Annotated in this window: 36 protein-coding genes; 19 read left to right on the top strand and 17 right to left on the bottom strand. The window is 43.6% G+C overall.

Going from position 1 to position 40,791, the window contains the following annotated elements:
• Window positions 1-365: 365 nt before the first annotated feature.
• The 4 genes from EO92_RS06390 to EO92_RS06370 all read left to right on the top strand — a co-directional run bounded on the left by EO92_RS06390 (window position 366) and on the right by EO92_RS06370 (window position 7,571).
• On the top strand, window positions 366-2,369 hold the full coding sequence (locus tag EO92_RS06390) for a PGF-pre-PGF domain-containing protein (RefSeq protein WP_052734285.1): 2,004 nt from the start codon (window positions 366-368) through the stop codon (window positions 2,367-2,369).
• A 1,730-nt stretch (window positions 2,370-4,099) separates the two neighbouring features.
• Window positions 4,100-5,641, top strand: a complete 1,542-nt coding sequence (locus tag EO92_RS06380; RefSeq protein ID WP_048170137.1) for a flippase — start codon at window positions 4,100-4,102, stop codon at window positions 5,639-5,641.
• A gap of 605 nt (window positions 5,642-6,246) precedes the next feature.
• Window positions 6,247-6,591 (top strand): hypothetical protein, encoded by a 345-nt coding sequence (locus EO92_RS06375; RefSeq protein ID WP_162197452.1) that lies wholly within the window; start codon window positions 6,247-6,249, stop codon window positions 6,589-6,591.
• A 398-nt stretch (window positions 6,592-6,989) separates the two neighbouring features.
• Complete coding sequence (locus EO92_RS06370; RefSeq protein WP_048170135.1) at window positions 6,990-7,571, top strand: DUF2121 domain-containing protein; 582 nt, start codon at window positions 6,990-6,992, stop codon at window positions 7,569-7,571.
• Between the two features lie 120 nt (window positions 7,572-7,691).
• Here EO92_RS06370 and ade read toward each other — a convergent pair whose 3' ends face one another.
• A complete protein-coding gene (gene ade, locus EO92_RS06365; RefSeq protein WP_048170133.1) occupies window positions 7,692-9,362 on the bottom strand; it encodes an adenine deaminase in 1,671 nt (556 codons plus the stop codon).
• 316 nt (window positions 9,363-9,678) lie between these two features.
• Between ade and EO92_RS06360 the strand changes: the two genes are divergently transcribed.
• Together EO92_RS06360 and EO92_RS06355 are read left to right on the top strand one after the other, a co-directional pair.
• Window positions 9,679-10,791 carry a phosphoserine transaminase gene (locus EO92_RS06360; RefSeq protein ID WP_048170132.1) on the top strand — a complete coding sequence of 371 codons (1,113 nt, stop codon included), beginning with the start codon at window positions 9,679-9,681 and terminating at the stop codon, window positions 10,789-10,791.
• 346 nt (window positions 10,792-11,137) lie between these two features.
• Window positions 11,138-14,848: a hydantoinase B/oxoprolinase family protein gene (locus tag EO92_RS06355; RefSeq protein WP_048170130.1), complete on the top strand. Its 3,711-nt coding sequence runs from the start codon at window positions 11,138-11,140 to the stop codon at window positions 14,846-14,848.
• Between the two features lie 91 nt (window positions 14,849-14,939).
• Here EO92_RS06355 and EO92_RS06350 read toward each other — a convergent pair whose 3' ends face one another.
• Window positions 14,940-15,452 (bottom strand): Ig-like domain-containing protein, encoded by a 513-nt coding sequence (locus EO92_RS06350; protein WP_048141083.1) that lies wholly within the window; start codon window positions 15,450-15,452, stop codon window positions 14,940-14,942.
• Between the two features lie 21 nt (window positions 15,453-15,473).
• The gene (locus tag EO92_RS06345) at window positions 15,474-15,803 is read right to left on the bottom strand and encodes a hypothetical protein (protein WP_235283219.1); all 330 of its coding nucleotides are present in this window, start codon (window positions 15,801-15,803) and stop codon (window positions 15,474-15,476) included.
• 764 nt (window positions 15,804-16,567) lie between these two features.
• Between EO92_RS06345 and EO92_RS06340 the strand changes: the two genes are divergently transcribed.
• The 4 genes from EO92_RS06340 (at window position 16,568) to EO92_RS17570 (ending at window position 20,114) form a co-directional block, all read left to right on the top strand.
• A complete protein-coding gene (locus EO92_RS06340; protein WP_048170126.1) occupies window positions 16,568-17,416 on the top strand; it encodes a methanogenesis marker 8 protein in 849 nt (282 codons plus the stop codon).
• 270 nt (window positions 17,417-17,686) lie between these two features.
• The gene (locus EO92_RS06335) at window positions 17,687-18,859 is read left to right on the top strand and encodes a hypothetical protein (RefSeq protein WP_235283217.1); all 1,173 of its coding nucleotides are present in this window, start codon (window positions 17,687-17,689) and stop codon (window positions 18,857-18,859) included.
• 740 nt (window positions 18,860-19,599) lie between these two features.
• The gene (locus EO92_RS06330) at window positions 19,600-19,839 is read left to right on the top strand and encodes an MTH865 family protein (protein ID WP_048170124.1); all 240 of its coding nucleotides are present in this window, start codon (window positions 19,600-19,602) and stop codon (window positions 19,837-19,839) included.
• 131 nt (window positions 19,840-19,970) lie between these two features.
• Window positions 19,971-20,114, top strand: a complete 144-nt coding sequence (locus EO92_RS17570; protein WP_156165740.1) for a hypothetical protein — start codon at window positions 19,971-19,973, stop codon at window positions 20,112-20,114.
• A gap of 10 nt (window positions 20,115-20,124) precedes the next feature.
• Here the strand turns inward: EO92_RS17570 and EO92_RS06325 are convergent, their stop codons facing one another.
• A complete protein-coding gene (locus EO92_RS06325; RefSeq protein ID WP_048170122.1) occupies window positions 20,125-21,081 on the bottom strand; it encodes a DUF4097 family beta strand repeat-containing protein in 957 nt (318 codons plus the stop codon).
• Window positions 21,082-21,150: 69 nt separating this feature from the next.
• Window positions 21,151-21,306: a hypothetical protein gene (locus tag EO92_RS17565; RefSeq protein WP_156161343.1), complete on the bottom strand. Its 156-nt coding sequence runs from the start codon at window positions 21,304-21,306 to the stop codon at window positions 21,151-21,153.
• A 71-nt stretch (window positions 21,307-21,377) separates the two neighbouring features.
• Between EO92_RS17565 and EO92_RS06320 the strand changes: the two genes are divergently transcribed.
• A complete protein-coding gene (locus EO92_RS06320) occupies window positions 21,378-22,475 on the top strand; it encodes a DMT family transporter (RefSeq protein ID WP_235283216.1) in 1,098 nt (365 codons plus the stop codon).
• A 662-nt stretch (window positions 22,476-23,137) separates the two neighbouring features.
• Here EO92_RS06320 and EO92_RS06315 read toward each other — a convergent pair.
• The 10 genes from EO92_RS06315 to EO92_RS06280 all read right to left on the bottom strand — a co-directional run bounded on the left by EO92_RS06315 (window position 23,138) and on the right by EO92_RS06280 (window position 31,276).
• Window positions 23,138-23,827 carry a TIGR00153 family protein gene (locus EO92_RS06315; protein WP_048163313.1) on the bottom strand — a complete coding sequence of 230 codons (690 nt, stop codon included), beginning with the start codon at window positions 23,825-23,827 and terminating at the stop codon, window positions 23,138-23,140.
• Entirely contained in the window at window positions 23,824-24,852 is a 1,029-nt protein-coding gene (locus EO92_RS06310; protein WP_048170120.1) for an inorganic phosphate transporter, read from the bottom strand. Before EO92_RS06310 ends, EO92_RS06315 begins: the two co-directional genes overlap by 4 nt.
• Before the next feature lie 621 nt (window positions 24,853-25,473).
• Window positions 25,474-26,103 carry a homocysteine biosynthesis protein gene (locus EO92_RS18775; RefSeq protein ID WP_200896746.1) on the bottom strand — a complete coding sequence of 210 codons (630 nt, stop codon included), beginning with the start codon at window positions 26,101-26,103 and terminating at the stop codon, window positions 25,474-25,476.
• Between the two features lie 5 nt (window positions 26,104-26,108).
• Window positions 26,109-26,717, bottom strand: a complete 609-nt coding sequence (locus EO92_RS18770) for a homocysteine biosynthesis protein (protein WP_200896745.1) — start codon at window positions 26,715-26,717, stop codon at window positions 26,109-26,111.
• Window positions 26,714-27,406 carry a (Fe-S)-binding protein gene (locus tag EO92_RS06300; protein WP_200896744.1) on the bottom strand — a complete coding sequence of 231 codons (693 nt, stop codon included), beginning with the start codon at window positions 27,404-27,406 and terminating at the stop codon, window positions 26,714-26,716. Before EO92_RS06300 ends, EO92_RS18770 begins: the two co-directional genes overlap by 4 nt.
• A 2-nt stretch (window positions 27,407-27,408) precedes the next feature.
• Window positions 27,409-28,113: a GTP-binding protein gene (locus EO92_RS06295; RefSeq protein ID WP_048170118.1), complete on the bottom strand. Its 705-nt coding sequence runs from the start codon at window positions 28,111-28,113 to the stop codon at window positions 27,409-27,411.
• A gap of 7 nt (window positions 28,114-28,120) precedes the next feature.
• The gene (locus EO92_RS06290; RefSeq protein WP_156165739.1) at window positions 28,121-28,951 is read right to left on the bottom strand and encodes an ATP-binding cassette domain-containing protein; all 831 of its coding nucleotides are present in this window, start codon (window positions 28,949-28,951) and stop codon (window positions 28,121-28,123) included.
• 1,046 nt (window positions 28,952-29,997) lie between these two features.
• Window positions 29,998-30,615, bottom strand: coding sequence for a M48 family metalloprotease (locus EO92_RS06285; RefSeq protein ID WP_162197451.1), 618 nt, complete (start codon window positions 30,613-30,615; stop codon window positions 29,998-30,000).
• 99 nt (window positions 30,616-30,714) lie between these two features.
• Complete coding sequence (locus EO92_RS17560; RefSeq protein ID WP_156165738.1) at window positions 30,715-30,891, bottom strand: hypothetical protein; 177 nt, start codon at window positions 30,889-30,891, stop codon at window positions 30,715-30,717.
• 25 nt (window positions 30,892-30,916) lie between these two features.
• Entirely contained in the window at window positions 30,917-31,276 is a 360-nt protein-coding gene (locus EO92_RS06280; RefSeq protein WP_048170112.1) for a BlaI/MecI/CopY family transcriptional regulator, read from the bottom strand.
• A gap of 313 nt (window positions 31,277-31,589) precedes the next feature.
• Between EO92_RS06280 and EO92_RS06275 the strand changes: the two genes are divergently transcribed.
• From EO92_RS06275 to EO92_RS06245, 7 genes are all read left to right on the top strand, one after another.
• Entirely contained in the window at window positions 31,590-32,765 is a 1,176-nt protein-coding gene (locus EO92_RS06275; protein WP_082107955.1) for an ABC transporter permease, read from the top strand.
• On the top strand, window positions 32,758-33,537 hold the full coding sequence (locus tag EO92_RS06270) for an ABC transporter ATP-binding protein (protein ID WP_304413384.1): 780 nt from the start codon (window positions 32,758-32,760) through the stop codon (window positions 33,535-33,537). The genes EO92_RS06275 and EO92_RS06270 overlap by 8 nt, the downstream gene beginning before the upstream one ends.
• Window positions 33,538-33,561: 24 nt before the next feature.
• The gene (locus EO92_RS06265) at window positions 33,562-34,053 is read left to right on the top strand and encodes a Fe-S-containing protein (RefSeq protein ID WP_048170109.1); all 492 of its coding nucleotides are present in this window, start codon (window positions 33,562-33,564) and stop codon (window positions 34,051-34,053) included.
• 23 nt (window positions 34,054-34,076) lie between these two features.
• Window positions 34,077-35,072: a GNAT family N-acetyltransferase gene (locus EO92_RS06260; RefSeq protein ID WP_048170107.1), complete on the top strand. Its 996-nt coding sequence runs from the start codon at window positions 34,077-34,079 to the stop codon at window positions 35,070-35,072.
• A gap of 863 nt (window positions 35,073-35,935) precedes the next feature.
• Window positions 35,936-36,262, top strand: coding sequence for an NHLP leader peptide family RiPP precursor (locus EO92_RS06255; protein ID WP_048170144.1), 327 nt, complete (start codon window positions 35,936-35,938; stop codon window positions 36,260-36,262).
• A gap of 4 nt (window positions 36,263-36,266) precedes the next feature.
• The gene (locus EO92_RS06250; RefSeq protein ID WP_048170105.1) at window positions 36,267-37,640 is read left to right on the top strand and encodes a radical SAM/SPASM domain-containing protein; all 1,374 of its coding nucleotides are present in this window, start codon (window positions 36,267-36,269) and stop codon (window positions 37,638-37,640) included.
• Between the two features lie 171 nt (window positions 37,641-37,811).
• Window positions 37,812-38,381, top strand: a complete 570-nt coding sequence (locus tag EO92_RS06245) for a hypothetical protein (RefSeq protein ID WP_052734283.1) — start codon at window positions 37,812-37,814, stop codon at window positions 38,379-38,381.
• A 148-nt stretch (window positions 38,382-38,529) separates the two neighbouring features.
• On the opposite strand, the gene EO92_RS06240 is transcribed toward EO92_RS06245, so the two are convergent.
• Window positions 38,530-39,057 carry a nucleoside deaminase gene (locus tag EO92_RS06240; RefSeq protein ID WP_235283215.1) on the bottom strand — a complete coding sequence of 176 codons (528 nt, stop codon included), beginning with the start codon at window positions 39,055-39,057 and terminating at the stop codon, window positions 38,530-38,532.
• A 318-nt stretch (window positions 39,058-39,375) separates the two neighbouring features.
• On the opposite strand from EO92_RS06240, the gene cas1 reads away from it, so the two are divergent.
• Window positions 39,376-39,987 carry a CRISPR-associated endonuclease Cas1 gene (cas1, locus tag EO92_RS06235; protein WP_156165737.1) on the top strand — a complete coding sequence of 204 codons (612 nt, stop codon included), beginning with the start codon at window positions 39,376-39,378 and terminating at the stop codon, window positions 39,985-39,987.
• 188 nt (window positions 39,988-40,175) lie between these two features.
• Here the strand turns inward: cas1 and EO92_RS06230 are convergent, their stop codons facing one another.
• Window positions 40,176-40,712 carry a transposase gene (locus EO92_RS06230; RefSeq protein WP_255350329.1) on the bottom strand — a complete coding sequence of 179 codons (537 nt, stop codon included), beginning with the start codon at window positions 40,710-40,712 and terminating at the stop codon, window positions 40,176-40,178.
• Window positions 40,713-40,791 lie beyond the last annotated feature (79 nt).

Here is a 40,791-nt window from a genome sequence, read left to right as displayed (position 1 = left end):
AGATGTGTATAAGAGACAGTATATATACTGCTTGAATAAATTAATTATCTTAACAGCGGAAAAAACAGATACATAAGCTGCAAATAAAAAAATAATTCATGATTAATCCTGCACATAAATTGTTCTGTTTTTCAGGTAAATTCAAAGTAGAATAATTGAGAATTTTTGAAATTATTGTACGATTTTTAAAAATATCTTCCATTTTATATTTATTTCTACCAATATATTTATATTGTTTATTATTGATCCCCGTTAAATTAATTGAAGTATCATCCATACTTCCCTGAATTTACGGAGGAATCCGAATAAACAGGCAAATAACGTTACTGGCAATTATTCTTATCTTAATATCAGGATCGAATATCGTGGCTGCAGCTGAGATTTCAGTCCAGCCAGGTGATTCGATACAGACAGCAGTGAACAATGCAACTTCAGGCGATGAAATTATCGTAAAACCCGGAACCTATACCGAAAATATTGTAATCAATACAGACAACCTGGTAATCAGGTCAGAATCCGGAAATCCTGATGACACAATCATCAAAGCCAGGAGTTCAAGCGCCCATGTATTCGCCGTGAAGGCAGATAACGTGAGGATTAGCGGACTTACAATTACTGGCACAAAAACCAGCTATTCAGGGATCCAATTCTCAGGATGTAACAACGGTATCATTGAAAACAACAAACTTTCGAACGATGGGTACGGAATTTACCTTCTGAGTTCTAAAGGAAGCACTGTCTCAAACAATGTTGTAACAAATAATGGAGATTACGGGATTGTGCTTGCAACTTCTACCGGCAGCACCATCTCAGGCAACACGGCTTCCAACAATAACGGTCGGGGTATTCACCTGGGTACTTCTGATGGCAACACACTTTCAGGTAACACCATTGTCTCAAACGGTGTTTCAGGTCTTTATGTATGTCCAAGAAGTGATAACAATCTCGTTTTTAATAACTACTTTGTTAACACTGTTAATGGAGATATTAAGAACGGAGTAGGAAATGCATACAGTACTGCAAAAACCGCAGGCACAAATATTGTAGGCGGACCCTATATAGGAGGCAACTTCTGGGGAAAACCTGACGGATCAGGCTTTTCAGAAACTGCAACCGATGCGGATGGAGACGGAATTGCTGATGTTGCATATAGTTTTGAAAACAGTATCTATGCAGATTCCCTCCCTCTCGTATCTGGTACTGAAAAACCCATTGAAGAACCCACACCTGTACTTCCGGTCGCAAACTTTGAAAGCAGTGTTACAAGCGGCCCTGCCCCTCTTTCCGTCCAGTTTGCCGACCTTTCGGAAAATGTTGAAGGAAGAGAATGGGACTTTAACAGTGACGGTGCAATTGACTCTATAGATCAGAGCGCAGTTTATGAATACACAACCCCCGGGACTTACACCGCCAAACTCACTGTAACCAATGAAAACGGCATGGATTCAAAAACTGCCACAATTACTGTTACAGAACCGGAAGAAAGTAGTTCCGAAGACATTGGAACCGGGGACAGTGGTACCGGAGACAGTGGAACCGGGGACAACGGAACTGGAGAAAATGAAATTGTAGATAACGGGCCCGTCGACAGTGAAACCATAGATGACGGATCTGGAAATAACGAAGTAGCTGAAAGCGGGAGCAGCAGTGGAGGAAGAAGCCACAGAAGCGCCGGCGGTGGCGGTGGTTCCCCTGAACCTGCAAAAAATGTTGAGGTTAAAGAAATCTCCCAGGTCTTTATTACAAACGGTAAAGAAGTAAAGTTTGATCTTAAAAATAATGCAACCTGCATTGTGTATGTAGAATTTGATGCTAAAAAGACCGCAGGCAAGACCACAACCATTGTTGAGGAATTAAAAAATAAATCCGTACTTGTTTCCGAACTACCTTCCGGGGACGTCTATAAGTCCTTTAATGTCTGGGTAGGAAACAGTGGATATGCAACCTCAAAGAACATTGAAAATTCGATCATCTGTTTTAAGGTTGAAAAGGCCTGGATGCAGGAAAAAAGGACAGATAGCTCGTCCATTGCCCTGAACAGGTACAATGATGGAAAATGGGAACAACTACCAGTCTCCATATTGAAAGAAGATGATGAGTTTACGTATTTTACAGCCGAAACCACAGGTTTCTCCTCCTTTGCAATAACAGGCAAGGGAAATAACGCTTCAGAAAATGTAACCGAATCAGGTTCTGAACTGGAAACTCGTTCGGTTAATCTTCAGGATGCGGAAAGTACAGGACTGACGGCTGAACAGATGTCTGAGCAGGGGAATAGTACAGGCACTAAGGGCTCTGAAATGATCTCTAAAATAACCAGCCTGCTTAGAGAATGGATTAAGTCTCTACAATCCTTGACGAAGGGCTGAACCTTTCCTTCAGCTTTTTACATTTTCAGGCATGAAAAATACATGAAAATCATTCTTTTTTGACGCTCTTTTTTTTCTGTAAGGTGGTCTGTTTATCGGGAATCTCAGACAGACAGACTTGAGGAGATGTATTATAATATCTGGATTTTAAAGTATTTTCCGGGTCAAGATACAAAATCATTATTATAATATTCGGGTTAGGGAACACTGTCGGGTAAATTTTCGTTTAAGATTAAAAGAATATTTATAATGATAAATTATGACATTTCTCCGCAGTTATTGCACTAATTTTCCTTCGGGAGAGAAGCCTTATTTTATCCAGTCTGTAAACAAAAAAGAGGAGAAAAGATACCCTTTCGAACCCGAAATCTCCTACATGAGGAATAAGTTTAGAGATGTCCGAAAAAGGCAAATCAGGTTTTAGGGTTTTGAATACGTGTTTTTAGGTCTTATTTTTGGAAATAGAACCAGACTATGACTCCAGAGCAGATCTTAAAATACCAGCCCTGTACTTTTAGAACCAGCCTTTAGCCAGACCTTTTGAGAAGGACATCGTAAATGAGTTTTTGTTCAGGTGCCAGTTTGACCCGAGAATGATAATCAAATAATCATCTCGAAATGTTTATATATTTAGTCGATCAGGTACTCCTGATAAAATTTGGGGAAACATTAAATAAAATTTAATAAGTTGAGATTTCTCCGGTTTTAAGAAAAACAATATCAAACTTACAAAACGTACCCTGCTACCTTTCAGCAGCCATTCGGCATCTAAACCGGTTGCTGATGCATTGAGTTAATGGCTCGAGAATTCCCTGAACAGCCATTATACGAAAAAGGCAGCAGCCTTCAAAAAACAGGTTTACTGAAATCCATCTAATATGGAGAAATAAACAGTTCGTTTGAGGTGCCGGTGGGCTACACCCATGCCTGCCGGAAAAATAAACAAACCACGGTAGACCATATTCAGTATTCGGCAGAGAACCTGACAGGGTCCTGCCAGAATCCAGCTTCTAATCCAATCCCGATTCGAATCCAATCCCGATTCGAATCCAATCCCGATTCGAACCCAATCGGGACCCTACAAGGATCCAACCCAACCCAGGGAGCACTGCCCGGGAAAATCCAACCCACAATTCATCGGGTACTGCCAGGAAGTCCAGCCACCACCGAGTTCTCAGACACTCTACCCAACCGAGTTCTCAGACACTCAATCCAATATAGAATCCAGCGGGAAACCCAGCCCCGGATTCTACCATACCCTACCTGGACTCCAACCCCGGATACAATCGAAGACCTAACTTCAATCCAACCCAGAAGGTCGTAAAAGAACCATGTCGATTGTTAAAGAGAAACCCCAATTAGACTTTGTCTTAAAAGCTCATCCCGGAGCAATCGGACAAGGAATCAAGCAAAAAGATAGATCCAACAACGCACTTAAGATTTACAGCTGTTTTAAGGAATTTGAAACAGCAAACTTTGAAACCCTGAACCCTAATATGAAATTTTCTATCCAACCCGGTACTTATTTTGTTCCATCAAATACCAGCACCCTATCTGGCAAACTATTCAAAGTTAAAGAATCAGGCTTTAATTTCCTGCAGCCTGCAGAAAGAAGCCGCTTAAACTTTAACCAGCTGACCGAGAGTTATTCAATCGTAACTGGCAGGGCAACAGAATTCTGTTCTTGTCCGGAAGCCCCGGAATCCGGAAATTAAGGAACGGGGATTCTCATGTCAGTTAACGAATCGGTCAACCGGATAGTGGCAGGTTCCGGTGTGATCCTGGCAGGAACACTTATTGGAATGCTGCTTGACATTATAATTAAAGGAGTGCTCACATCATATCTCTCGCCAGCCGATTTCGGCACCTATTCCCTTGCACTTACAGTAATCTCAATCACAGGCGCCGTAGCAACTCTCGGACTCCACGAAGGGGTACCAAGGTATATTGCATACTTCAGAGGCAGGCATGAGGAATATAAGATTCATGAATTGATTCTCTCGGCTGTACTAATGGGCCTTGTTGCCGGTATGCTTGCCATGCTGGTCTCACCTCTATTGTTTGAACGCCTGGCTGGAGAAGGATTTGATATCCAGGGTAAAATCTTATCCGTTGTCAGGATAATGATCTTTGCTATCCCGTTCACCATACTCCTGAACCTGTCAGTGGCGATCTACAGAGGATTTGGCCGTACAAGTGTCAACATGTACTTCTACAACATCATAAGGCCGATATCCCTGCTGGGATTTGCTTCAGCTGCCGTGTTTTTCGGGGTGTCCCTGAAAGGAGTTGTATTTGCAGACCTGCTTTCAATGGTCTTTACATTTGGCGTAATGTCAGTTTACTTTATAAAAAGACCCCCGATCAAACCGGAATGGAAACTTAAATTCAGTGAGCCCACAAAAAAGCTGATCAGGTACTCATTCCCGCTTTTAATAAGCGCGACCCTGCTTAACCTCATGACCTGGACAGATACCATAATGCTTGGTTATTTCAAGTCCGCCGAAGTCGTTGGAGTTTATAGTGCAGTATATCCTCTTGTCGGGTTCCTGTCCATGATAATCGGTTCCATGGGGTTCGTGTATACCCCTGTAACCTCAAAGCTGTGGGGAGAAAAGCGGACTGAGCCACTTGGCTCGATTTACGCGATAATGACGAAGTGGTGCTTCCTGCTTACCTTCCCGGTCTTTGCATTGATGTTCGTATATCCGGATTTTATCCTGACGAAAATCTACGGAGCAGACTATGCAGGCGGTGCCACGGTTCTGCGCATCCTTGCCCTGGGATTCGTAACAAACTCGTACTTTGGATTCAACTACCACACAATAATGGCATCCGGAGACTCTGACTTTCTGATGAAGTGCTCGGTTGCAAGTGCAGGAACCAATGCAGTACTTAACTTCGTACTCATACCACAGTATGGTATGATAGGTGCAGCAGTAGCATCTTCTGTATCCTTTGCATCCATAGAGGTCTTAATGACCCTGAGAGCCTGGAGGTCACAGCACATGCATCCGTTTACTCCGATGTACAGAAGGTTAACCCTTATAGGTGCCATTCTGGTTGTGGGAATGCTTGCAGCCCGGGAAATGCTCCCGTTGTCCGGGGCAAGCTGGGAATATGCAGCCTTTATGATTGTGTATTTCGTGGCTATCCGGTCTGCAAAGGTGCTCGATGATAAAGAAATGGATATGGTAAACGGTATCAAAAAAACAATCATGCAGAATATCAGTACACTTCTCCCGCAAGCACTCAAAACTCTCGGATATTAAAACTTTAAAGGATAACCTAACCTAAAACCTTAAAGGATAACCTTTCCCGGAGTCTGAAGAAAACCGGCAATATCCCTCTCTGTTTTTCGAGGGATGCCGGTAATTTGTTTTTACAATTAAGCATTATCCCCACTTTCCGCAGATGTCGATTCAAGTTTCATAATTGTTACTGATATCGTTTAGTATGAAAACTGCCCCGGGCATTCAAACATGTGGTTTTGAAATTTCCCACGCTTTTCGACCTCATGCCTTGATTCAAAGCTTCCAATTCCCATTTCTCGAAGAATCAGTTAAACTAATAATTGCAGATTTAGGAGTAATTCTCCAAAAACGATAACAAGAAAAATGCTTTTTTTAGAACATCTGCAAAAGGTCAGGTAATGGGTATTTGCTCTATTTCCTAAACATTTTGAGTTTTATGTTAAATAGACTGGCCTCCCCCACATTATATAAAAGGTTTTCAGAAAACCAAACCGAAGCCAGAACTAAAAAAAGCTGGAGTAATATAATTAGATAGTTACTTTTTGAGGACGGGCTTGTCTATAAATCAAAAGAATTAAATACAGTGGGGAGATATACTACAGTGTCAAATATTTTGCATAAACGTGGGATATAAAAATTTGAGAGTAAATAAAGAGTGGGGACTCATGACAAGAAATAAGCTTTCCGGAATCCAAATAAAAAATATTAAATGCTCCGCATGTGCTGGGTTAATGCACGTATCCAGAATATGCCCTCTTTCACAACTAATCCGGAGCAGACCAGCTTCAGAGGGAAAAAAGTCGATTTTCGCCGAAAGGAAGGCTCTTGATGCGAAAATCAATCAAAAAGAAAATGATGATACAAATAATGATACTTTAGAGCGCAAAACTGTAGCTTTTTATTTGCCTTCTCTGATACGGATAAGGGCTACTGATAAGGATGGAAACTCTATTGAAGTCACGTACTAATTGACTAAAAGCCCGATCAAGTGCCGTGAAGTGTAAAAAGGCAAAATTGAAACCTTCATGGTTTTTTCTCCATTTCCCGATTTTTTCCGGGCTTTCCGTGTTTTGTGTCTTTTCATGTTTTGTGTCTTTTCATGTTTTGTGTCTTTCCATGTTTTGTGTCTTTCCATGTTTTATTTTTCTATAGGGTTCAGGTTCCCTGGTGAAATATCAACTGCTTAATAGGTGACCATCCAATTTTGTAAGAGAAAGAAAACAGATTTGCAGAAAAATAAATTTGCAAGAAAATTAATTTACATCACTTGAGGACTTCTCTGCAAAGCTAAAATAATAAGAAATAGACACTTTAAAGACAGAAGATCCCTTTAGATCCTTTTAAGACATGTTCTGGAGATGTAAAAATGACCTTGGTTATCGCTTTCGTCGGAAAAAACGGTGCAGTAATGGCCGGAGACATGAGGGAAATCACTTTTGAAGGAGAGAAGTCCGATAGAGAGAAACTTGAAAAAGAGCTTTACAGCGGTGAAATAGTTACGGACGAGGAACTGGCAAAAAAGGCAGAGGAATTTAGGGTCAAAATAACGGTCACGGACTGCAAGAGCAAAGTCTCGGAGAGAAACGGCATCCTGGTAGGGGAGGTCTCCTCAGTTGAAGGCGGGGTCGTTAAAAAAAGAAGGCTGTACGCTTCAGCAGGAAATTATGCAATTGCCGAACTCAGGGACTCGGAACTTACCCTGAGCTCACAGGGAAAGGGAAGCAATTTCATAGCTTTCGGAAACGAGTTTACAAAGCAGGTAGCCAATAAATGTTTCAAGGATAACTGGACGAAAAAGAGTAACCTTCAGGATGCAGTAAAAATCCTAATGCTCTGTATGGAGACCGCAGCAAAGAAAACAGCTTCCGTTAGCAAGCAGTTTGTTATCGTACAAACCGCATCGAATGTTGATGTTTTGAAAATTGTGGAAAAGGACCGAAAAGGCTGAAATGACAAAAACAGAAAAAGCTGAAAAGACAAAAACAAGAAAGGCTGAAAAGGCAAAAACAGAAAAAGCAAAAAAGGCTAAAGAGGCAGAAGTTGGGGGAATTGCACCGCCCTTTTCTGCTCACTCATTTACGAAAAGCTCGACAAATTCGAATTTCGTCACATCAAACAGGCCCTTATCTCCCAGTTTTAGTTCGGGAATTACCAGAAGCGACATAAATGCAAGAGTCATAAAAGGCGACTCAAGCGACGTTCCCAGTCTCCTGGCTTCTGCATTCAGCAGCTGGTACCGGGAAGCTACCTCTTCTCCATCAAGGGTGCTCATAAGGCCCGCAACCTCAAGCGGAAGATCAAGAAGGTTTTCTGCGGTGCCCACAACGATTCCTCCTCTGTTTTCCACCAGCCGGTTGACAGCTTCAACTATGTCCTTATCGGTGGCTCCAACTGCAATTATATTGTGACTATCGTGGGCAATGCTGCTTGCAATAGCGCCTCTTTTCAAGCCTATATTCTTTATGAACCCGATCTGAACAGGGTCATCTGCATACCTGCTCAGGACGACCATTTTCAAAATATCCCGTACAGGGTCCGAAACCAGATTGCCGTTTTCTACCTCTGGCAGAGCCAGTTCCTGACCTGTAACCAGTTCTCCGTCCCTGGCAACGATTACCCTGATTTTCGTTATATTTTCCTTATTTTCCCTTTCCTTATTTTCCCCTGCAGGAGGCACAGCCAGTTTTACATCCTCAATTGAAATTTTGTTTCTGTTGAAAACATTTCTTGCAGGAACTTTTTCCACCGGGAAAAGAACCTTTCCGTTTTCGTAAACACATTCTCCATCGATAAAGGTGCTCAGCACATTGAAGGCTTTCAGGTCGTCTACGATGATGAAATCCGCAGGGTCTCCTTCATGCAGCAGTCCGACATCGAGCCCGTAATGCTCCACCGGATTGATCACCGCTGCCCTGATCAGGTTATAGATATCAAGTCCCTTCTCCTGGCCGCGCCGGACCAGCTTATCGATATGCCCTTCATAGATCAGCGTATCAGGGTGGGAATCATCAGTGCAGAGCATGACCGCTTCGGGATATTCATCTATCAAGCTGTACAGGGTCTCGAAATTCCTGGCTGAACTCCCTTCCCGGATCAGGATTTTCATCCCGAGTTTTATTTTCTCAACCGCTTCTTCGTAAGTAAAACATTCGTGATCTGTGGAAATTCCTGCCCCGATATATTTCTGCAGGTCGGCTCCCCTCAAGCCAGGTGCGTGCCCGTCAACAATCTTGCCGTACTTTTTAGCTGATTCCAGCTTTGCCATTACCTCAGGAAATTCAAAAATCACGCCCGGGAAATTCATCATCTCGGAAAGGTAATACAGTTCCTCCCTTGCCAGAAGTCGGTCCACAGCCTCTGCATCCAGCACCGCCCCGGCTGATTCGAAAGGTGTAGCCGGCACACAGGAAGGGACCCCAAAAAAGACCTTAAGAGGGGCTTTTTTTGAATCCTCAAGCATGTAATCAATGCCCTCTTCCCCCATAACGTTTGCAATCTCATGAGGATCACTGACCACTGCCACCGTACCTTTTGCAACAGCCATCCGGGCAAAAACCGAAGGCACGGTCATGGAACTTTCTATGTGCACATGGGCATCCACCAGCCCTGGCAGGATGTACTGCTCATTATCGTGTGCCTTCTCTTCAACACGAATGATTTTTCCGTTTTCAACAGTAATCTCACCTTTGAACTGCCGTTTTGAAATGGCGTCAACGATTATCCCCGGGTACTTTTTCATGGGGGTTTATTTCATCCCAACAATGTATAAATTTTTCCAAAAAACCAGTATTAGGAACTTGGAGAAAAGGAATAAAAAAGGAAGATACAGGTTATTTGGTCGATTACCTTTCATCAAATGCAAAAAACTATAGAAATATATAGGCACTTTTTTGTTGGCTATGAAGATCGGTTTTGACCATGTAAAAGTAGCACGAAAAGATAAATAAAAGGTACACTGTTAAGTCTTCGGGGATGGCTATAATTACATGTTCGCCTGTAACTGGAAAATTTCTTCTCCCCCGAAAACATAACAGTACCAAAAAGGAAAAGATAAAATGAAACCAACACGAGTTCCTAAAAATCCTTGTTTTTCTTCCGGGCCTTGTGCCAAACATCCAGGTTATTCTGTTGAAGAGCTGAAGGATACACCTTTTGGCCGGTCACACCGGAGCAAACCTGGCAAGGAAAAACTAGCTGAAGCAATTAAAAGAACAAGAGATATGCTTGGACTTCCTGATGATTATCTCGTAGGTATTGTACCGGCTTCCGATACAGGCGCTTTTGAAATGTGCTTGTGGTCCATGCTGGGGTGCCGCGGGGTTGATGTTCTGGTCTGGGAATCTTTCGGTAAAGAATGGGCAACCGACATCACTAAACAGTTAAAATTAAAAGATACCCGAGTTTTTGAGGCAGAATACGGGAAATTACCGGATTTAAAGCAGGTCGATTTCAAGAATGATGTAGTCTTTGTCTGGAATGGAACTACAAGCGGAGTCAAAGTACCCAATGGCGACTGGATTCCTGATAACCGGGAAGGGCTCACGCTTTGCGATGCCACCTCTGCTGTATTTGCTATGGATATACCCTACCATAAACTGGATGTCATTACCTTCTCATGGCAGAAGGTTTTAGGTGGGGAAGGTGCACACGGAATGCTGATTTTATCTCCGCGGGCTGTTCAGCGGTTAGAAAGCTATACTCCTGCCTGGCCATTGCCCAAAATTTTCCGACTGACCAAAGGTGGTAAACTAAATAAGGATATTTTTGAAGGCTCTACTATTAACACCCCTTCCATGCTGGCTAATGAAGATTGGCTGGCAACACTAAAATGGGCAGAGTCTGTCGGAGGGCTTAAACAACTTATCCAGCGGGCAAATGAAAATCTGGCGGTCTTTGAGGCATTTGTTGCTAAAAACAACTGGATCCATTTCTTAGCGGAAACAAAAGAGATAAGGTCCAGTACCAGTGTCTGCTTTAAAGTTGATTTATCCGACGAAAAGCTTAAAGCACTGATTAAAACGCTTGAGAATGAAAAAGTTGCTTATGACATCGGTTCTTACCGGGATGCTCCTTCGGGTTTGCGCATCTGGTGTGGTGCTACCATCGAGAAAGAGGATTTACAATGCCTCTGTGAATGGATCGAATGGGCTTACAATTTGGTTAAATAATAAAATCCTTTTTGTTATCAGCAAAGAAGGGTTCGCAAGAGATCGTTAATATCTTTTTTGCTGATGGCAAAAGGATGTTTTATCCCAAAATTTGTCTCACGCGGACAGATTTTAAATATCTCTTCAAAATCCTTTTTTCACACCTGATTTATAAGAGAAATTTTCAATTCTCTTATTTTTTATCACACTTTAACTCCAAAAGTTTTTTCTTTTTATTCGAATCCCTGTAAGAAGAGAAAATTCACTCGAAGTGATTTTAAAAACGAGTCTGTTACCTTCTAAAAATAGAGCTAAACTTCAAAACTCCTGATTAATAATTAATACAACTTATACAATTATTCCTTTCATGTCCCCCAAAACCCGCTGGCAGTTCTGGATCGACCGTGGAGGCACGTTTACTGATATCGTAGCCCGCAGCCCTGATGGAAAACTGATTACACACAAGCTGCTTTCCGAAGACCCGGCTCATTATGAAGATGCAGCCATGCACGGGATCCGCCAGATTCTCGGGCTGCCCGAGAATGCTCCCTTTCCTGCAGAACAGGTGGAAGCCATAAAAATGGGTACAACCGTGGGCACAAATGCGCTCCTTGAGCGAAAGGGGGAGCGGACCGTTCTCGCTATAACGCGGGGTTTTGGGGATGCTTTGAGGATTGGGTACCAGAACCGCCCGGATATTTTTGCTCAGAAAATCGAACTTCCGGACCAGCTTTATGAGAGGGTTATCGAGGTTTCCGGGAGATTCGGAGCAGACGGAAAAGAGCTTGTACCTCTGGACCTCGAAAGTGCAAAAAAAGAGCTTGAAGAGGCCTTCAAAGCCGGAATCCGCTCAGCTGCTATTGTCCTTATGCATGCTTACCGGTATCCTGAGCATGAGCTAAAGCTCGGAAGGCTTGCGCGGGAAACGGGCTTTACACAGGTGTCCCTGTCCCATCAGGCAAGCCCGCTAATAAAAATCGTGAGCAGAGGAGAAACAGCGGTTGTGGACGCATATCTCTCTCCGGTGCTTCGCAGGTATGTTGACATGGTCGAAAAGAGCCTGCAAGAAAGAGAAGGCGAAAGAGAAAAAGAAGCACCTGAAAAAGAAAGCCTGGAGGAAGAAAAAGAGGGAAAAAATAGTCCCAGGCTCATGTTCATGCAGTCCAACGGCGGGCTTATAGATTCGGGGGCTTTCCAGGGCAAGGACTGCATCCTTTCCGGACCTGCAGGGGGAATCGTGGGGGCAGTTGCAACCTCGGAAATGGCAGGGGCAAAAAAGATAATCACTTTTGATATGGGAGGGACATCCACGGATGTAGCCCAGTACAGCGGGGAATACGAACGCAGTCTGGAAACAGAAGTTGCAGGTGTGCGCCTGCGTTCTCCCATGATGCGCATCCATACGGTTGCAGCAGGTGGGGGTTCAATACTCCATTACGAAGGGGGCAGGTTCAGAGTAGGCCCGGATTCTGCAGGATCGGATCCCGGACCAGCATGTTACCGAAAAGGAGGACCTTTAACGGTTACGGACTGCAACCTTATGCTTGGGAAATTGCAGCCCGAATTGTTCCCGAAGATCTTCGGGCCGGGTGCAGATCAGCCTCTTGATTCTGAAATTGTGCGCAGGAAATTTGAAAAACTTGCTGAAGAGGTCTCTGGCGAGAGAAGTACCCATGAGAGCGGGGCCCTTACACCCGAGCAGGCAGCCGAGGGTTTCCTTTCCGTAGCAGTCGAGAATATGGCAAATGCAATCAAGAAAATCTCGGTCCAGCGGGGATACAATATAAAAGAATATACGCTCTGCTGCTTTGGAGGGGCGGGAGCCCAGCACGCATGCAGGGTTGCAGATGCCCTCGGGATCAAAAGCATTTTCATTCACCCTTATGCCGGAGTTCTTTCTGCATACGGCATGGGGCTTGCAGACCAGAGGCTGATCAAAGAACAATATATTGGAGCTGAACTGTCAGAAGGGCTGATAAACGAGTTAAAATCTGTTTTTGCAGGGCATGAGGCCGAAGGCCGCCTGATGATGCTGGAGCAGGGGGTTAAGGAAGACTGCATTGCTACACTCTTTAAAGTCCATATGCGTTACGCAGGTTCGGATACGCAGTTAGATGTAGATTTTGCGGATAAAGAAGCCCTCAGGACCGGGTTTGAGGAAGCCCACAAGAAACGCTTCGGATTCGTAATGGAAGGAAAATCCATTTTTGTAGAAGCTGTCTCTGTGGAGGTTGTGGGGGTTACGGAGAGAGTCTCTGACCCTCTGCTTGAAATTGAAGAGAATCCTGTGTTTTCACCCGTTTCCAGAGTCTGGATGTACAGTTATGGGGAATTCCGCAAAACCCCTGTCTTCCAGATAGAAGAACTCAGGCCCGGGATCTGTATAAGCGGGCCTGCAATTCTGATTGAAAAAAACACTACCATTATAATTGAACCCGGCTGGGAAGGAGAGATTACTGCACGCAACCACCTTCTCCTTACCCGCAGAGTTCCGCTTCCTGCCAGGACAGCCATCGGGACAGAGGCTGACCCTGTAATGCTTGAGATTTTCAATAACAGATTCATGTCCGTTGCCGAGCAGATGGGCTACACCCTGCAGAAAACCGCCCACTCCGTAAATATAAAGGAGAGGCTTGACTTTTCCTGTGCGATTTTCGACAGGCACGGAAACCTGATAGCAAACGCCCCTCACATCCCCGTTCACCTGGGTTCCATGGGGGAATGCGTAAAATCCCTTATACGGACACAGTTTCAGGAAATGCACGCAGGGGATGTATACCTGATCAACTCTCCATATCATGGAGGCACTCATCTCCCGGATATTACGGTTGTTACTCCGATGTTTGGCAGTTCCGGAGAGGTCCTGTTTTATCTGGCTTCCCGAGGCCACCATGCCGATGTAGGAGGAATAAGCCCGGGCTCCGTGCCTCCGGGCAGCAAGACCATTGAAGAAGAAGGGGTGCTGAGCGAGGGCATGAAAATAGTCAAACAGGGACGTTTCTGTGAAGAAAAGCTGAAGGCCTGGTTGAACTCGGGAAAATACCCTGCAAGAAACCCGGACCAGAATACGGCTGACCTCCGGGCCCAGGTAGCTGCAAATGAAAAAGGGCTTCAGGAGCTGCAAAGGATGGTTGAAGAATTCTCCCTTGAAACCGTTGAAGCTTATATGGACCATGTGCAGGATAACGCTGAAGAAGCCGTCAGAAGAGTTATTGATAGGCTTGCAGACGGAGAATTCACCTATTTGCTCGATGACGGGAATGCAATTAAAGTGAAAGTCACCATTGACCGCAAGAACCGGGGTGCCAGAATCGATTTTACGGGCACTTCCCCCCAGCTTTCAAATAATTTCAATGCGCCTGCCTCTGTCTGCCTGGCTGCTGTCCTCTACGCTTTCAGGACACTTGTAAAAAGTGATATCCCCCTGAATGCAGGCTGTTTAAGGCCGCTTGAAATTATCATTCCCGAAGGGTCCATGCTCAGGCCGGAATATCCTGCAGCAGTTGTTGCAGGCAACGTTGAGACCTCGCAGTACATTGTTGATGCCCTTTTCGGAGCCCTTGGCACGCTAGCGGCTTCCCAGGGTACCATGAATAATTTCACCTTCGGAAATTCGGATTTCCAGTACTATGAAACCATCTGCGGAGGAGCAGGGGCAGGCCCCGGATTTTCAGGGACGGATGCTGTCCATACCCACATGACCAACTCCAGAATTACCGACCCTGAGATCCTTGAAACAAGGTTTCCGGTTTTGCTTGAGGAGTTTTCCATCCGGCAGGGAAGTGGGGGAGAGGGTAAATTCAGGGGCGGAAACGGAGTTGTCCGGAAAATCAGGTTCCTGAAAGATATGCATGCAGCCATTCTCTCAAGCCACAGGAAACTCCCGCCCTTTGGGCTCAAAGGTGGCAGGCCCGGGAAGTGCGGAAAGAACACGCTTATCCGCAGAGACGGCAGTGTTCTCGAGATTGAGGGGCAGGCTGAAATTAAGCTAAAAAGGGGAGATGTTTTTGTTATTGAGACGCCGGGCGGTGGAGGGTACTGTGAGAAGGAAAGCGGGGAAAAAATAGAAAAAGAATGAGAAAAAGAAATTGAAAAAAAGAAATTAAAAAAAAAGAAATTGAAAAAGAAAACAGGTTAAAAAACTGGTATTATTTCGGAGAGCAGAAATTTCAGTTTATAAGCCTGTAAGTATATACAAAGTCTCCTCCGGCTTTTCCGTCGTTATCGCCATCCAGAGCAATTCCCCGTTCGTCTATTATGACTCCTGATCCGGTTTCGGTTCCAAGTAAGGTAATTGTTATTTCAGCACCTGACTCATCCATAGGATATTCGCCATAAGGACGGAACATCATTATTCTGGACCCTGCATCCAGTAGGCCTTCCACAGGCTCTGATGATGCGGAACTTCTTACTATTACGGTCTCTTTCGTAATGCTTGCATTATTCATGGGCATATCGAATTCGATCCAGATAGGGGAATCATGCCTGAACGCAAAAGTCTGCCTGTCAGGATAAATTGATTTTATCTTTGGAGGAACCTGCCCCTGTTTGAAGTGAAGAGGAAGAGATTTGAAAGCCTCTGGAAGGGACCTGTTACACATATACTTTTTAACAGTATATACAATTGCAGCTCCTGCAAATACCCCCAACAGAAATTTACCCCAGTTATTATTTTTATGCAATATCGTACCCCTCCTTTCGTCTCATTGCACTTTGATTTTGTACCCACACTTTTTAGCAGCATGTTTTTTAAACGCGTAAATAGCTGTAGCTCCGACAAGCATACCCATCATTATCTTACAAAAGGTATTCATTGAAGACCCCTCCCCTGCTTCATCCAATTTTACTTCTTCTGGTTCTATTTCAAGCCCTAATTCTTTTTGAGATTTTTCTGACGTGAGTTTCTCAAGTATATATGCCCCAAGAACTAATTTACCATATTTATTAATTATTCCTCCACTCTTTTGGGAGCCCCCTGGCTTAATTTTCTTCATGACATATGCGCTCAGCAACAGCTTGCCATATCTCTTCATATTTAGCAATCTTGCACCCCCTTTATATTTTCCTGACCGAAGAACCCCTTCCTTATTTGTAATATCTTCCGGAAAGGAGAGTAATTGAATTTAATACTCCTGTATTTATCCTATATCACACATAATATATAACGCCAACTATATGAGATCAAAAATAATCTTAAACCGTGAGAGATTTATGGTGATTTTCAAACAGGAAAAAAATGCAGATACTATAGAGAACTAAAGTAAGACTTTAAATTAAGAATCTGATTGAAAAGTTAATATGGAGTTCTGCAGGGAAAACTCTGAGACAAGCGGGAATGACCAGCTTTTTGGCTTGAAGGTTACAGTCTTATTCCGTATGATGGCAAATTGAAATCAGATGTAAAAAGGAAGTATTTCTTTTTGCCGGAGCACTATGGAAAAAATACGAAATAAAAAGAAAAACTAAAAAGAAGAATTTAAAAGAAAAACTAAAAAGAAGAATTTAAAAGAAAAACTAAAAAGAAGAATTTAAAAGAAAAACGGTATCCTCTTCAAATTGAGTGGAAAGCTCAGACTACAATAATCAATGAATTTTGCATTTATAGCAAATAACTCAAAAAGTAGTAGTAAACCACAAGCCAAAGCAATAAAATATTCAGTAAAAAGCCAGAAGTTTAATCAAAAAGCCCAAAACCAATAAACTATTAAGTAAGCAACCACAAACTTTACCTGCAATTTTTACCGGATTTGAATTTCTTAACAATCATATTTTTTGCTCAGCTTGTAAAGGTGGAACTATGCCTCATATAATGGAATTACTTGGAAAAACAAGAGTAGTCGTAGAAGACGGGAAAGTCGTCGAAGTCGGAGAGCCTGAAATCAAATGGTGCCCCCTCTTTGCCAAGATGCGCGGAATCCAGAAGATCACCCCCGAAGAAGTCAAGAAGAATATGGAGTTCAGGATCAGCGATTTCGGGATGTTTACGGACAAGCGCCGTCTGGAGCTCGAGGACTTTGTAGGATTTGGAGCATCTGAAGTTATGATGACAGGCCTGAGCAGAGGTTTACTTGACACAACAGTGACCGCCTGTGAAGGCGCAGGCACGGTTATTTCCAACAACCCTACCCTTGTTCAGGGTATGGGCGGCAGGATGTCTGGCCTGGTCGAAACCGAGCCAATAGATGGCATCATAAATGGAATCACAGAACGCGGCGGAATTGTGCTTGACCCTTCAACTGCCGTAATGGACCCGGTTGCCGGAGTGAAAAAGGCAGCCGAACTCGGTTACAAAAAGATTGCAGTAACCGCGGCTTTCGGTGAAACCGCAAAAGAGTTACGGAAGCTTGAAGCCGAACTCGGGCTTGATTTGATAGTAATTGGGGTACATGTTACCGGTTTAACCAGGGAAGGAGCTCAGACTCTGGTAGAAAATTCAGATATCGTAACCAGCTGCGCTTCAAAATACGTCAGAGACCTGGTAAAGCCCCTCGCTCAGGTTGGAACCGCAGTCCCACTTTTCGCCCTTACCCAGAAAGGAAAAGAACTTGTGATCGAAAGGGCAAAAGATATCAAAAGCCCACTTTTGATCAACACCATGGCTCTGCCTGTGCTGCCTGAGCACAAACAGCCAAGGGACCTGAAGTAAACGGCTCTAAAGCCGTTATTAATTTTTTCTTTACCTATTTTCCTCTTCTTTACCTATTTTCCTCTTCTTTACCTATTTTCCTCTTCTTTACCTATTTTCCTCTTCTTTTTTACCTTCTTTTTTACCTTCTTTTTTTCCTCTTCTTTTTCGCCTTCATTTTGTCAACAATGAATACATACGCAATATTTTCTACGATAAGATTATATTTTTTAGAATTTATAGATGTTCTGTTTCAGAAAAAGCATTACCTAAAGTTCCACGGACGATGAAATGACTGCCATATCAAATGACAAAGAGCCTAAAAACAAAACTCTTGAAGAGAGAATTGTAATCGAAAAAAACAAGCTTTTACGCTTTATAAAAGAAAGAAATGATTACATCAGAAATCTGCCTGAAACTGAAAAGAAAGCATTTATCGCGTCAATACAGAAGATAAAGGAAAGTAAAGGTAAAATCGAAAGGCTATTGGTGAAGAAAGAACTCAAAAGAGGCATTGACGACCTTCTTTTTTCTTTTGAGGACCTTCCACTTTTCGGGAAAGAATACTGGTTCATGAAATTCACAGCCGATGACGGGTCCAGGCGCCAGTTTTTCCTCATGTTTGGCAGGAGCGCGGGGGATACAGAAGTCAATGGCAGATATGTAGAGAATAGCAAGATAATAAATGATAAAACAGACGGGTATTGTGTTTCCTGGGCATATGATGAGATAAAGATAAAACTCACTGATGATCTGGGGGTCATCGAAGTGAAAGATGACAGGGTGACCTGCTCCAACAAAGACCTGACAGCGGATTTCTATGGGTCGTTTCCGAAATATATGCTTGATATTTCAAGCAATGGCAAGAAGGTCTGCTGTGTAGATATAAGAGAGCCGGAGGATAATAATTATAATTCAGAGGTGGCTGAAAATTTCAGAGGCTTATTCGGTTACAGGCTTGCTAGCCTGTATTTCGATTTCGAGGGCTTGCTATTTGATAAGAATTTCTCCGGGAAGTGCTATGCGCAGAAAGTAATTGTTGTAGGGCCTTTCATCCCCTGGAAATGGTCGAGAATCATTTTCATGAACGGGTCGATCCTGACCTACTATATCCCGAATATCGAGATTGGTGGAGTAGAATACGAGATACGTAATTTCATGGAATTCTATGATGTAGAAAGCAAAAAGATGCACAGATTCAAGAAGGCAAAAGTGTACGAGTACCCTTCAGAAAAAGGGGATAAAAGATGGGTCATTACCGCTGAAGAAGGCAAAGTGTTCATGGTCATGAAGAGCTATTGCAAGGAATCTTTCAGCTTTATGAATAACTTTAATTTCAGTTATATAGAGAACCTTGTCGATGTCGTTGATTTCCAGATCGAGATCGATGATAAGTTCATAACACTAAAGGAAACCGGCAGTGGATTGGGTATGGTTGAAGATACATCAGGATTCGGAATATGAATTCTGATTCTATACCGGAAAAAGCCTGATCCGTATCAACACCATGCCCTTGCCTGTGCTACCTGAAAACAAGCAGCTGAGAGAACTTAACTAAACGGCTTCTGGAAAACAGGGCAGGATTTTTTACTTTCGCGTATCAGACCCCGAGCACTCACCGGATGCCAAGCATCCGGTCTTTTCCAAATATTTGAGAGAAGTAGATCCCTTAAAAAAGAAACAGCAACAACTTCTTCCAATGCTGCTGGAGCACAAACAGCCAGTGGATTTGATTTAAGCGGCTCCAAGGCTGTTATTACTTCCTTCTTACTTCCTTCTTACTTCCTTTTTACTTCCTTCTTACTTCCTTCTTACTTCCTTCTTACTTCCTTCTTACTTTTTTTCACTTTTCATTTTACCACTTTTATTTTATTTTATTTTTCCAGCTTCTTTTATCCTTTCTTCTGAGTCTCACTTCTTTTAATATCATAAATTAATTATTTTCGACATCAAGAGGCTAATCCGATAAGTTCCTGAAATACATCGAGATGACCTTAATAGTTGGTGCAGTGTACTGAGATGCATTAACTACATCCCAATGCAGATTAAGTATATATCAATAACCTGCCAATAAGAGGTTGTAGGATGAATTCTCCGGAGGAAATCAAACTGCAAAGAAGTAAAAAGTCCAGATGAATAAAAAACCCAAAACAATGTAAAAAGACAAAATTTAAGGAAAAAGTACAAAATCTGAGGGATAAGATCTGACTGTAAGAGATGATATTCACGGACAGATTGTTGCAGGCCTTAAAGGCGCAAAGTTTCCCATAAACACCCCCGGAGAATTGCTCGCAGCATTCCCTGCCGGCGCAGACACCACATGCAGATCAGGTGACCTTGCGGTTACTGCAGGAGACACAGGCAAATTGCTCACAGCAGCAGACTTCCCATTCAAAGATGCAAAACATGTGGCAGACACAATAGTCGAAAGAGCAGGGCTTTAAGTCCTGCCTTCGTTCTTATTTTTAAGCACGGAAAACACAGACGGGCGGGGAAAAAATCACACCTAACGCTATAACCAAGGAAGACACTGAAAGACTGTAATTATGTAAATTCGTTTTTTCAATTAGTCCGCTTGAGCGAAGCGAAAAGGGCAGCTTACTGTTGCGATTACATCGCAACTCCCAGGAAATCTCCGATTTCCTGCGATCCCGAGGCGCAATTCGGGCGAGGTGCAATTCGGGTGGAAAAACACCGTTCCTGGGTAGAGCCTTCCTGACCTTCATCTTTCAATCCCCAAAAAGCAGTTTGATGTTGCCGCTGCTCGAAGACGCTTTTACCCTCAAGGTCACTTCTGACTCGCCGTAGGCATCGTTAACGTAAGCGTGGTCTTCAAGCCTGAAACCGCTTGCTGTAATATCACCTGAAACAGTATCAGCCTCAACGTAAACTCCTACATTCCGGGGCACCCATAAAGTGATATCTCCGGAGCTTACAGCCACCTCCATCAGAGAATCATTACTCCAGTTGCCGGTAAGGTCCACAAAGGCATCCCCGCTGCTCAACTTTATTTCCACAAGGCTAAGTGGACCGTAGTTGCCTGTGAGACCTGCAGTTATATCCCCGCTGCTGGAATCCATAACCACCGCGGAAAGGGAAGGATATTCCCCGGAAAGGTCCAGTAAAGTATTCCCACTGGCCTGAACTATCTCGATCTCTTCCAGCAGAGCCTGATTCCCGGAGAGATCCGCTTTGATATCCCCACTGCTGGAGCCAATATCGAGCATTTTTAGCAGGGAACTGTCCATGTTGAGAGAACAATCCCCGCTGCTCAGCCTGGCCTTCAGGTCCAGGGGAACATCCTCTTTTAGCCGAAGGTCCCACTCGTTTCGGGCACTGCCTCCGGTTATGCCTCCTTGAATTTCTGGCTGCCTAACGATGAGCCTGCCCTGGCCCTCAAGGACATTATACTCAATTTCGGGCTTCCATGCAGCAACGTTGTACCGGAATTCGGCATTCAGAAGTTCATCCTCGCCGCCTGTACCCCCAATTATATTCATCTCGCCGCTATACATCTCGAGTTCAACATCTGCCGACCTCGCACCACCCAGGTCAACTGACCGGGATTCTGTCTGCAATTCTCCGACTTCAACACAGCCGGAGACCAAAAGCACAATTGTCAGGATGAAAAGCAAAAAAGGCTGCAGGATGTTTTTTGAAATATTTCCATGACCCTCGCTTTTCATTCTTTATCCTCCATCTCCATTTCTGGCCTCATTACATAATGAGCCGGGTTTACCGGGAATGCAGCCATTTTACTCTCTTTTAAGCCCGCTTATCAACAATGCTATTCCCAGGATTCCCAGAATTGCCCCCCCGACAACCCTGGCCGTATAATCCGGCATCACCATGAAAACCCATACTGCTATGACCACAAGTATTGCTCCGCCAACAACCTTTCCATTTACCATTGTTTACACCTTCCCCTTAATTTCTAATATTGAATATATATAATTGTGAAATAATAAATTTATTTTCCCTTATGGAATGGGACTTGTACGGAATTAAAAGTCCTGTAAAATGCCGCCCCCAGAATAATAGAGCCCCCCAGGACTACCCTGAGTTCCGGAATCTCCCCGAACAAAAGAAGATAACGATTCTTTTCCCACTAAAATCTCCCGAAGAAATCTCTCGGATAAAAGACCCCAGGGACTTATCTGGCAAGTTATTTAAGCAAATCCGGGGTTTTATCTGTCTTATGCTTCAGGTGAAAAAAGGTGCCCATCTGGCAGTGTTGCTTGGTTGTATTCTCTACGGGATGACAGGCTTATTCCTTGCTAATATTCACAACCTGCCCATAACTTCAATAATATTTTACCGCCTTTTCTTCGGGCTTGCCTTTATTTTCACTTATCTTCTGGCAACGAACAGGCTTGGAGAACTGAAACCTGGAAAAGGGAGAGCTCGTCTTCTCTTGCAGGGCATCTTTGTCCTGGTTAACATGTTCTTTTATTTCCTGTGCGTAAAGGAAACCTGTTTCTCCATGGCTATCCTGCTCGAATACACTGCCCCGATCTACGTAATGCTGGCTTCACCTTTTGTTTTGAAAGAAAAGGTCGGGAAGGAGAGCATTGCAGCCCTTTTCCTCGCAATTGCAGGCGTTTATCTGGTGATCCGCCCGGAAGGCGGGTTTGGAACCCTCGAATTTTCCGGCAGCCATTTCATAGGGATCGCATCCGGACTCTTTGCGGGAATGCTCCTTGCAGTTATCATTATGAACGTGCGGGTCCTGAAAAAAGATCATTCCGAATTTGCAATCGCTTTCTGGGGCACTGCAATCAGCTGCCTCCTGATGGCACCTTTTGCTGCAGGAACTTCCATTTCCGTGCTTGTACCCAATATACTTCCATTAATGGCTTTCGGAATTGTTTCTGTGGGAGTGGGCGGGATTCTCACTACCATAGGCTTTGCAAACCTTGAGTCCCAGACAGGAAGCCTGCTTGCCCTTATCGAACCTGTTGCCGGGGTTTTTTTCGACCTGGCGTTTCTCGGGGTTGCCCTTTCAACAGGCCCCCTTGCAGGCTGTTTCCTGGTCCTTACTGCAGCTGTAATCGTCAGCCGCCCGAGTTTTACCACCTGAATTGCGCCTCGGGATCGCAGGAAATCGGAGATTTTCTGGGAGTTGTACTGCAAGTGCAACAGTACGCGGTCCTTTTCGCTGCGCTCAAGAGGGCTAATTTATGGTTATATCAGTGAGATTCGCTCAAGAGGGCTAAATTACGATTTCTCTGACCCGTACAACCTTATTCGCCGTACCGTGTCGTTTTTGTCACGCTCGACGCAGGAGAGCGGCCTTTCCCGCGAAAAAAAGAAAAGGACGTAGATAAGCAGAAGAGTAAAAACAATTGAGTGCACCTGTAAGAAATAAGTAGAAGTAACCGTGGAAACCTGTAATTATTTTGTTTCTTTTTGCTTCTTTCTACTTTCTGGGTAGGGCCGCCAGACAAGCTGGCGGAGGCGCTGATATTTCCCTGTAAATTGAAAAGCCGGTCCCGGATAAATGAAAGTATTTTCTCGGTTCTGGGGCTTTTCCTTCAATATTTATCTATCTTTATTGAGATGTCGATTTTTGGGTTATTTTTTATCTGGTTGACAGGCCGGCCCCAGACCCGCATGGCGCATGGGAAGAAAACTGAAAGCTTCCAGTTCCGGGCACCGAAATAGATCCAAAAATTAATCAAATAGACCTGCAAAGTTCGGAAAAAATATTAATATAAAAAAGGAAGTGAAGTAAAAGGAAACTTACCTTCTGAGGATCATAGACCTCAGGCGGTCAGCTGCACTTGCGGACTTATCAGCAATGCCTCCTACCTTTTCAACAAGCCCCATAAGGTGGCAGACGCCCGCCCCTCCGAGAGCATCTTCATGTTCGAAGATCTTTTTTAGGAGAGCTGTCTCAAGCACATCTACATCATGTTCCAGCCTTTCGACCTGAGGGACGATCTGCATTGTTTCTTTGATTTCTTCCTTGCTGAAAGATGTTGCAAGCAGCTTGTAAAGTTCGCCCACAAGCTCCTCATACAGCCTGGCGGTTTTCAGGGAGGCTGCCATGAGTTCCAGAAAGCCTTCCTTGATTTCATCCGGGAGGTTTTTACAGGGGCGCAGGGTCATCCAGTAGGCTGAAGCCTGGGCAAAATCAGCAATAGAGTCCTGCTGCTTGAGGAAAGAAAGGAGGTCCTTTTTGTTCACCGGCAGCCTGATGGAGGAGGGTATGCTTGCCCTGATTTTCTGTTTGATTTTGTCGGCATCATGTTCCAATATGTCGATTTCTTCAGTCCGCTCATTAAGAAGTACCTGATCTCCTTTGCAATAAGCTTCCATTGCTTCAGAGAGCTTCTCAACTGCAAGCACCCCTTTTTTAGCGTGCATTTCAAGAGGGACGAAGGGAGAGTCTGCGACCACGTCGAGTACGGAACGGATGTAGTCTTTCATAAAAATATCACCTCAAGTCCCACAAAGATTATTGCCGATGTAAGGGCAGCTATGGGGACTGTTGCTATCCAGGAAGAAACAATCCTCCAGATTACGCCCAGGTCAACGGCTGCAAGTCCACCTGCAAGCCCTACGCCAATAACCGAACCTACAAGGGTATGGGTAGTCGAAATCGGGAGGGAGCTGTAACTGTGTATCAGAACCACTGAGGCAGTTGCAAACTGTGCGGAAAAGCCTCGAGTTGGGGTGAGTTCCGTGATCTTCGACCCTATGGTTTCGACCACCTTATATCCCCAGGTTGCCATGCCTATTACCATGCCAAAGCCACCCATTACAAGCACACTGATAGGGATTTCGCTTCCTGTTACCCCCATCACGTTAAGCGCGGCAGAGAGAGGACCTACAGCGTTTGCGACATCATTTGACCCGTGCGCAAATGCGATATAACAGGCAGTTATGAGCTGTAAGAATATGAATTTTTTCTCAACGGCAGGCATATCTGAAGCCCTGTGAAGGTAAAGACTCCTTATTAGAGAAAAGATCAGAAACGCAAGAATAGCTCCAAGAGCCGGAGATATAAACCAGCTAGCAACAATTTTCAGAAGAACAGCCCAGTGAATGTCAGAAAAAGAGATCATTCCGTTATAAGCTGCAATCAACCCGAAGCCGAGCACGGAACCAACAATTGAATGGCTGGTTGAGACGGGAAGGTTGTAAAAGGTTGCGAGCGTTATCCAAAAACTTGCGGCAAGAATTGCAGCCAGCATCCCCAGCACCACAATATCCGGGTGAATGCTGCTGATCATATCAATGGGAACGATCCCTTTTGCAATTGTCGAGGTAACCCGTTTTCCGAAGAACACGGCACCCAGGAATTCAAACACAGCGGCAATGACAATGACCTGCTTGATTGTTAGGGCACCCGTTCCTACTGAAGTCCCCATAGCATTTGCGAGGTCGTTTGCCCCTATGTTCCAGGCCATGTATAAGCCTGCAAGGATAATAGCTATGACAAGTAAATCCATTTTTTTCCTTACTCCAGAGATTTTAAACTCCAAAACTACTATAATTGCTATGATGCATGATTGCTATGATGCATAATTGCCAGATTCATAATTGCTAAATGCATGATTGCTATGATGCCTCAGATTTCTTCCACTTTATGCTTGATTTATGGAGTCTACACCTGTTCTCCTTAAATCCATGTCTCTTATGGTATTCCAGACCATTTCATTATATTTTATGTTTTCCATATATTTTAGGCTGCTCTATATAATCTATAGATCTATATATGTCTATTTTTAATATATCTTAATGTCTCTTTTCGAGTGCGGAGATCCTATTATAAGGGGCCTGATATTTAGTAAATTTATTTTCAATGTAGGCACATGAGTTCGATTTATGTAAATTGCCCTCTCGGGCAGGCGTTTAATTTTTACAAGAAGTTTATTGATTAACCGGGTTTTAAGCCTGGTTGATTTGAGATCTATCTGGCTAGAGATAGATTCAGGAGAAATACCACTGTTCCGAGTATTTTTCGTTGATGATAAACATTAAATACGTAAGTGAGATGATAAAAAATTGAAAATTGAAAAATAATGTCCTTATATCAAATAGCTTCAAAAAAGGCTGATTAACCCTCTATGTTAGAGAGGTTCCAGCATCTGTGTTGGCGTAAACTCGTGCTTCAAGATACGGTTCTTAAGCATCGTACAGAGTCTTTCTGCCCGCGCCCTGTCTGACTGCCTCAGTGAGATCGGGACAGTTCCTTCTGCCAGTTCTATAGAGCCCAGTCTTGCACGGAATACTCCTTCAGAACACTGGAGTGTACAGGTGCCGCAATTGATACAGAGATCTCTATTGATAACGAAATTATTTGAAATTGCATCCGTAGGACAGGTGCGCATTGCGGCACAATCCGGATGGTGCAGGCACCGTTCTTTTTCGACCCGGATGACCCTGTCGGTGCCTTCCCAGATATGCCCGTAGTTTACTTTTGTATGTGCAGTGCGCCCGTTTACATCCGAGACAGGCAATGGGACATTGTGGTCCAGGATTTTTAATCCTGAGAGAGTCTCTTCATCAAGGACAGGTATAGGGACTGCAAGGGAAGTCAGGCACTCAGGCCCGTGTGAGGTTTTCATCCCTCCCATCATCGCCGGGTCCATTCCCTTCATATCTGCAAAGGCGGAGACATTCGGTTTATCGGAGCTGGACCTGGTCCCTCTCCCCATAACATAACCGGGTGCACCATTCAAAAGAACTCTTGTACCCACGCCTATTATCCTGCGGGGGGGTCATTTTGAAGCGGGTTTATTTCCCCGCAGCCTGACACCGTTGCTTCCGTAAAAGGTCCTGTCAGGCCCGTCACAGAAAAAATAGTATTGATTGTGGCCGAAGTGGGGTTTATAAGTGCGTGGTAATTTTTAAACGCAAGCCTTGTGGTAATGATCCTGGCATAGTCGATATCATCAAGTGTAACCTGATTTTCATATCTCCTGCCGTGTGCTTCCACGAGGACGTCAATCTCTTTTCCTTTTACAAGGTCCCGGAAAAGGTGTCCTCCGCCATACCGGTCATCTGCATGCGCTGTCCCGTTTATCACAAGGTCCACAACCCCAAGCCGTTCGTTCGGGCAGGGGCCGGGCTGAGCAGGCACACCATTTAGCCAGATGGAGTCTGCCCTCTCAAAACTGCACTTTCCGGCTACAGGGACCATCATAACTGCCATTGTGCCGGACATCACGCCAAATGTTCCGGTCGTGACCACATCCACATCATCGAGAGTTACCTTTTGACCGGCACGTACCATGGACTTGAGTTCGGCAGCAGTTAGAATTATCGCTTCATCACGTGCGATTTTCCTATTAATTTCCTCGATAGTCTTCATAATATCCTTATATCCTCAAGCCGGACGTGGAGTCCTGAAGGTTTTTGAAAACTCATGTTCACAAGGGCAGTATGTGCAATTCCGATCATGCAGTTGCCGGGCAGGAAATACTGGCGGGTCCCGAAGACAGGGGGTTTTCTTATAGTACTTGCAATTCCTTCGAAAGCGTGGACATGATACGCCTGGACGTCATGGACGTCTTCTTTTCTTGCGGCCATGGGACCCACAGTATGGCACTCAATTACACCTGTGACCGGGTTTGCACTCAGGACTCTCAAAGCATGATAGACAGGACATCCCGGGCCTGCCGGACGGCCGGTTACGAGGTCTCCTTTTTTGATATCCCATTTTTCCACAAGGTCTGCCCTGAAAGGCACTATAAATTTGCGGGCTGACGGCTCACCCGGAAACGGAAGGAGCACGAAATCATATTCTCTCCCGACAACGTCTACACCTGAGTAAGTGATATTTCTGGCCTGGATCGCAAGATTTTCCCGGCTCAAAATGTCCCTGTGGCTCAAAATGTTATCCGAGCTCAAAATGTTATCCTGGCTCATGACATTGTTTTTACTGTAGAAAGGGCACAGTTCCAGCTCTGCTAATCCGGCTCCAAGCCGGCCAACAAAGTCAGAACAGGTCTGGGAACCGCAGGCCCCACAGTTTTTGCCCGGTGGATTCCACTCAATCAATATCAGTCACCTCTGTACAGAGGTTCTGGCATATCCAGCGGTCGGATGACTCCAAAGTGGTTTTTCCACCCAATCTCTTTTTTACCGATACAAATCGTACATACGCCAAGAGGAGGGGAGCCTCTGAGCATGATAGGATCTTGCCCTATTTCCGGTTGATTGACAATTCTTCGCATCAGGTATCTGAGCCCGGTCCCCTGAATTGCATTTGTCTCTACAATGTCAATATCCGGGACAACTGTTCTGATGCTTTCTCTGAAGACCTCTTTTTCTGCCTGTGAGACGAGGTCGGTTTTCGTAACAACTGCCACATCTGCAAGAGCGAGTAGAGGTGCCATTTTGAAGGGTGAGTTTGTGCCTGAGATCGAGCTTACAACTGCAATCCCGAGAGAATGTGTTGTGTAAGGAGTACACCTGAGACAGAGACCTGCACTTTCAATTATCAGAATATTTCTTGAAAGGCTCTCCGCCCAGTGCAATGCGTCATCAAGGACGAGAATTCCCATATGGTCAGGACATACATCTCCGGAATATACCTTTTTGACAGGAATGCCAAACTCTTCTGCAAGTTCCTCATCTTCTGTTGCATGCACAACGTCAATTTTGAGAAAGGCAGGAAGTGAGCCTTCAGGCAGGTTCTTTATAATCTGGCGAATTACAGCAGTTTTTCCTCCGCTGGGAGGGCCTGCGATTATGAGGAGTTTCATCTGCAGATCACACCCTGTTCAACTGAAATCCCTGCTCAACCGCAGCTATTAAAACTTCTGAAGAACCGGAAGAAGAATCTGAGGAAAAGGAAGCTCCCAACCTGAGTTGTTCTCTGATCTGGTGGAGTCTGTCTTCAATTACGGCAAGGTCTTCAATAAGGTCCTGCTCCTGTCCTGTCGGTTCGATCACAGAGGAAACTCCTCCATACCTCATTACGATACGCCTGCCGGCTGTAAGAGCCAGGTAAGGGTCGTGTGTTACAAGGATAACAGCCTTGTTTCCTCCCTGGAGAGACTGGATAACACGGTCTTTGAAGATCCCTGCATTCTCAATCTCATCAAGAAGAAGTATCGGAGTGTCGCCGATTACAAGTGCATCTGCAATCATAAGAGACCGGGTCTGGCCCCCGGATAAACCGCTCATCCGGCTTTTAAGGCTGATCTCTTCTCCGGTAAATGTATTTGCAAGATTTATTGTCTCATCGAGTAAATCGTCCCTGCCAGGTCTCCGTGCTCTTATATGCATAAGCAGGAATTCTTCGACTGAAAGGTCCGCCAGACAGCGTGTATTCTGGGTAATCAGGGAAATAGGTTTGAAGGCTGGCTCCCGTACGAAGGCCTCGGGAGGTTCTTCCCCATTGATGAGAATCCTTCGACCTGTTATGGTATCCCCCTGTGCAAGATTTTCAATATCATTGATTAAAGCCGATTTTCCCGAACCTGTCGGACCCACTATTGACAGGGTGTCCCCGGGTCTGATCTCTATCCTGTCAAACCCTTCCTGTTCTCCAAGTCTGTTCTGTCCAGATTCTATGGTAAGAGTAAATTGCTGTGTCATGTACTCAACCATTCCTATCTTAATTTTATAAACCTTTCCATAAATTATAGAATTTTATCCCATTATGCCTAAATTATAAAAAAATATGCCCATATTAGGACAATAAAAGAAGTAAAATGGACAGAATACACTAATTAGAAACTATGAATCAACTAATTCGAACCTGTGCATCTCCTCAAGAATTGCCTGAAGAGCTGGTTGATGAGCTGTCATTACATGAGTGCGGATAAAAAGAGGGCTGAAACCTCAAGTTTATTAACCCGTGCAGGTTAACAATTGTGAACACTGCCGTAGTAACAATTGTGAACATATATAGGTTGCGATACTTCCCATCTGACAGGAAAAAGTAATCAGATTCGAAATTCTTGAACTACAAGCCGGTTCAGGGAAAATCGGTTGATACTATGCCGGGCGGAGCAAACCGAATGGGTTTTCCGTTTATTCTTTGCAGCGCCGCACGCCCTTCACCCATCGAGCATTAATAGATAAAAATGAAAACATCAGATGTGCCTGGAATTCCTATCCAAAATAATTTTCCCTGCATCGGGGCACGTTCAGAGGATCTGAATACTATGAAAAAAGTCCTCCACATGGTCCGAGAGATACTTTCCTAAATCCCAAGACCCTTTTGAAACCCACAGGTAAATATAGGACGCTCCCGCCAGCTTGCCTGGCGGTCGGTTGAAAAAGAAGAAAAATAGATAAAAAAGACTGAAAAAAAGTATTTTTCAGGTAGAATTTTACTTGCTGGTTTTAGTTGCTATCTTATCGGCTTACCGGCCATTTCTACCTGTTAGTTTCTTACAGGCTTTCCCAGGTGTTTTTACTTGCTGGTTTTTCTCTTTTTTTACGATTTTGGGAAAGGCCGCTCTCCTGCGCCGAGCGTGACAAAAACGACCCGGTACAGTGAATAAGGTTGTATGGGTCAGAGAAATCGTAATTTAGCCCTCTTGAGTGAAGATCAATGCTAAAACCCATAAGTTAGTCCGCTTGAGCGAGCGAAGCGAGTGAAACGGACCGCGGGCTCCCGAATCGCAACTCGGGCTTTACTCCAGTTTTGCCCTTGCGGATTCTACTGCAGTTTCGCTAACAATTTTACCGGCAAAAACGTCAGCAAGAACTTCAAGTTCATCCTCTGAATGGTTTTTTGTGAAAGTCATAAGTGATAGCTGCCTCAATACAGGAGTTTTGTTATTATGCCGAATGTGCCAGACTTCGTGGGCAAGTACGGCTTTTAATTCCGAATCGTCCATCAGTTCAAGCATCCCCAATGATAAAAAAATGCTTTTTCCAGAGGCAAAAGCCCCTGGTACTGCTGAATCGTAATAATACACCTTTGCTCCTTCGGTTAAATTATTCACAAATGCCTGGGGCCAGTCCATGATGTCTGTAATCGGCTGGGCGCCGTGTCTTCGTATCAGGATTTTGTAATACACTCTTGGCAGGAGCATAATAATTACAGTTGAAAGAATGACATAGGCGGTATAGATTTCGATTGTCAGCATTTGACTGCACTGCATAGCGGAAACAATTGTGCCTATAACCGAGACCATGAATAACTGTGCAGCGATGAACGAAGAAATCCTGAGAACCGGTTTTCTGGCTTTAAGATAAAACGTGAAAAGTAGTAAAGCCAGAAATGCCTGTATCCCTATTAATGGCAAAAGGTTAGAACCGGTGATGCACGTTATATAACAGTCAATTTCTTGCTTTATGGAGAACATATCCTCCGCCCAAAAACTTGTGTTCTTAGAACCTGCTTCTCAATCAGATGTGTATAAGAGACAGCTTCTGAATTCACTTCTCAACTCATTTTTTAATCCACTTCCGAATTCACTTCCGAATTCACTTCCGAATTCACTTCCGAATTCACTTCCGAATTCACTTCCGAATTCACTTCCGAATTCACTTCCGAATTCACTTCTGAATTCACTTCTCAACTCATTTTTTAATCCACTTCTGAATTCACTTTTTACCGTGATAAGTATGGAAATTTTCAATAGCCACCTTGCCGAAGGTATCTACAAGGCTGTCCAGCACTTTTTTTGTGATGGTATTTGCGGTATTGTCCATAGACTCTGTTGCAGAATACAGATACCTTACCCTGTTCCCGCTCTTATCCACCGCTCTTTTTGCATAACCGGCTTTTACAAGCCTGTCCAGGGTCCCTGCCACGCTGGATAAAGGAATACCTGTTTTTTCGGTAATTTCCGGCGTTGTTGACTCCTGATTTGTCCACAAAACCTCCATGATCTGGGCTTCAATGGGACTGAAAAATTTGGTCAAACCCTCATTGGAAAGATTTATTCGGTCTAATTTAACCATGGCTTTACGACTGCTGTAAACAAATATAAGCTTTGTGATGAGCTTTAGGATAACTGGTTTTTATCCAGGGCTTTTTTTGCACAGGTAGTTTACATCCAGCGTAAAGTTAAAGTATGTTTACACTCAACGTAAAGTTATACCTTTACATCAAGTGTATAGTAAATTTGATTCAACGTAATTATCCAACGTAATTATCCAACGTAATTATCCAACGTAATTATTCAACGTAATTATCCAACGTGAGAATTGAAGGTAAACTGTTGAAAAGTAAACCGCTGAAAAGTAAATCGGCAACAGGTATTGAGGATTACAAATGCGTTTACATATGTTAGTCTTAAAAGACATATCCCGCAGGAAGACAAAACTCGGATTTGCAGTGCTGAGTGTGGTAATAGCTGCTGCAGCAATAGTAGCTGTAGTCACCACATTTTCCGCAGCAACCGAGGGTCTTTATGAAGAATCGAATAAGTTCGGTGCAAACATAATTGTCAGACCTGAGGTAACAACCATACCTCTTGTTGCGGGTTCAACGTCTATAGGTTCTCTGTCTATGGGAGAGAACTATATTGAAGAATCAGAAATTCCCAAAATTTATACAATTAAAAATAACTCCAACCTGGCAGTTGTAGCTCCAAGATTGTATGGGGTCGCAGAACTTGGCAATTCTTCTGTCGTTATAATGGGGGTAGACCCCGAGAAGGAGAAAAACCTCAAGTCCTGGTGGGAAGTCCAGGGGCACTGGATAACTGCAGAAACCCCTGAGAAAACCGAAGTAATGGTAGGTTCGGATATAGCCGGGCCTCTGGGGCTGAAAGAGGGGTCCCCGATAACCCTCAAGCAGGGGAGTATTTCAATTGATGCCGTTGTTGCAGGGGTAATAGAAAGCACGGGCGGCAATGAAGACGGATATGTGATTCTTCCGCTTGCAGCATCCCAGTACCTGCTTTCTAAAGAAGGGAAGGTCAGCAGTTTAGAGGTAAGGGCACTGTGTAACGACTGCCCTGTTGAAGAAATGAGCAGGCAGATAGAAGGAGTGTTCCCCGGACTGGAAGCGCGGTCAATGAGCCAGATTGTAGATACCGAAATGGCAGTTGTCGAGCATACTCAGTCTTCCGCAATGGCGGTCTCAATAATTACCCTGCTGGTGAGCACATTGACAGTTGCTTCTACCATGCTTGCATCTGTGAATGAAAAACTGAAGGAGATCGGTATTATGCGAGCGGTCGGTGCAAGTAATGCTCAGGTAGTGTCCATGCTTTTCTTTGAAGGAGCGATTATCGGAATAATCGGTGGCGGTATTGGATTTGCCATAGGTACGGTAGCCTCGTCCATTGCTGCGCCTATGCTGGTCTCGGTGTCGCCTTCGCCAATGTGGGAAATCCTGCCGCTGGTTGCCGGAATCTGTATACTTACCGGAATGGTGGCTTCGGTTATCCCTGCAAAAAGAGCGCTTGGAATTGACCCTGCAGAGGTGTTGAGAAGTGTCTGATAATCCCGTATCTAACAGTCCTGTGTCTGACAGTCCTGTGCTTGAGAACCCTGTGTCTGAAAAGCCTGAATTTTCCGTTAATTCGGAAATGCCGGCTAATCCTGAGAACCTGAGTACAAACCTGATTCAGGTCAAAGATGTGACAAAAAAATACAGGCTTGGCCACAACGAAGTCGAAGTCCTGCACGGGATTAATCTGGAAATCAAAGACGGGGAATTCGTGTCCATTATGGGCCAGTCGGGTTCCGGAAAAACCACTTTAATGAACATTATCGGGATGCTGGACAGACCAACTGGTGGAAGCATCCTCATCAAAGATATCGATATCACAAAAAAATCCCAGAAAGAACTTGTCGAGTTCAGGCGCAGGACTGTTGGGTTTGTGTTCCAGCAGTTCCACCTTCTTCCCTCCCTCACAGCCTATGAAAATGTTGCCCTGCCGCTGGTGTTTGCGGGTGACAAAGATGACGGCGCAGTTGCCAGCGCTCTTGAGAGAGTCGGGCTGGCTCACAGGATGCACCACAAGCCGGTAGAACTGAGCGGAGGAGAACAGCAGAGGGTTGCAATTGCCAGGGCTGTTGTTATGAAACCGAAAATCCTGCTTGCAGACGAGCCCACAGGGGCTCTTGATGCAAACACCGGTTCCATGATAATCTCGTTATTAAAATCGCTGGCAGGAGAGGTGACTGTCATAATGGTCACTCATAACAAAGAGCTTGCAGCGTATTCTGATCGCATAGTATACTTAAAAGACGGAAATGTTGCGGTGTAAAAAAACTATATCGGAGTAAAAAACATGAATGGAAAATTAATACTTACGGTTTTGTTAGCAGTCGTTGTGTCTCTGGTGGCAGCCGGATGCACGGAAATCGGGTCAAAAGGTACAGCTGATGCAAGCCCGGTAAAGGCGACCTGGATTGATGCTCAGGTCAACGGAAACCAGGTATCCATTCCTGCCAGTTCTGTGGAAGAGGATACAAACGTCCACTTTAAGGTAAAAACCGACAGCGGGGAAATTGCAGTCATGGCATACAGGTTTAATGACGAGGTCTTTGTCAGGTCCAATGTATGCCCTCCATGCGGTTCGATCGGATTTACCCTTGATCAGGGCACCCTTGTTTGCGATTCCTGCGGCACGGTCTTTGATGCAGCAACAGGAAACGGCATTGAAGGAGGCTGTGTGGCATATCCGAAAGAAAGTATCCCTTACACGGTTTCAGATGGCAAGATTACTATGAAACTCGGGGATGTGGTGGCTGCTCACGAGAAAACTATTGAACCGAACTAACAGCTATTTGCACGGGGCTTAACATGAACGAAATTGAAGTTAGAGAATTGGTACCCTCCGAATACAGAGAATGGGATTTGCTTGTGGAAGAGGTCCAGCCCGGCACCCCCTTTCATACCAGTGACTGGGTGGAGATCTACAGGGACGTCCTTTCAAGAGATCTCAGGATTTATGGCTGTTTCAAAAACGATGAGCTTGTGGGTGGCTGCCCCCTTTTTGTTAAGAACCTCAAAGGGATCCTGAAGGTGGCATCTTCGATAAGCAATATGACTGACTATTGCGGCCCCCTTCTAAAGGAGAGCTCCGGCTCCAAAGCAAGCAAAAGAGTGCAGGAGACCCATGAGATCTTTAACGCCCTCCGGGAATTCCTTTGCAGGCAGGGCTTTGATAGCATTCACCTGAAGTTCTCTCCGGGAATTGAGGACATAAGGCCATTCACCTGGAACGGATGGGACTCAAAGGTCCACTATACGCATCACCTGGACCTGAACGAAGATGTCGAGAATAACATTTCAAGGACTATCCGGAAAGACCTTAAATCCGCATCCGAGGCAGGACTCAGGACAAGGATAAGAAACGACCTTGAAACCTATTACGGGCTGCTTTCCAGAGTATATGAGAGACAGAACCTGAAACCACCCTTACCCATGAGTTTTTTCGAAAAAGTATTCAAGCTGATCCGGGAAAAAAATATTGGCTACATGCTTGTTTCCGAAACTCCCGAAGGGGAAGCGGTTGCAGCCCATCTGACCCTTTACGGGAAAAAAGGCACGATTGCCTGGTCTTCTGCCCGGGACCCGGCTTTTAGCCTGAGGGGGTCCAATGCCCTGCTCTATTATAAGGAGTTTCTTGACCTGAAGGCCAGAAATTTTGAATACATGAACGTTATGGCAGGAAACGTTCCCAGATTTGCGGATTTTATCCTGGGCTTTTCTCCGAAACTTGTGCCTTACTACAGCGTGACCCTTGAGAATAAAAGGTATTCAGCCCTGAAAGCTTTATACAAAATAGCGACTTGATCCGGAAAACCGGACTTGCAGTCCTATTCCTATAGCGGATGTGAGATCGTGGATGCAAGATCAAAAAAGAAGTAAACATTTCCGTTAATGTGATAAACAGCGAGCCTGTAAACATGTGCTCCGGATGTAAGAATCGTTTCTGGTTTGCTGGCCATACTCTGTGCGTAGCAGGAAGGACGGTATAGATAAAGTTCAGTATATTCTGATTGGCTCTGTGTCCTTTTAATTGTTGAAGAAAAAAATGGGTATGGAGTCATTCCTGATTTACAGAACTTTTGGTATACTGCCGTTAAGGATACTATAAAGTCAATTATAATATCCAGTATCCATAATAGCCAGGTTGTCTATTGTAAATTGACAGTGTCTCATAATTTTCATTTTTTCATAATTTTCATTTTCTCATAATTTTCATTTTCTCATAATTTTCATTTTCTCATAATTTATATTGTCTCACAATATTTTTCTGCTAGTCTACCAGTCTATTTTTAATACTTGATTTTGAAAAGCCAGTAAATAAGAGTCTTAACGAGCTTATTTTTGAATATCAATTCCTTTATAAGATTAGACAAAAAACAGAAATTATTTTATGTATATTATAATTAATAATTATATCTGTAGTCACATATTTATACTATGGATGATTATTTATTATTAATAAAGTTGAAATGTTTGCTCAGGAATTATGAAAAATATAATTTCAAGTTACTGTCACTGATATTGTCCTTGAAGATTCTTTTGGAAAATTTGATTATAGATCCACTTCCAGAGTATAATTTGAAATTATTTTTTATGATTCTTAAGCTTGTTAATAAACAGTTGAAAAAATAGAATCATTTTTTGATATTTGAGAGGAGGTAAAAATAATGAAAAAACTTAAAAAGGAAATCAAAAAGACAGACACACTGTCCCGCGAGGAGTTCAAGCAACACATTATCTCTAAAGCAGAGTTGAACCCGGAGTTCAAGCAAGCATTATTGGACGATCCGGAGCAAGCAGTCGGACAACTGGGCCTGAAGACTCAGGCAGATGTGAAAGTTAAAGTCTTAGAAGAATCTGCTGATGTTATCTACCTGGTATTGCCCCAAAAATTGACTCAAATGAATGGGGGATGCGTCGGATGCGATGGTGTAGGAGGCTGCGGGTTCTGCGAGTGCAAAAGCAGTATAGGTAACAGGTTAAATATACGTTAAAACTATGAAACCGTCCATCTATAATTTTGTCTGGTCAACCGATGACCCTGAAAAGGTAATGATTTTTAACAGTCTTACTACAGCACTAGCTGAAGTGAGCAAGAGCCGCATAGATTTATTGAACGTTTCTCAGTTTGATTACGCTCTCTTGCCAGAAGACAAAAAGCAGTTTGCTGATGAGCTACGAAAGGGAGGATTCATCGTTGACGACGCTGCTGATGAGCTGAGAACGGTCAAATTTGCCTATAACAGCGATAAGTATGACAGCGAGATAGTCAGACTGGTTATTGCCCCCACTTTAGCCTGCAATTTTGCCTGCGCTTATTGTTACGAACAACTGGACAAAAGCCAGGGCAAGAATGAGGGTCAAAATGTTTTCATGCCAGATGAGATAAAAGAGGATTTGCTCAACTACATCGGAAAAATAGTAAAGACTGGAAAAGATGTATTTGTAACCTGGTATGGCGGAGAGCCACTTCTGGCAAAAGAAACTATTTTTGATTTATCTCAGAAAATAATTGCCATTACAGAAGAGAATAAAGTCGGATATTCTGCTGGCATGATCACTAACGGCTATCTAATTTCAGAAGACCCTGAAACCGTGCAGAACCTTAAGAAGAGCAGAATTAAGTTTATCCATATTACCCTGGACGGGCCTCGCGAAGTGCATAACAGCCGCAGAATGCTTAAAGGGAGCAACGGCCCTACATTTGACCGGATTCTTGAAGGAATCAAACTTCTGAAGGCAAACGATATCGAGACATATATCCGCGTAAACACTGACCGCTCCAACATCGAGAATATAAGCAGCCTTCTGGATGTGTTAAAGGATAACAACCTGAGTGACATATTCATTTACCTGGGCCATGTTATACCTTATACAGCGGGATGCAAGTCGTATGAGAGTTCCTGCATATTGACAGAAGAATTCTCTATAATAAACCAGAATTTTTATAAAAACTTAAACCAGATGGGATTCGATGCAGGCAGAGAGTCCTTTTATCCGAGATTTGCCCGTGCCTGCGACGCCAATCGGACGAATGCTTTTGTGCTTGACCCCGACGGGGACATGTACAAGTGCTGGACAGAAATAGGCAACAAGCCCGCAAGCATCGGAAAAATCGGCGACCTGACACGGCAAAAAAAGGATAAGGAAAACCGCGAGATCCAGTGGCTGACCTGGGAGCCTTTCGAGTATCCCGAATGCGTAGAATGCAAGATGCTGCCCATCTGCATGGGAGGCTGCGCCAACCAGGCTATGTTTATTAACAAAGGCCGACCCGAATGCAAAGAATGGAAATATGGTCTGGAACATTACGTTCGAACCAGGTTTTCCAATTTGAAGGCTATGAGAGCAGCTATCAATAAGTCTTGCTGATTAGCAGAAAAACGGCTATAGTCAGGAACCTCATCTTTGATACAAAAGTGTTAGGTTATCTGATTTATCGTATCTTTTTTTTCATATTGGCTTTTTTAATAAATCCCCTCAAAAAGGTATATTCCAGTAAACACTTTGAGCTGGCAATCTATATTTCATAGGGGCGATTTAATGAGGATCAAAATTGCGATGGCATTGATGTCTGTTATCTTTATGGTTGTGATCGCAATTATAACCAACCTGTTCCACTTATTGCCTGGTTCCGATGAAGCTGTCATTGTAGAATTTATGAGCACTATCTCTCTTTTCGGTTCTGTGCTTTTCTTATTAGAAGCAAGAAAAGAACTACCCGGATGGTATCTGGCATTCCCGTTTTGTATTTCGCTATTTTTACTGGTTATTGTAAGTTTTTGGGAAGTTAGTGGTGGAGAACTTCTTAGTGGCTACAGGTACCTCGTAACACCCCTCGTGATAACACTTCTGGCGTTATTGTCCCCATTCTCGCTACTGGTCTTTTTATCTTTGCATGGGCATCCATACTCGATGAAAGCATATCTTGCAGTTTCATCTATAGCGAGTATTATTTCTATATTTTCCCTTTTATTTGCAGTCTGGGAAATTTCATCGAGGCACCCACAAGAAGCGTCTTTTAGTGACGGGCTCATAGCAATTTATTTCCTTTACTGGCTGGTTGTGATGCCGGTTATGGGATCAAGTTTTTTGCTTCGTGCAATAAAGTGAAGGAATAATAGGATTGTATGAAGCAGAATGCCAGGAAGAAGAAACAGTTTACTCTTAATGCTCATGTTCTGGAAAGGGTAAATGAAAGGGTAAATGAAAGAGTAAATAATTGAGAGGCTTTGATTAGTTTTTGAGATAAGCTTCTTTATTAAGCATAGCCCGGTCGGGACTTGCGAACGGTAGCCAGGCCTTTCCAATCTTCCATGTCAAGCTCCGGCTTTTCGCTCCGATATTTCGCATACAATGCTATTCCCACAGGGTCTTCAAGGATATCGACTTTGACGCCCTTCTCGCGCAGCATCTGTTCATTGCCCGAGGCGTTCGTAACATCGCCGACGACCACGCGGTCGAACTGGCGCATGTATATCAAAGTGGCGCAAACGTCGCAGGGGCTGAGCGTTGTGAAAATTGTGGTGTTGCTGAAGTCCTGCCGTCCCGCATCGCGTATGGCAGAAGTTTCCCCGTGGTTGTAAGGGTCGTTGTCCTGCACAAGCGTATTATGCCCTTTGCCGACAATCCGGCGCGTATTGTTATCGATGATGACACCGCCGATAGGACAGCCGCCTTCATCATAGCTTTTTTGTGCAAGTAAAACTGCTATACGCATAATATTGTGGTCGCTCAGTTTAAAGAAGAATTCATCTTCAACTATCACAGGAAGACTTCTCGTGGGCAAATGAGCGAGGACATTAAGCGCCTCTTCCGTAACAGGCGTGTCTTTTGTAATGAAGTGTTTCATAGGATCCCCCTTTTCTAATCACGCTAGTATTCTTTTCGGCATCATTAAGACATTTGAAATTGATTCATTTAATACTTTTCATCATACGAATAAAATTAACAACTTTAAAGTAAATTCTTACTGATCATTATAAACTTGTTTATTTGACTGATGAATAATAAATTTACATAACTTCAATTTTCATGGTTAAACCATTTTCTTTTATTTGAGGATAAAAATAGAAGTCAACTTGTCTGGAACGGCAAAAATAGTGAAGTGTCAAATTATGGTTATTCTCTGCTTGAAGCTGAGTGTTTGAGAGCCATAAATACTGTAGGTCTAGATGCTCAGGTAGGCTTTTTGCACGAGATGACACCATGCAAAAATAGTTTAGCCTATGACCTTCAGGAGCCTTTCAGGTTCCTTGTTGATCTGGCAGTTATCAACCTGATTGAAAGTGGAGCTATGGAAACTAAAGACTTTATCAGGACTGAGAATTATAATCTGAGGCTTAAACCTACAGGAGCCAGGAAGATTTTTAATGAGTTTACCAATATGCTGAACAAAAAAGTAAGCTACCAGGGAAAAGAAAGCACTTGGAGCTATGTTATCTTTTTGAAGGTAAGAGAATTAGCCCATTATCTTACTAGCAAAAAGGAAAAAATGGATTTTGTTAAGCCTGAATATGAAATTGAGAGAATTGATTCTCAAGAAATCAGACAAAAAATTCTCAATATTTCTTATGTTGATTGGAAGAAACTAGGGTTTTCCAAAGGTACTTTGCATTACATGAAGCAGAATGCCAGGTCAGATAAACCGTTTACTCTTAATGCCCACGTTCTGGAAAGAGTGAACAAATGGGATAATTTGGTTTCAAGTCAAAAGTAAAAATGTGTATACTTTTACTGTAAAATGTAAAAAATGTAAAATTTACAGTAAAATAGTAAAAAGATATCAAGAGAAAATGTAAATTTTACAGTAAAATAGTAAAACGGTATCAAGAGAAGCTATAAAAAAGTTGTAAAATTTAATTATTTTTTTTATAGAGCTTTGAATAACTCAAAAAATAATAGTAGTTATTCAGGTATTGGAGGCTCTCCTTTAAGCGCCGCCTCAAGTGAATTTATCACAGACATGTCATTTTTCATTAACGTAGAAATATACCCTCTGATTCTAAAGAAAATGTCTGCTCCGTGTCGCGTCCTAAAAGCTCCTGATATTTTCTGCTGTACTTTCGTCATCCTGATATCTCTTTCAGCTTGATTATTCCCAAATGGCACTCTCAAGTCTGTAACAAACCTCAAAACTTCTGTTTTGTATTTGGAGAATCTGTCTAGCAAATTCTTTGCGTCGCTCTGTGCTTTCTTTCCTCTTTTGCTTGTATTGACTTCTGAATCTTGTGGAGGGCGATTACTCTCAAATCCTTTAGATAGTATAAAATCATATTTTTCTACAAAATCTTTTATTGTTTCTTCTTCAGTATTACAATCCAGTTTTTTGACACGATCAATATATTTTTTCATTTCAAGTAGGAGATTTGACATTTCTAAAGCCCACTCTTGATTTCCTTTTTTAGAAATTTCTTTGAGTTCCCTTAGAGGCTGTCTTAAAATTAAATAATACCTGTACCAAGATTGTTCGTCAATGTCAGAACAGACTGAAAGACTTCCTTATCCTAGTGATTTATCTGAT

Source organism: Methanosarcina sp. 2.H.A.1B.4 (genome assembly GCF_000979385.1).
Lineage (GTDB): Archaea > Halobacteriota > Methanosarcinia > Methanosarcinales > Methanosarcinaceae > Methanosarcina.
The sequence above is the reverse complement of the archived record's forward strand: the minus strand, read 5'-3'. Positions and strand labels throughout refer to the sequence as shown.

Bases quoted from the DNA above. Each gene is read 5' to 3' on its own strand.
- EO92_RS06335 (WP_235283217.1), top strand. From the start codon at position 17,687: ATGACTGCCATATCAAATGACAAAGAGCCTAAAAACAAAACTCTTGAA.
- EO92_RS06250 (WP_048170105.1), top strand. From the start codon at position 36,267: ATGAAACCGTCCATCTATAATTTTGTCTGGTCAACCGATGACCCTGAA.
- EO92_RS18770 (WP_200896745.1), bottom strand. From the start codon at position 26,717: ATGAAGACTATCGAGGAAATTAATAGGAAAATCGCACGTGATGAAGCG.
- EO92_RS06265 (WP_048170109.1), top strand. From the start codon at position 33,562: ATGAATGGAAAATTAATACTTACGGTTTTGTTAGCAGTCGTTGTGTCT.
- EO92_RS06360 (WP_048170132.1), top strand. From the start codon at position 9,679: ATGAAACCAACACGAGTTCCTAAAAATCCTTGTTTTTCTTCCGGGCCT.
- EO92_RS06320 (WP_235283216.1), top strand. From the start codon at position 21,378: ATGGAATGGGACTTGTACGGAATTAAAAGTCCTGTAAAATGCCGCCCC.
- ade (WP_048170133.1), bottom strand. From the start codon at position 9,362: ATGAAAAAGTACCCGGGGATAATCGTTGACGCCATTTCAAAACGGCAG.
- EO92_RS06345 (WP_235283219.1), bottom strand. From the start codon at position 15,803: ATGAAGAGATATGGCAAGCTGTTGCTGAGCGCATATGTCATGAAGAAA.
- EO92_RS06325 (WP_048170122.1), bottom strand. From the start codon at position 21,081: ATGAAAAGCGAGGGTCATGGAAATATTTCAAAAAACATCCTGCAGCCT.
- EO92_RS06260 (WP_048170107.1), top strand. From the start codon at position 34,077: ATGAACGAAATTGAAGTTAGAGAATTGGTACCCTCCGAATACAGAGAA.
- EO92_RS06275 (WP_082107955.1), top strand. From the start codon at position 31,590: ATGCGTTTACATATGTTAGTCTTAAAAGACATATCCCGCAGGAAGACA.
- EO92_RS06315 (WP_048163313.1), bottom strand. From the start codon at position 23,827: ATGAAAGACTACATCCGTTCCGTACTCGACGTGGTCGCAGACTCTCCC.
- EO92_RS06380 (WP_048170137.1), top strand. From the start codon at position 4,100: ATGTCAGTTAACGAATCGGTCAACCGGATAGTGGCAGGTTCCGGTGTG.
- EO92_RS06245 (WP_052734283.1), top strand. From the start codon at position 37,812: ATGAGGATCAAAATTGCGATGGCATTGATGTCTGTTATCTTTATGGTT.
- EO92_RS06355 (WP_048170130.1), top strand. From the start codon at position 11,138: ATGTCCCCCAAAACCCGCTGGCAGTTCTGGATCGACCGTGGAGGCACG.
- EO92_RS06340 (WP_048170126.1), top strand. From the start codon at position 16,568: ATGCCTCATATAATGGAATTACTTGGAAAAACAAGAGTAGTCGTAGAA.
- EO92_RS06290 (WP_156165739.1), bottom strand. From the start codon at position 28,951: ATGACACAGCAATTTACTCTTACCATAGAATCTGGACAGAACAGACTT.
- EO92_RS06255 (WP_048170144.1), top strand. From the start codon at position 35,936: ATGAAAAAACTTAAAAAGGAAATCAAAAAGACAGACACACTGTCCCGC.
- EO92_RS06310 (WP_048170120.1), bottom strand. From the start codon at position 24,852: ATGGATTTACTTGTCATAGCTATTATCCTTGCAGGCTTATACATGGCC.
- EO92_RS06295 (WP_048170118.1), bottom strand. From the start codon at position 28,113: ATGAAACTCCTCATAATCGCAGGCCCTCCCAGCGGAGGAAAAACTGCT.
- EO92_RS06280 (WP_048170112.1), bottom strand. From the start codon at position 31,276: ATGGTTAAATTAGACCGAATAAATCTTTCCAATGAGGGTTTGACCAAA.
- EO92_RS06370 (WP_048170135.1), top strand. From the start codon at position 6,990: ATGACCTTGGTTATCGCTTTCGTCGGAAAAAACGGTGCAGTAATGGCC.
- EO92_RS17565 (WP_156161343.1), bottom strand. From the start codon at position 21,306: ATGGTAAATGGAAAGGTTGTTGGCGGAGCAATACTTGTGGTCATAGCA.